The sequence below is a fragment of the Streptomyces sp. NPDC099050 genome (genome assembly GCF_044759865.1).
Taxonomy (GTDB): Bacteria; Actinomycetota; Actinomycetes; order Streptomycetales; family Streptomycetaceae; genus Streptomyces.
The window spans coordinates 1-55,629 of sequence record NZ_JBIWAE010000029.1; the positions used below are offsets into that span (position 1 = coordinate 1).

Below are 55,629 nucleotides of genomic sequence, written 5' to 3' on the forward strand. Positions count from 1 at the left end.
TCGAGTAGCTCGCGCCGGAAGCCATGCACCCGCCGGGACCGAGAGGTCACAACCCTACCGAAGAGGGCTGCAGAAGGGATGGTCCTCTAATGAGCATCCGGCTCCCCTCGGCGGACGGCGGGCTGCGCCTCCACGCGCCCGTCACCGCTCCGCTGGCCCCGCTCGCCTGCGGCCCGGCCCGAAGCCGCACCTTCTACTCGGCCGCGCACGTGGTGGCCGACCCCCTCGCCGCCTCGGCCGAATCCGGACCGGTGATCGACTGGGAGTGCACGCTGGCCTTCCGGCACACGCTGTGGGCGCAGGGGCTCGGGGTCGCCGAGGCCATGGACACGGCGCAGCGCGGAATGGGCCTGGACTGGCCGGGCGCGGCGGAGCTGATCCGCCGTTCGACCGCCGAGGCCCGGTCGGTGGGCGGGCGGATCGTCTGCGGGGCGGGCACCGACCAACTGGCTCCGGACACCGCGCATTCCCTGGCCGCCGTCACCGCGGCGTACGAGGAACAGCTGGCGCACGTGGAGGAGTGCGGGGCGACGGCCGTACTGATGGCCTCCCGGGCCCTGGCCGCGACGGCGCGCGACCCGGAGGACTACCTGGAGGTGTACGGGAGGCTGCTGCGGCAGAGTTCCCGGCCGGTGGTCCTGCACTGGCTGGGGCCGATGTTCGACCCCGCGTTGGAGGGGTACTGGGGGCACGCGGACCTGGACGAGGCCACGGACGTCTTCCTGAAGATCATTTCGGAGCGTCCGGAGAAGGTCGACGGCATCAAGGTCTCGCTGCTCGACGCGGGGCGCGAGGTGGACATCCGACGGCGGCTGCCCGCGGGCGTGCGCTGCTACACGGGCGACGACTACCACTATCCGGAGCTGATCGCCGGGGACGGCGAGCTGGCCAGCGACGCCCTTCTGGGGATCTTCGACCCGATCGCCCCGATCGCGGCGCGGGCGGCGCTCGCCCTCGACCAGGACGATACGGCCGGATTCCGGGAGCTGCTGGATCCGACGGTGGCGCTGTCCCGTCACCTGTTCGCTCCGCCCACCCGCTACTACAAAACGGGTGTCGTGTTCCTGGCCTGGCTCGCGGGACACCAGGAGCACTTCGCGATGGTGGGCGGGCTGCACTCGGCCCGCTCGCTCCCCCATCTGGCCACCGCCTACGAACTGGCGGACGACCTCGGCCTGTTCCCGGACCCGGAGCTCGCCGAGGCCCGGATGCGACAGCTGCTGGCGCTGCACGGAGTGGCCTCGTGAGCCCGGCGCCGGCGCCCGCCCGGTTCAGCCTGAACCAGGAGACGATCCGGCAGTGGTCCCTCCCCGAGCTGGTGGCCGGGTGTACCGCGGCCGGGGTCGGCGCGGTCGGGCTGTGGCGCGATCCCGTCCAGCGGTTCGGGGTGCGGGAGACCGCGAAGCTGGTCGCCGATGCCGGACTGCGGGTCAGCTCGCTGTGCCGGGGCGGCTTCTTCACCGCCGCCGATCCGGCCGGGCGGGCGGCCGCCCTCGAGGACAACCGCCGCGCCGTGGAGGAGGCCGCCGAACTGGGCGCCGACACGCTGGTCCTGGTCTCGGGCGGCCTGCCGGCCGGCGACCGGGACCTGGCGGGAGCCCGGCGGCGGATCGTCGACATCCTGGGCGAACTGGTCCCGTACGCCGCTGGGCACGGGGTACGTCTGGGGATCGAGCCGCTGCACCCGATGTACGCGGCGGACCGCTGCGTGGTCTCCACCCTCGGTCAGGCCCTGGACATCGCCGAGGAGTTCCCGGCGGCGCGGGTGGGCGTGGTCGTCGACTCCTACCACCTGTGGTGGGACGAACGGCTGCCTTCCGAGGTCCGGCGGGCCGGAGACGCCGGACGGATCGTGTCCGTCCAGATGGCCGACTGGGTGACCCCGCTCCCCGAGGGCGTGCTGCTGGGGCGGGGACAGTTGGGCGACGGCTCGATCGACCTGAGGGCCTTCCGGGAGCTGACCGACTCCGCGGGGTACCTGGGGCCGGTGGAGGTGGAGATCTTCCACCCCGGGCTGTGGGCCCGGGACGGCGCGGAGGTGCTGCGGGAGGTGATCGACCGCTACCGCGAGCACGTCGCATGAGGTGAAGGGGGGCCGTGAGCCGAGGTACACGGGGACGAGGTACACGGGGCACGCGACACGGGGCGCGGGACACGGGGACGAAGTACACGGGGCGCCGTACACGGGCCCGCAGCGTTTCGGGCGAATCAGCGTTTCAGTCAAAGGAGACTGTGATGACAGATGTGTGGAGCCGCCGTGCCTTCCTCACGGCGGTCGGCGGCAGCGTGGTGCTGCTCGGGACCCCCGTCCTCCCGGCGACCGCCGGGACGGTGACCTCCGTGCACGCCGCCATGCGCGCGGTGTGGCAGGGCCTCCTCCTGGGGACCGTTCCCTCCCCCACCGCGGAACCCTTCCGCACCCGGCTGGCCGCGCTGGGTGCCCAGGCCGGGCAGTGGCGCACCTCGATGGCCCCGGCGACCGGCTCGCTCTGGCCCGATCAGGTCTTCACCACCGACCCCGAGCGGATGGCGCAGAGCTACTACCGGCTGCGGACGATGGCGGAGGCCCACGTCAGACCGGGGACGGGGCTCACCGGCGACGCCGCGCTGCGTACGGCCGTGCTGACGGGGCTGGAGCATCTCCACGCCCAGGTCTACAACGCCGGCCAGGCGCGGTACGTGAACTGGTGGTGCTGGCAGATCGGCGCCCCCCAGGCGCTGCTCGACACGGTCGTCCTGATGTACGGCCAGCTCTCCGCGGACCGGCTCGGCGCCTACTGCGCCGCCGTGGACCACTTCGTACCGGATGCCATGGTCGGCTCGTACACCGGGACCAGTACGGGAGCGAACCGGGTGGACCTGTGCCGGGTGCTCGCCCTGCGCGGTTTGGTCGGCGGCGACGACGCGAAGATCGCCCTGGCCCGGGACGCGCTCACGCCGGTGTTCCCGTACGTCACCTCCGGCGACGGGCTCTACCGGGACGGCTCCTTCATCCAGCACACCTACGTCGCGTACACCGGCTCGTACGGCTCGGTCATGCTCGGCGGACTGGGCATGCTGTTCGGCCTGTTGAAGGGGACGGCCTGGGAGGTGACGGACCCCGGCGCGCAGATCGTCTTCGACGCGGTGGAGCACGCGTGGGCGCCGTTCCTCTACAACGGGCTGATGATGGACGCCGTATCGGGGCGGGCCCCCAGCCGGGGGGTCCAACTGGCCGATCCCCTCCAGGCGCAGCTGGACGACCACACCCGCGGGCACTCGGTCCTCGCCGCGATCCTGCTCCTCGCCGAGGGTGCGTCCGCCACCGAACGGACGCGCTGGCGCGGACTGGTGAAGGGCTGGACGGCGCGGGACTACTACAGCCCGCCGCTGGCGGACGCCACGCAGGGCCTGTCGGCGCTGGCCCGCCTCGCGGAGGTCTCGGCGGACGCCACGGTGGCGGCGGCGCCCGAGCCGGTGGCACACCGGCTGTTCCCCTCGATGGACCGGGCCACGCACCGCAGGCCGGCATGGGCGGCCTCCCTGTCCATGGCCTCCAAGCGGATCACCCACTACGAGACGGGCAACGGGGAGAACCTGCGCGGCTGGCACACGGGCAGCGGCATGCTCTCCTGGTGGGGCTCCACGTCCGGGAACGGCCAGTACTCGGACGCGTTCTGGCCCACGGTCAATCCCTACCGGCTGCCCGGGACCACCGTCTCCCGCAAGGCGCTGGCCGACGGGGCGGGGGGTGACTGGGGCGCCTCCCGGCCCGACGCCACCTGGGTGGGCGGGACGACCGACGGGGAGTTCGCCTCGGTGGGGCAGCACCTGAAGGGGCTGGGCAGCACGCTCACGGCCCGCAAGTCCTGGTTCTTCCTCGACGACACGGTGGTCTGCCTGGGCGCCGGGATCAGCTCCACGGACGGCGCCGCGGTCGACACGGTCATCGACAACCGGAATCTGGGCGCGACGGGCGCCCATGCCCTGACCGTGGGCGGCGCGGTCCAGCCGGCCACCCTGGGCTGGACCGCGTCCTTCCCCGGGCCCGGCTGGGCTCATCTGGCGGGCTTCGGCGGTTACGTGATGTCGGGTTCGGGCACCTTCCGGGCGCTGCGGGAGGCCCGCACCGGCCGGTGGAGCGACATCAACCGGAGCGCTTCCACCACGGCCCTGACCCGGCGCTATCTGACCCTCTGGTACGACCACGGGACGAACCCGGCCACCGGCAGCTACGTCTACCAGGTGATGCCGGGCGCCTCGGCCGCCCAGACCTCGGCGCGGTCCGCCGCCACCGGATGGCTCACGGTGCTCGCCAACAGCCCGACCGCCCAGGGGGTGGCGGTGGGCTCGCTCGGCTTCACCGGGGTGAACTTCTGGCAGCCCGCGACCATCGGCGCCCTGCGGGCGAGCGCGCCGTGCTCGGTCACGGTGCGGGAACTCGGCGACGGCACGGCCGTGGTCTGCGTCTCGGACCCGACCCGCACCCTGCCGGGACTGACCCTGGTGTGGAACCGGCCCGTCACCCAGGTGCTGTCCCAGCCGGCGAGCGTGGTCTCGGCGAGCACCGGGTCCGGGCTCCAGCTCGGCTTCGGCAGCCTCACGGCCCTGGAGGGAGCGAGCCAGGTGGTGAGGGTCAAGCTGGGGTGATCTCCGGGCCGTCCGATCCCCGGACACCCCGCGGGGCGCCAAAAGCCGAGGCCACGGGGTGACATAGCGTGACCCGCATGGATCAGGAGCACATATCCGGGGACGGCGAAGGCGCGGGCAGGCGGCGGTTCCTCGCCCTGGCGACGGGGGCCGCGGCCACCGCCGCCGGGCTGGGAGCCGCGGCCGGCTGCGCGAGCGGGGACGGCGGGAAGCCGGACGGGACGGACGGGACGGACGGGACGGACGGGACGGACGGGACGGGGCGCGGCGAGAGCCCGGAGGCGTCCGCTCCGCCGGGAAGGAAGGAGGGGCCGCACGGCTTCGACGTACGGGCCGAGAACGCCCGCCCGGGGAACGCCGACTGGCAGGTCTCCAAGGCCGGCCCGGCCCGCGCCATCGAGGGCTTCGCCGACCGGGTCAGCGTGCTGCCCGGCGAGTCCTTCGGCCTGCACGTCTCCACCACCGCGCCCCGGTTCACCGTCTCCGCGTACCGCATGGGCTGGTACGGCGGCGCCCGGGCCCGCCTGGTCTGGCGCTCCGAGGCCCTGCCCGGGGTACGCCAGCCCGACCGCACGGTGGACGCCTCGACCCGTACGGTCCGCACCCGGTGGGCCCGTAGCACCACAGTCGAGACCAAGGACTGGCCCGAGGGCTGCTACCTGCTGCGCCTCGACGCGCAGGGCGGCGAGGGCCAGCGGTTCGTCCCCGTCACCGTGCGGTCCGCCGCCACGGCCGGACGTACCGTCGTGGTCAACGCGGTGGCGACCTGGCAGGCGTACAACCGCTGGGGCGGCTACGGCAGTTACGACGGCCCCAGCGGCGGATACGCATCGCGCTCGCTCGCCGTGACCTTCGACCGGCCCTACGAGTACGACGACGGCGCGGGTCTCTTCCTCGTGTACGAGGCTCCGCTGCTCGCGCTCGCCGAGCGGCTCGGCATCCCCCTGGCGTACACGACGACCACCGACGTGGCCCGGGAGAAGCGCCTGCTCGAGGGTGCCGCGGCGGTCCTCTCCCTCGGCCACGACGAGTACTGGTCACCCGAGCAGCGCACGCACGTCACGGCTGCCCGGGACGCGGGCACCAACGTCGCGATCCTGGGCGCGAACTGCTGCTACCGCCGGATCCGGCTGGAGGCCTCCGAGCTCGGACCGGACCGTACGGTGGTCTGCTACAAGTCCTCCTACGCACAGGATCCCGGCTTCAAGCGGGGTCACCCCGCCACCGTCGACTTCCGTTCCGCACCGGGCGCCGACCCGGAGAGCTCGCTGCTCGGCGTGATCTACGACGGCTACCCGGTGGACGCCCCGTACGTGGTGACCAACCCGGGCCACTGGCTCTTCGAGGGCACCGGCGCGAAGGCCGGCGACAGCTTCCCGCACCTGGTCGGCGTGGAGTACGACAAGGTCTCCACCGGTTTCACGACCCCGCGCCCGATCGAGATCCTGGCCCACTCCCCCGTGGTCTGCGAGGGCCGTCCCAGCCACCAGGACACGGCGTACTACACCACTCCGAGCGGCGCCGCCGTCTTCGCGACGGGGACGATGCGCTGGGTGGAGGCCCTCGACGCGAAGGGCGACGGGCGCAGCGGAGCCAACCACGGCCTGGACGCGCGCTCGGGCGCCCTGACCACCAGGGTGACGGAGAACCTGCTCCGCGCCTTCGCGGCCGGCCCGGCGGGACGGACGCGTCCGGCGCGGGACAACGTGAAGGCGGTGTACGGGGGCCCGGACGCGTGAGCCCCGCCACTACTCCCGCTCGCCGCTGCTCCCGCTCGCCGCTCCCGAACCCACTGGACTCATCCCGTAAGGGCTGTTTAGGATCATGTCGCGGCATCGCGTGTCGGTCACCGTCCGGGTGAGGCATGGAGGTGCCGAGATGTGCCTTTCGGAGGCATCCACTCATGACGGTTCAGCTCAACCACACGATCATCCACTCCCGCGACCACCGGGAGTCGGCCGAATTCCTGGCGTACTTCCTGGGCCTGGAGGTCGGAGCCCCCTGGGGCCCCTTCATCCCCGTCGAGATCACGAACGGCGTCACCCTGGACTTCGCGGCCAGCCCCACCGAATCCATCACCGCACAGCACTACGCGTTCCTCGTCTCCGAGGCCGAGTTCGACGAGGCCTTCGAGAAGATCAAGCGGGCGAGGATCACCTACTTCGCCGACCCGCACGGGCAGCGCCCCGGCGAGATCAACCACAACGACGGCGGCCGCGGCGTCTACTTCGAGGACCCTTCGGGCCACGGCATGGAACTGATCACCGTCCCGTACGGCGGCTTCAAGAAGTAGGACCCGTGCCCGCCCGGCCCCACCGGGCGGGCCCCGGTCCAGACGTCAGTACCCCGTTCGCTCCCCGCCCTCCGGAAGGTAGACGATGTGCGGCGCGCCCGTCGTCGGGTGGGCGGCGACGCGGGTGCGGACCCCGTAGACCTCGGCCAGCAGGGACTCCGTCAGCACCTCCGCGGGGGTGCCGGAGGCCGCCACGCGGCCGCCCTCCAGGACGTACAGGCGGTCGCAGTACATGGCCGCCAGGTTGAGGTCGTGCAGGACCAGCAGGGCGGTGGCCGGCAGGGAGCGGACCAGGCCGAGGACCTCCAGTTGGTAGCGGATGTCCAGGTGGTTGGTCGGTTCGTCCAGCGCGAGCAGGCCGGGATCCTGGACGAGGGCGCGGGCCACCAGGGCGCGCTGGCGCTCGCCGCCCGAAAGCCCGTCGAAGCGGCGGCCCGCGAGGGCGGCCGCGCCGACGGTTTCCAGGGCCCGCGCCACGCGGCGTACGTCGTCGGGTCCGTCCTGCTCCCAGAACCGTTTGTGCGGGCTGCGCCCCATGGCCACCACCTCGCGCACGGTCAGCCCGAAGGTGCCGGCCGCGTCCTGGGGCACCACCGCCACCCGCCGGGCGCGGTCCCGGACGCCCAGCGAGGCCGCGTCCACGCCGTCCAGCAGGACGCGTCCGCCGGTCGGGCGCAGAGTGCCGTAGACGCAGCGCAGCAGGGTCGTCTTGCCGCTGCCGTTGGGGCCGACGACTCCGACCGTCTCGCCGGGGCGGGCGGTGAGCTCGATCCCGTGCAGCAGCGGCTGCCCGTCGATCTCGTACCGCACGCCTTCCACGACGAGTCCCGCGGCCGCTTCCCGCGCCACCGGACCCGCCGGCCGCCGCGCCCTCATCCCACGACCCCTTCGGTACGGGTGGACCTGCGCAGCATCCACAGGAAGAACGGCCCGCCGACGAGCGCCGTGACCACGCCCACCGGGATCTCCTCCGGCGCGGCGGCGGTACGGGCGATCAGGTCGGCCAGGGTCAGGAACACCGCCCCGCCCAGTGCTGCCACGGGCAGCAGTGCCCGGTGCCCGGCGCCGACGACCATCCGTGCGGCGTGCGGGACCATCAGCCCCACGAAACCGATCGCCCCGCTGTAGGCCACCAGTACGCCGATGACGAGCGAGGTGAGGACGAACACGGCGGCCCGGAACCGTCCGGTGTCCAGGCCGAGCGTCTGCGCGCCCTCCTCCCCCGCGAGCAGCAGGTCCAGCGGCCGGGCCAGGGCGACGAGCAGTCCGGTGCCCAGGAGCAGGGCCCCGGCGGGCAGGGCCAGTTCGCTCCAGCGTGCCCCGCCGAGCCCGCCGAGGGTCCAGAAGAGCACGCTGCGCATTTGATCGGGATGCGCGGCCAGCACCAGCACCAGGCTGGTCAGGGCGGACAGCACGTACTGGACGGCGACTCCGGCGAGGATCAGCCGGCCGGTGGTCATGGAGCCGCCGCGCCGGGCCATGGCGTAGACGGCGACGAGCGCGCCCATCGACCCGGCGAACGCGGCGAGCGGTACGGCGGTCCCGCCCGCGAAGCCGAGGAACCCGGCGCCGAAGACGATCACCAGCACCGCTCCGGCCGAGGCCCCGGAGGAGGCCCCGAGGAGGAACGGGTCGGCCAGCGGGTTGCGTACGAGCGCCTGGAGCACGGTTCCCGCGACGGCCAGTCCCGCGCCGACGACGGCCCCGAGCAGGACGCGCGGCATGCGCACGTCCCACACGATCGCCCCGAAGGCGCCCCCTCCGGCCCGGGGCCCCGGCCCCGCGAGCACGAGGTCGAGCACCTCGCCCGGGGGAATCCGTACCGGCCCCAGGACCAGCCCCGCCAGGGCCGACGCGGCCAGGGCGGCGGCGAGCAGGGCCAGTACGACCGGGGTACGGGTGAGCGTACGGGCGGCCAGGAGCCTCACGCGGCGTCGGGGTGGAGCTGGGCGCCCAGCGATTCGACGGCGTCCGCGACGCGTACGCCGAGCACGGCGGAGGACAGCGGCAGCACGACGAAGCGCCGGTTCTTGACCGCGGGAACCTGCGCCAGCGCCGGGTCGTTCAGCAGGCGCTGCTTCTTGGCTTCGACGGTGGTGCCGCCGTAGTCGTAGATGAGGACGACCTCGGGCTTGCGCTCGATGACCTTCTCCCACGACACGTCGCCGAAGGTGTCCTCGAGGTCGGCGAACACGTTCGTGCCGCCCGCCAGCGAGACGATCTCGTTGCCGATGCCGTTGCCGCCGGAGGTGAAGGCGGAGGCCTCGCCCGAGTCGTAGACGAAGACGGCGGGCCTGTCCTTGTCCTTCACGCGCGCGCTGACGGCGTCGATGCGGCGCTGTTCGTCCGCGATGAGCCGCTCGCCGCGCTCGGGAACGCCGAAGGTACCTGCCACCTCGGTGATTTCGGTCCTGAGCTGGTCGAGGCCGACCTTGCCCTCGGTGCAGTACTCCACGCTCAGGCGGGAGTTGACTCCGGACTTCGCGAGTCCCTCGCGGTCGCGGCCCTGCGCCTTGTCGAAGGCGCTGGAGTAACCCCCGTACACGAAGTCGGGGTTGGCGCCGAGGAGGACCTCCTGGGAGGGGTACTCCTTCGCCAGCACCTTGATCTTGTCGTACGCGGAGCGGTAGGCGGGCAGTACGGCGTCGTCCAGGTAGGCCGTCCCGACCGTCTTCCCCTCCAGCCCGAGGGCCAGGAGGATCTCGGTGGCGTGCTGGTTCATGGCGACCGCACGCCGCGGCGGGGCCTGATAGGTGCTGGTGACACCGCAGTTGGTGACCGAGTACGGGAAGCCGGGCGCGGCGCCCGCCGCCGGCTTCGCGTCCTGCGCCGCGGGCGGTCCTCCGCACGCGGCCAGCGGTATCAGGAGGGGGACGGGCAGGAGCGCGCGCAGCAGCGCACGGGGGAACGAAGACATGGCGAAGCCTCTCCGGGGGATCCGCGTCCCCTGGTCGAACCGAAAGAGGCGGTGCGTCAGTGTCTGACTCCCGGATCCCCGCGCGGCAAGCGCGGGGATGTCCGGTCACAGTGGCGGGACCGCACCGGATTCACACCGGTTTCCTGTCCTGCACCGCCTGGATAACCCGGCCCAGTGTGCCAGAAGGACGACGTCAGCGTTCCGCGCGCACCGTGCCGGCCACCCGGGAGGCGAGGGCACGCAGCGCCTCGTCGGAGGAAGATCCGGGCTCGGCCGTGTAGAGGTACAGGGTCTGGTCGGGGTCGTCCGGGAAGGTCAGGGACTCGTATTCCAGGGCCAGTTCACCGACGACGGGGTGCCGGAACCGCTTGGTGCCGTGGGTGTGTTCGAGCACGTCGTGCCCGGCCCACCAGCGCCGGAAGTCCCGGTCGAGCGAGCCGAGTTCCTCGACGAGCGGACTCAGTTCCGGATCGTACGGGTGCCGGCCCGCGTAGAACCGCAGCGCGGCCACGGCTCCGCGCGCGGCACCCTCCCAGTCGGCGAAGAGCGCCCGGGCGGCGGGGTCGCGGAAGAGGAACCGCGCGAGATTGCGGCCGCGTTGATCCGGGGTGCGCGACTCCGGGGTGCTCGACTCCGGAGTGCTCGCCCCCGGAGTGCGCGACTCCGGAGTGCGCGACCCCGGAGCGCCGGGACCCGGGGCTCCGAAGTCGGCGTACAGGGCCTCGGCGAGCCGGTTCGCGGCCAGGACCTCGAGCCGACACCCCATGATCATCGCAGGGGTGCCGTCCTCCAGGGCGTCCAGGACCCGGTACAGGCCCGCCCGGACCCGCTGCGGGCCGCCGGCCTCCACGTGGCCGGGGACGCCGGCGGCGCGCCCGGGGTCGGTGGCTCGCTGGGGCCGGGCCAGCTCGAAGAGGTGGGACCGCTCGGTGGCGTCGAGCCGCAGCGCCCGGGCCACCGCGTCGAGGACCTCGGTGGAGACGTGCTGGGTACGGCCCTGCTCCAGCCGGGTGTAGTAGTCGACGCTGACCCCCGCGAGCTGAGCGACCTCCTCGCGCCGCAGCCCGGGCACGCGCCGCCTCCCCGGGTGGGCGGCGGCCCCCACCTCCTCGGGACCGATCCGGGCACGCCGGGAACGCAGGAAGTCCCGCAGGTCGGAACGGGGCTCGCGCCCGGCGGTGGCGGTCATTCCCCCAGGCTAGGCGTTCGCCCCGGGTTCCTCCGGCACCTCCGCACCAGTCCGGCCGGCTTCGCACCGGGCCGGAGGCGGGGCGCTGCGCGACGACCGGCCCGGGCCGGCCCCGCAGCCAGGGCGGCCGCTGCGAACCGACCCGCCACGCCTCCGCCACCGCACGGCCCATCGGGCGGCCCGCCGAGCCCGACGGCCCACCCGCGAGCCCCGGTCGGCCGCCCCCCTGCTCCGGCGCTCCGCCACCCTGTTTCCAGGCCAACCTCTGCCCGACGTACTGAGCCGGGCAACCCCGGGGGCCGGGCACATCTGCCTCATGACCGGCCGGGCCGCTCCTAGAAGAGGCCCTTGTAACCGCCGAACCCGGTGGCGATCTTCGTGGTGGCCAGGAGGCCGCCCTTGCCGTCTCCGCTGTTGCGCAACAGCTCTCCGGTCGTGTTCCGGGACACGACGTCGGCCTTGCCGTCGCCGCTGATGTCACCAACGCCGATGAACTGCACCCGGCCGCTGGCCCAGCCCGCTTCCTTGACCTGCACCCGTGCCTTGAAGGTGCCGTTGCCGGTCCCGTCGAGCCGCCACAGAGCGTTCGCCGCGTCCACGGTCAGCAGATCCCCGCGGCCGTCGCCATTGAGGTCGCCGGCCCCGACGACGTGCTTGTACGCCTTCCAGCCCCCGGGAAGCCTGACCCGCGGCTTGAACACCGAACCCGCGTCCTGCGCGAACAGGTAGAGGTACCCCGTGGTGGTCTCCCGGGCCAGCAGGTCCGCCCGCCCGTCGCCGGTGAGGTCACCGGCCGAGGTCAGGACGTCGTACGCGTTGAAACCCGTCCCCAGCGACTTCGGGCTCAGCGACGCGGACACGCCCGACCCACAGGCCGGCCGGTACAGCCGCAGCGTGCCGGCCGAGTTCCGTACGAGGACGTCGTTGCACCGGTCGCCGTTCATGTCCCCGAACGGCACCACGGTCGACGTGGTCGGCCATCCCGCGCCGGTCACCTTCGCCCTGGTCAGACCGCCCTTCCCGTCGCCCCCGTGGAAGGCGAGCACACCCGTGGAGTCCAGCGTCGCCAGGTCCCCGAACCCGTCCTTGCCCGTCAGGTCACGATGGGCCGCGCTGCCCCCGGTGAGCTGCACCGTTCCGGTGGACTTCAGTTCCGGCCCGGTCCCGTCGGCCGGTTTGCCCGTGAGCGTCCACTCGTAACCGCCGTTCGCCACCAGGTGGCCCAGGGCGTCCTTGCCGTCCCAGCCGGTACGGACCGCACCCCGCGCCTCGCCGCCGCTGATCGTGCGCACCACCGCGCCGCCCGCCTTCGCCCGGACGGTCAGCGTCCACGAGGACGCCGTCCTGTTCAGGAACCATGCCGCCGACCAGGACTTCGTCCCACCCGCCGCGTCGAAGGCGGTGGCCGTCGCCCGGTCGATCGCCACCAGATCGCCGTTCGGCACACCGGCGTCCACCACGTGCACCGCGTAGTCGGCATCGGCATAGGCGATCCGGCCGCTCTGCTTGTCCACCGTCCAGCCGCTGCCGGCCTCCGCGTGGACCGGCTTGCCGATCGCACGCGTTCCCGTGGTTCCCCGCAGATCGGTGGAGTGCAGGACGCCGTCCTTCTCCCATGCGACGAAGCCGTTGCCCAGACGAGCGTCGTTGTGCTCCGGGAGCGCCACCTTGGTCTTCGAGGAGGTGTCGTAGACGCCTGCCTTCGCGTCACACTTCCAGTACACCGAGCCGCCCCACGCCTCCAGGGCCTTGATGTCGCAGTTCGCGACCGTGTGCGTTGCCACCACGGCGCCGGACCGCACATCCACCGCCTCGACGGTGCCGTTGGACTTCTCCCGCCACAGCCGGTAACCGGACAGGGAGAAGACACCGTCGCGCACCGGTACGGATCGAACGTCCTTCAGCTGATCGAGGTCAACGACCTCCACCGGCCGCGGTTGCGGACCCGACCCCCGCACGTACGCCGCGAAGCGGCCCGACGCCTGGAGGGAATAGGGGTTGCTCGAGGCGCTGCCCGTCGACCGCTTCCCGGCCGCGGTGAAGTGGTCGATCGACTGGTTGGTCGCCATCACCACGCCGCCTTCTCCCGTGGCGACCACTCGGTGGGCGGCGAGGCTGGAGTCGAGGCCGCCCTTCGGGTGCCGACGCCAGGAGCCAGCCTTCGGAGCACCGGCGGCGGGCATGACGTACTCGAGGAGCCACGACTGCTTGCCGGGGGTGTAGTCGACGGTGTGGAGGCGCCCGTTCTCCATGCTCATGTTCGACAACGAAACCTTCAGCGGCGGAACTTCCCACTCCTGCACGGCTACGGACTTTCCGTCCTGGCCCGGCTGGACGGCATAAATGGCCTGCTTCAGGGCCGTGTTCCCGCCGTCGACGACGAGGCGGTCACCGACGACCGGGAACATCCACGAACCCGACCTGCTCAGAAGCTTGCGGGCGGGCCCCCCGTTCAAAGGGTGAGCGAACAGGCCTCCGGACTCGTGCACGATCAGCTCGTTCGCCACCACACCCCCGACGAAGAGGAGCTCCCCGTCAGGATCCGACACGGCCCATGTCAGGGGCTTCCCGTCCGACTCGGCCAGGGCCCCCTTGGTGTCCCAGACCTTCGCTTCGATCGTGGTGGTGCCGGTGGACCACCCGACGAGTTCCCTGACCAGCCAGTCGCCCTCGACCCGGACCCCGGCCGGGGCAGGTCGGGGGTCGCGGCCCGGGGCCAGCCAGGTGCGTTCCTTGCCGTCACCCGAGGTGATCAGCAAGGCTCCTGCGGCACTGCTGGTGTTCACGTACGCACTGGTGGAGACCCCGGCGATCGGCCGGTCGACCAGACTGCCGTTCTCCAGGGTCAGCCAGTGCCAGCCCGGACTCCCCGAGAAGCCCATCGTGAGCAGTGCGTTGCCGACCACTGCCTTCAGGGACTGGGATTCCGGGAGCGTGACGGTCTCGGTCGAGCCGTCCCGCATGTCACGGAAGGTCACGTAGTCGCCATCGAGGTCCCACTGGGTCACGGCGATGGTGTCCGGTCCCGCCTCGAACGGATACTGGCCGGGCAGCACGGAGAATTCGGTGGCTTTGGTACTCCCGTACGCACGCCAGACGAACGCCTCCGAGGTGGCTCCCTGCACCAGGTAGCCCGACTGCGTCGCCAGCTGGGCCCGCACCGCCAGATCCGTGGTCGTCCGAGCGGGTATCACGTACTCGGCGAGCGGCGCCGGATTCCCCGCGGCGGCGGCCGGTCCAAGTGCGACGGTGGGCAGCAGCGAGGCACCCAGGACCGCGGTGATGACGAGGGCGGCGGCCGTACGTCTTCTGCCCGCTGTGGCGGTGCTTGAGCTCATCGACAGATCCCCGATCCCCGACCCCGGGGCAACCGCTCGGCTGCCCCGAAGGGGAGGGTAATCGGTGCCTTCAGCGCCCAGTGGGCTGGGGTGTTCGTGTGGCCGTAGGGGTACGGAACCTGCACCTGCGGCCGCCCGGGCCACGGAACGAAGCAGCCCCCGGCCGATCGCGGCCGGGGGGCTGAAGCAGGCTTTCACCTGTTACTTCTTCTTGCAGGGGTGGCAGGGCTCGAACCTACGACAACCGGTTTTGGAGACCGGTGCTCTACCAACTGAGCTACACCCCTTCGGTGAGACCAACCATGCCACGACGCACACCGAAGATCCACTGCATTCGGTGGTCAAGCGCGGGAAATTTCGTCCCGGGTCCGCGCGCCGGCGGATCCGAGCCAGTCGATGAGCGTGCCGTCTTCGCTGGTCAGGGCCATGTCGAGTGGGGTCTGCCCGCCGTGGCCGATCCAGTTGATGTCCGCTCCTTGAGACAACAGGTATTGAGCCGTGGACAGTTGGCCCCCGTGGCACGCCCCCCAGAAGGCGCTGGTGATCTCCTCGGGGTCCGCCTCCGTGGCGACGGACGCTTCGACCGTGGCGAGCAGTCCCAGGGTGGCCGCGTCCTGGAGGGTGGGGCGGGCGCCGAGTTCGAGGAGTCGGTGCGCCGCCTTCCACTGCCCGAAACCACTCGCGTCCGCCAGTGGGGCGCCGCCTCCCAGGATCGAACCCGGGGCCTCGACGTCCGCCCCGGCCTCGACCAGGGCGTCGATCGCGGTGACGTCGTCGTTGCTCGCGGCCCAGTGCAGCGGGGTCTCCTCGTGCGAGCCGACGAAGCGGGCCCCCGGGTCGGCTCCGGCGGCGACGAGGGTACGGATCACCTCCGCGGTCCGCGGGTAGTGGCCGGGCCAGTCCACGGCGACGTGGAGGAGGCTCCGCTCGCCCGCCGCCTCGCCGCGCCTCACGATCCGCCCCTCCACCAGCCCGGGGTGCGCGGCCAGCAGCCGCCGGAGTCCGTCCAGGTCGCCGCCCCGGATCGCGGCCGTGACGGCTACGGCGAGCGGGTCGTCCGATGCGAGGGAGAGCATGCGGCCCAGGCTACCGCGGACGCTCGCCGCCCTCGCCGCGCTGACGGCCGCCCTGCTCCTCGGCCCCGCCGTCCCCGGCGCCGGTGCGCGTCCGGGCGCCGCCCCGGGCCCGGACGCCGCCGGCGAGACCGTCTCCCTCACCGGGACCGCCCCCGGCGAGCGGCTCGACGCGCCCCTCACGCGGGTGGCCGACCCGGCGGGCCCCGCGCCCGGCGACGCCGAGCGACTGGTCTCCGTAGAGCTGCGCCTGGAGAACACCCGGACCGCCGTGTACGGGACTCCCCGGCCGCCGCCACTCATCTGCTGGACTCCGAGGGGCACCGGTTCACCGGTCTTCCGGATGCCGCGGGACGCGGGCCTCGCCGCGGTGCAGTTCACCCTCGACGGCGGGCTCGCCAACGATGTCGGCCAGTGGAGCCTGCCCCGATCCGGGCAGACCGAACGCCTCCCCGTCCAGGCCGAGTTGCCCCACCCCCTTGACCCGCTGTGGTCCAGACCAATAGTTTCCGCATGCACAGCGCACGCGCCCCGGCACCACTCACCGCATCCGCAAAGGAAGCCCATGCGCCGCAGCATGCTCGGCAGGCTGGCCGTCGCCGCCTGCTCCCTCTCCCTGCTGACCGCCTTCGCCCCCGCCCACGACGGCTCCGGCCAAGACGGCTCCGGGCACGGCCGCTCGTACAAGAAGGTCGGCTACTTCACCCAATGGGGCGTCTACGGACGGGACTTCCAGGTTCAGGACCTGGAGAAGAACGGCAGCGCGAGCAAGCTCACGCACATCAACTACGCCTTCGGCAACATCAGCGCGGACGGCAAGTGCTTCACCGGCAACATCCCCGGTGAGGCCGACGCCTGGGCCGACTACGTCCGGCCGCTGGACGCCGAGAACTCGGTGGACGGCGTCGCCGACGACTGGGTGCAGCCGCTCGCCGGCAACTTCAATCAGCTCCGCGAGCTCAAGGCCAAGCACCCGAACCTCAAGGTCCTGATTTCCCTGGGCGGTTGGAGCTGGTCCACGCACTTCTCGGACGCCGCGCTCACCCCGGCCTCGCGCAAGGCCCTCGTGTCCTCCTGCATCGACCTGTACATCAAGGGCAACCTCCCGCAGGACGGCAGCCGGGGCGGCGCGGGTTCGGCCGCCGGCCTCTTCGACGGCATCGACCTCGACTGGGAGTGGCCGGGCTCCTCGGGCGACGCCGACACCACCTACCGTCCCGAGGACAAGAAGAACTTCACCGCCCTGGTCAGCGAGTTCCGCACGCAGCTCGACGACTACGCGCGCAGCCAGAAGCGGAAGGCGAAGTACGAGCTGTCCGCCTTCGTCCCGACCGCCCCCGCCAAGATCGACGCGGGCTTCGACGTCCGCCGGATCATGCGCGACCTCGACTTCGTGACCCTCCAGGGCTACGACTTCCACGTCTCCGGCGAGGCGACCACCGCCCAGCAGTCCGCGCTGTACGCGAGGAACGACTTCAGCGTCGACGGCACGGTGGACGCCTGGGAGCGGCGCGGCGCGCCCGCGCACAAGCTCGTGATGGGCATGCCGTTCTACGGGCAGGGCTGGACCGGCGTCAGCGGCGGCGGGGACGGCATGGGGCAGCCCGCGACGGGTCCGGCGCCGGCCGCCTGGGCGAACGGGTACGCGGACTACAAGGAGCTCAAGCAGCTCGCGGCGTCCGGTACGTACAAGCTGCACCGGGACCGCCGCAACGGCAGCGCCTGGCTCTTCGACGGCACCACCCTGTGGACGTACGACGACCCGACGGTGCTGCGCGCCAAGACCCGGTACATCCGCGAGGAGGGTCTGGGCGGCGCGATGTTCTGGTCGCTGGACGCGGACACCGCCGACGGTGAGCTGATGACCGCGGTCGACGAGGGACTGCGCGGCCGCTGACGGCCCCGCCCCTGAACAGCGCCGCCGGGCCGTGGAAAACAACGCGGCCCGGCGGTGCCCCAACCCTTACGCTCCCCGCATGAAGACGCAGACGGTACGAGCGGTCAACGCACTCACCTCGCGCTGGGCCGGCCGGGCCGTGACGGACGGCGAGGGCACGGTCCTCACCGCCGCCGGGCTCTGGCCGCTGCTCGCCCTCCTCGCGGACGGCGCCGCCGGACCGGCCCGCACCGAACTGCAAGAAGCCCTCGGCATACCGGCGGAAACGGCCGCCGAGGCCGCCCGCGAGCTGCTGACCGCCCTGGACGGCGTACGGGGCCTGCGCGCCGCCACCGGCCTGTGGGCGCGGCGGGACCTCCCGCTGGAGGCGGACTGGTCGGCCCGGCTCCCCGCCGGAACCCGGGCCACGCTGACCGGCGACGAGGACACCGACCGCAAGGCCCTCGACGCCTGGGCCGCCGAGCGCACCGACGGCCTCGTCGAGCGGATGCCGGTCGACGTCGGCCCGCACGTCGAGCTGGTCCTCGCCTCCGCGCTCGCGCTGCACCTGACCTGGGAACAGCCCTTCTCCGAGCGGCAGGTGCGGCCGGCGCACGGCCCGTGGAAGGGGCGTCCCCTGCGCGGGCTGGCCGTCACCCACGCCTTCCCCGAGCGGATCCGGGTGGCCCGGGGGCCCTCCGGCCCGGTCACCCTGCTCCGCGTGCCCGGCGCGCCCGGCGCCCTCGGCGCGGACGTGCACCTGCTGCTCGGGGAGCCCGGGGCCGCTCCCGGCGACGTCCTGACGACCGGGATCGCCGAGGTCACCGGCGCGCTCGCCTCCTCGACCGCGGCGGAGCTTCCCGACGGCGCCGCGGCTCCCGGGCTGTCCCTGCGCACGGTGGACTCCACCAGCCCCGGACCCGTGGTCCGGATCGGCACGGTGGCCTTCGGCATCCGCGCCGAGCACGATCTGCTGCGGCAGGCCGAACTGTTCGGGCTCGCCTCCGCGGCCGGCCGGCCCGGCCACCATTTCCCGGGCATCTCCACCGTCCCGCTCGCGGTGGGCTCCGCCCGCCAGTCGGCCGTGGCCCGCTTCCACGCGGAGGGGTTCGAGGCCGCGGCCGTCACCGCCGTCGGCATGTTCCGCGGAGCCGCGCGGGTACGGTCGTACCGGGTCCGGGAGGCCGGGTTCGAGGTGGACCGGCCCTTCGGTTTCCTCGCCGTCGACCGGGAATCCGATCTCGTACTGTTCGCGGGCTGGGTCACCGACCCCGATACCCTCACCCGATGACTTCCAACAAGATCATCGCGGCCGACTCCGGCACCTGGCTCCTCGGCGACCTCCCGGTCCGCCGCATCGGGTTCGGCGCAATGCGCCTCACGCACCTGGCCGACGGCTCCCCCAGTGACCGCGACCGGGTGACCGGGGTGCTCAGGCGGGCCGTCGAACTGGGCGTCAACCACATCGACACGGCCGCCTTCTACTTCTCCGCGACCCGCTCCGCCAACGAGCTCATCAACCGGGCCCTCGCCCCGTACGCCGACGAGCTGGTCATCACCACCAAGGTCGGGCCGGGCCGCGACGCCTCCGGCGAGTGGTGGTGGGCCACGCCCGGGCAGCTGCGCGGGCAGGTCGAGGAGAACCTGCGCCAGCTCGGCCGCGACCACCTGGACGTGGTCAACCTGCGCGTCCCGCGCCAGGCGACGACCGGTTCGATCGCCGAGCACTTCGGGGCGCTGGCCGAGCTGCGCACGGCCGGGCTGATCCGGCATCTGGGCGTGTCCAACGTACGGCCCGACCACCTGGCCGAGGCGCGGGCCATCGCGCCCGTGGTCTGCGTGCAGAACGCCTACGGGATCGGTTCGCCGGCCGAGGAGCACGCCTTCCTCGACGCGTGCGGCGAGCAGGGCATCGCCTTCGTCCCCTTCTTCGCGATCGCGGGCGCGGGCAAGGAGGCCGGAGGGGTCACCGAGGAGGGCCCGGCGGTACGCGATCTCGCGCGGGCCCACGGGGTGTCCCCGGCCCAGCTCCGCCTGGCGTGGACGCTGAGCCGGGGCGCGCACGTCCTCGCCATCCCGGGCACCGGCAACCCGGAGCACCTGGCCGAGAACGTCGCCGCCGGCGCGCTCCGGCTGCCGGCCGAGGACACCGCCCGGCTCGCGGCCGCGTAGCCGGCCCGCCCGGGCGGCGGGGGCCCGCTTCCTACTGGACGGAGAGGTCCACGTGCAGGGCCGCGGCGAAGGAGACCGGCGAGAGGTCGCCGGCGCCGTGCGAGCCGGAGCGGATGCCGTGCAGCTCGGCGAGCGGGAAGATCTTGCCTTCGGGATGAGGCGGCGGTGCGCCGGTCGGACCGCCACCGTCCCCCTTCACCTCCGAGGTGGCAGCGGGCCCCAAGTGTTCACAGCGCTCATGTCGCCGCCTGCCCTGCCCTGAAGAATTCTTCCCGGTGGGCCGCTGCCAAAGCGGCCGTCTCGGTGAAGTGCGGGATGCGTCCGGTGCCGCCGCGGCCGGACACGGAGAGGGAGGCGGCCGCCATCGCGTACGCGACGGAGTCCGCGAGGCTGTCGCCCAGGGCGAGCCGGGCGGTGGCGGTACCGGTGAAGCAGTCCCCGGCACCGGTCGCGTCGACCGGGTCGGGGTTGACCGGGACCGGGAGGTACGCCGCCCGCGTGCCGTCGTCCAGCAGCAGCCGGTCGGCGCCCGCGGTGACCGCGACGCCGCGGGCGCCCAGGGCCCGGAAGCGGGTGGCGGCCTCGGCCGGGTCGTCGGTGTCGACCATGGCCAGCGCGTCGGCCGGGCAGGAGGTCTTCAGCAGCCCGGTCAGCGGGGCGATGCGGGCCAGTAGTGTGCGTGCCTCGCCCCGGCTGGTCAGCCGGGAGCGGAAGTTGGGGTCGTAGGAGAGGTGTCCGCCCGCGGCGTGCACGGCCTCGGCGGCGAGCAGGACGGCCTCGCGGCTGCTCGGCGACAGGGCGCCGGTGATGCCGCTGGTGATGAGGGCCCTGGAGCCGGTCAGCAACTCCCGCCAGGATTCGACGTGTTCCACCGAGAGGGTGGAACCGGCGCTGCCGGTGCGCCAGTACACGAACTCGCGGTCGCCCTCGGTGTCGGCGGCCAGCAGGTAGGCGCCGTTGGGTCGCGGGGAGCGGCGCACGTGGGAAACGTCCACGCCGAGTTCCGCGGCGCGGGCCAGCAGCGGGACGCTCAGCTCGTCCTCGCCGACGACGGCGAGCAGGGCGGTGCGGGCTCCGGCGGCGGCCGCGGCGGCCGCGGCGTTGAGGGCGTCCCCGGAGAAGGAGATCCGGGCGGGGGCGCCGTCAGCGGCGTCCCGCAGAGCCGTCTCGGCGTGGATCTCGACGAGGACTTCGCCCAGGACGAGGACGTCGTACGCCCCGGGCGCGCTCACGGCCGGTGCTCCGTGCCCGCGCAGGCGCCGCAGCAGGGCTGGGCGAGGTCGGCGAAGACGGCGGCCAGTTCGCCCGGGTCGGCGGGCAGGCCGCCGCCTATCCCTACGGCGGCGGCCCCGGCGGCGAGCCAGTCGCGGACCTCGCCGGGCTTGATCCCGCCGGTCGGGATGATCAGGGCGTCGGGGAGGACCGCCTTGAGGGAGCGGATGAACCGGGGGCCGCCCACGTGGGCGGGGAACACCTTGGCCGCGCCGCCGGACCGGACCGCGGTGGCGATCTCGCCGGGGGTGAAGCCGCCCTCGATGAAGACGGCCCCGCGCTCCAGGGCGACCTCGCGGACCTCGGGAGCCGGGTACGGGGAGATGAGGAAGGCGGCGCCCGCGTCGAGCGCGGTCCGCGCGGCCACCGCGGTGGTGACGGTGCCGACTCCGATGAGGGCGGGCCGCCCCAGCGCGTCGGTGAGCGGCACCGTACGGGCCACGGCCTCGGCCCAGCCGGGGGTGGAGGTGGTGAGTTCGACGGCGCGGCAGCCTGCGGCGAGCAGCGCGGCGGTGTGGCGGACGGCCTCGTCCGCGTCGGCGTTGCGCAGGACCGGCAGCAGGCGCTGCGCGGTGATGGCCGCATACGGGTGACAGGACAAAGGACCCTCCATTTGTTCCACGTAATGGAACTTGGTATCATGTAACGGAACTTCTTTTGCAGACCATACCCATCGATGGAGATCCCTTGCCGACGGACGAAAGGTCCGAGAACGCAGAGGCCGAAAGCACTTCCCGCGGCGGGCGGACCTCGGCCGCGGGCACGGCGCTGGAGAAGTCGATGCGGATCCTGGAGGCCGTGGCCGCGCCCGGCGGCCCACACCGGCTCACCGATGTCATGGCGGCCGCGGCCGTGCCGAAGTCGAGCACCTTCCGCATCCTGGCCTCGCTGATCGAGCAGGGCTTCGTACGCTCCGAGGGCGAGAGCCGCTACGGCGTCGGCCCCCGGCTGCGCGGGCTCTCCGCCCTGGTCAGCGGCGGGGAGCCGGCCAGCATCGAGCAGATCCTGCGGGAACTGCGGGAGGCCACCGGGCAGGCGGTCCACCTCGCCCTGCACAGCGGGGAGACCATCACCTACATCCGGAAGCTGGAGAGCGAGCAGCCCTTCCAGACCGCCTCGCGGGTCGGCATGCGGATGCCGCTGCACACGACCGCGATCGGCAAGAGCATCCTGGCCGGGCTGCCCGCGGCCGAGGCCCGCGAGCTGGTCGCCGCGGCCGGACTGCCGCGCCGCACCCCCCGCACGCTGACGACGTGGCGGGCCCTGGAGGCGGAGCTGGCGGGGGTGCGGGAGCGGGGCTTCGCCCTGGACGACGAGGAGAACGAGGCGACCATCCGCTGCGTCGGCGCCGCGATCCTCGACGCCGGCGGCCGTCCCATCGGCGGTGTCAGCATCACCACCGTCACGTTCCTGGTCTCCCGCACGGAGATCGAGGCCTACGCGCCCGCCCTGCTCGCCGCCACCCGGGCCCTGGCCCCGCTGCTCTGAGCCGGGGGCGCCGGTGCGCCGGGGGCGCCCCGGCCACTCGGGGCCGACGGTGCGCCGCTAGATCGTCTCCGGCTCGGCCCGGCTCAGCAGCTCCCGGGCCGTCCGCAGGTGCCGGTGGCCCGGTTCCAGCGTGGACCCGGCCCGCGCCAGGGCGCCCGTCAGTACCGCCGCCGCCTCGGCGGCCCGGTCCTGGGCGAGCAGGGCGCGGGCCCATTCCAGACGGGAGTAGAAGACGTGCGGGTGGTCCTCGCCGAGTACCCGGGTCCGGTCCGCGGTGAGCTCCGCCCAGGCCTGCGCCGCCTCGGCGGTGCGCCCGGCGCGGGCCGCCAGCGCCGCCAGACTTCCCCGGACGGCGAGCGTGTGCGGATCGTCGGGCCCGATCCCCTCGGCGGCTTCGGCCTCGGCAAGCAGCTGCCGCAACTCGGCTTCCGCGTCGGCCGGTTCCCCCGGCCGGAACCAGATCAGACTGCGCCGGGTCGCCAGCACCTGCGGGTGCCCGGCGCCCTGGACCCGTAAGCGGTCGGCCAGCAGCCCTTCCAACTGGCGTGCGGCCGCGCGGGGGTCGCCGCCCTGTCCGGTGAAGTAGGCCAGCTGGTGCCGCGCCGCCAGGGTGTCCGGATGGTCGGGTCCCAGCACCTCCAGCGCGTCCACGAGCAGCTCCGCGAACTGGGAGGCGGCGGCCAGGTCGTTCCCGGACTCCCCTACGAAGAAGGCCAGTTGATGCCGGGCCGCCAGGGTGTCGGGGTGCCGGGGCCCGAGCCGGCCGGCCCGCCGGTGGGCGATCCCGGCGAGATCGGCGGCGGCCCGGCGTGGTTTCCCGGAGTCCCCGATGGCGATGGCGAGCGGCAGTTCGGCGCCGGGGATTGCGCCGCGCGAGGCGATCGCCAGGGCTTCGACGGCCCGGGCGAGGCGGCCGTCCTGGTGGGCGACGAGCCCCATGTCGTAGGCGTCGGCGGGCTCCACCTGGGGCAGCAGCCCGCGCCACAGGTGGTCGGGCACCGGAGCGCTGCCCGGCGCGTTCAGCAGGTAGTCGAAGGCGGTGAATCCGGCCCCGAAGTTGCCGATGAGCAGCCCGCTCGTGGCGTAGGCGGCGGCGCAGGCCCAGTCCATCGCTTCGGCGAAGGGCTCGGGCTGGAGGTCCCCGCCGCCCCGGGCCGCCAGATAGGGGGCGTGCAGTTCGCGGAGCCACGCGCGGCTCACCGGACGGCGCAGTCCGGCCCGGCGGCAGTCCACCGCCGCCGCGACCACGGCGGCGCCCCGCGGATTGGCGCCCGGGGCCCAGGCGTTCTCCCAGGCCGCCAGCAGTTCCGGTCCGGCCGCGAGCACCTCGGCGACCCCGAACCGCTCGCCCGCGCGCAGGGCGGCCCCGATGCGCGGATCGTCCCGGTGGGCGGCGGCCCGGCCGCGCTCCGCGCGGGACCAGTGCCGGGGCAGCCGGATGACGGCCGCCCGCTGGAGCAGGTCGCGCTGGGCCCGCCAGGCGTCCCGGTCGGAGCCGGTGAGCCGGCTCTCCTCGCGGGCGTCGTAGCGCCGGTACTCCTCGACCCGCATCGTCGCGATGACCACCGCCGTGCGCAGGTCCGCCAGTTGTGCGGCGCTGAGGCCGCCCGCACCGAGGTAGTCCTCCAGGTCGTCCAGCCACAGCACGGCGCGGCGCCGCCGCCCGGCGATCCGTACCGCTTCGGGCAGTGCGGCGCGGGAGAGCGGCCGGACGAAGGCGTGCCGGGGGTATCGGGTGCGGGCCACCTCGTAGGCGAGCCGCGTCTTGCCCGCCGTGGACTCCCCCACCACGAGGACGAAGCGGCTCCGCTCCAGGGCGGCGCGCAGCCCCGGTTCGGCGTCGCGCCGGATGTACGCGGGCGGGTCCGCGGGGGCTTCGGCCGGGTGGGATCCGGCCAGTTCGGGGCGGTCCACCTGGCGCAGCAGCGGGATCCGGCCCGCCGCCGTGCGCAGCACCTCCCCGGCGGCCCGGGGGTCGGCACCCTCCCCGGGTGGCCGCATCAGCTCGGCGGCGAGTCCGGACAGCGTGGTGACGGCCGCGCCGATCCCGGCGGCCCAGGGCCCCGAGGTCCACACCGCCGCCAGCGCCACCGCACCTGCTCCGAGCCCTACCGAACCGAGGTATCCGGCCCAGCCCCTCGCCCGGCCGGATCCCCTCAAGAGCAACGCCGACATGCCGCCCCCAACACGTCCCGTGGGAGCCCCATTGTCACCCCGCACCCGGCCGGGGGAACCCCAACGGAGCTACCTCAAGCGGATGTTCGTCGGTACATGCGGATGTTTCGTCAGTAGATGCGGATGTCCGTAGTAGATGCGGATGTCCGTCAGTACGTGACGAAGACGCGGCGGGCCGGACCGTCCACCCGGACCCGGCCCCCGACGGGGATGACGATCTGCGGGTCGGTGTGCCCGAGGTCCACGTCGAAGACGGCCATGGTGGAAGGGGCGTACTCGGCGAGGGCCCGCAGGACCGCCTCGCGCTGCTCGCGGCGGTAGCGCTCGCGTTCCCCGGCCCCGTAGCGCTTCTCGAAGGACCAGCTCTTCGCCCGGCCCATCAGCAGGGCGGGGAACTGCCGGAGCAGTCCGCGCTCCCCCATGCCGCGCAAGATCCAGTAGACGTCCTGGGCGCGCGGCATGTCCTCCGAGGTCTCCAGGAAGAGCACCCCGCCGGCGTACTCCTCGACGGGCCGCACGCGGTCGGCCATCAGGAGCCAGGAGATGATCTCCAGGTTGCCGCCCCAGCTGTTGCCCTCGACCACCCGGTCGCCCTGGTGCCAGGTCCAGCCCGCGGCCGGCTCCAGTTCCGGTTCGGCGTCGAAGGTGCGGGGGTCGTCCCAGGGGCCGTTGACGTCGCCGCTGGCTTCGGCGGCGGTCAGCTCGTATTCGCCGGAGGTGAACAGTGCCGCCCGCAGGGACCTCTCCGTCAGCGGGTGCAGGGCGCCGGGCCGTCCGAGCTCGACCATCACGGAGCTCCCGTGGTACCCGACCAGCCCCAGGTCCCTCAGGTGCAGGAGCAGGTTGGTGTTGTCGCTGTAGCCGAAGAACGGCTTGGGGTGGGCGCGCAGGACGTCGGCGTCGAGGTGCGGGAGCAGCGTGATCTGGTCGTCGCCGCCGATGCTGGCGATCACCGCCTTGATGCTCGGGTCGGCGAAGGCCGCGTGCAGATCGGCGGCCCGCTGCTGGGGCGTCGCACCCATCTTCCGGGTCGTCGGGTACTCCACCGGCTCCAGTGCGAACTCCTCCCGGAGCCGGCGCAGCCCCAGTTCGTAGGGCTGCGGGAAGAGCTCGGGCAGGCCGGCGGAAGGGGAGAGCACCGCGACGCGGTCTCCGGGGCAGGGCTTGGCGGGGTAGCGGGGATCCGTCATCCGGTGATGATAGGAGCGGGACCGCCCCCGGCCGAAGCGGATTTCCGGGGCGCCCCCACGCCTCTCGGCGGATGCGGCGCCGTGATCGCATCGGGGGCACGACCACCGAGTTGATCCACGTCACCGGCGGAGGCGGCATCTCGGCCGAGAAGGCCGGGGACGGCCCCCCGCTCGTCCTGCTCCACGGAGCGGTCCACGACAGCCGCCTGTGGGACCGCGTCTTCGCCGCGCCGGCCCGGCACCACACCGTGGTGCGCTACGACGCCAGGGGCCACGGCCGCTCGACGCCTCCGACCGGGCCCTTCCGTTACGAGGACGACCTGCTGGCGGTCCTGGACCGGTTCGGCTTGCGGAGCGCGGGACTCGTCGGCTTGAGCATGGGCGGGGAGGTCGCGCTCGACTTCACCCTGGAACACCCCGAGCGGGTCCGGTCGCTGAAGCTGATCGCGGCGTCCGCCGGCGGGCACGAGTGGCCACGGGGCGCCGATCACTACCTGCCCTTGCGGACCCCCGGGCGACTCCTCGAACTCCTCCTCCCCCTCCCTGGGACTCCGTAACATTCCCTATCAGCCTGCATTAGCACTTCTTTGGGTAGGATTCGGAATCATGAGTGACGAAGGACGTGAGCTGTACTCGGTCGGCGAGGTCGCCGAGCTGCTCGGTCTGCACGTGAGGACGGTCCGGAACTACGTGCGCGACGGCCGGCTCAAGGCCGTCCGGATCGGCAAGCAGTACCGGATCAGCCGGGCGGACTTCGAGGCCCTGACGAGCCGCCCCGCCCCGGGCGCCGGGGAGCCCTCCCCCGCCGGGGAGGCGCCGCGGCGGCACGTGGAGGTGTCGAGCATCGTGCAGATCGACGCGATCGGCCCCGACGCGGCGAACCGGCTCGCGAACCTCGTCACGGCGAGCGCACAGTCCCCCCGGGCCGCTCCGGCGGCGCTGCGCGTCCAGACGGTCTACGACAAGGAGCGGGCCCGCATGAAGATCGTGATCCTCGGCGACGCCGCCACCACCGCCGATCTGCTGCACCTGATCGACGGGGTGCTCGGCCCCGGCAACGGCATGGGGAACCACCTGGACGACCGCGCGGAGCCGGTGCACCGTGGCTGACCTCCTCGTGGAACACCACGGCGTACCGGTCCTGGTCTGCTCCGCCGACGGCCCGACGGTCGCCACCGAGCAGGACGCGCTCGACCAGCTCATCGGCGGCGCCTTCTACCGGACCGACATCGTCGCCGTCCCGGTGGAACGGCTGGACGCCGGATTCTTCGACCTGCGCAGCGGGCTGGCCGGGGCGATCATGCAGAAGTTCGTGAACTACCGGGTCCGCCTGGTGGTCGTGGGTGATCTCTCTCACCACCTGAAGACCAGTGCGGCCCTGCGCGATCTCGTACGGGAGTCGAACGAGGGCCGCCACATCTGGTTCCTGCCCGATCTCGACGCCCTGGCCGCCCGGCTCGCCCCGGCCGGGGATTCCGCATCCGCGGAATCGTTCGGCGGATAAGCGTTATCGAAGTCCCCCTCGACGGTCTCCCAGGTATTGGGCATCATCGAGCGCCGGTACGGACAGGGACTTTTCTATGAGCACTCAGCACACGGCAGCGCTGGTCGCCGCGGCCCGCGCGGGCGATCCCCGCGCACAGGACGACCTGGTCAGCGCCTATTTGCCGCTGGTCTACAACATCGTCGGGCGGGCTCTGAACGGGTCCGTAGACGTGGACGACGTGGTCCAGGACACGATGCTGCGGGCACTCGACGGGCTGGGCGGCCTGCGCGACGACCACAGCTTCCGGTCCTGGCTGGTCGCGATCGCGATGAACCGGGTACGCGCCCACTGGCAGGCCCGCCGGAGCGCCCCGGGCGAAAGCGGCCTCGAAGCCGCCTGGGAGCTCGCCGATCCGGGCGCCGACTTCGTGGACCTGACCGTCGTACGGCTCCAGCTGGAGGGTCAGCGGCGCGAGACGGCCCGTGCGACGCGCTGGCTGGAGCCCGACGACCGGGCGCTGCTGTCCCTGTGGTGGCTGGAGTGCGCCGGGGAGCTGACGCGCGCGGAGATGGCGCAGGCACTGGAGCTGTCCCCGCAGCACACGGCGGTACGGGTGCAGCGGATGAAGGCGCAGCTGGAGGCGGCCCGCGTGGTGGAGCGGGCGCTGGACGCCCAGCCGCCCTGCGAGGACCTGCGGGCGATGGCCGCGAGCTGGGACGGCCTGCCCTCGGCGCTGTGGCGCAAGCGAATAGCCCGGCACGCCCGCGAGTGCCTGCGGTGCGGCGGGCTGTGGAACGGCCTGGTCCCGGCCGAAGGACTGCTGGCCGGGCTGGCGCTGCTGCCGGTCTCGGCGGCGCTGCTCGCGGGCGTACGGGCCGCCCTGGACTCCGGCTTCGCCTCCGCGGGCCTGGCCACGACCGCTTCGGCTCCGGCTCCGGCTCCGGCGTACGGAACGGCCGGGGACGCGGCCGCGGCCGGGGACGGCGGCGGGAACGCGGGCGAACCGCAGTTCGCCGTCACGGGCGGCCCCGGGGACGGGCGCGCCTCGCTGCGCAAGCGGCGGCGCACCCGCGGCCGGCGCCGGGTGATCGGCGGAGCGGTGCTCGCCGCCTGTGTCGTGGGAGGCGGGCTGACCTACCTCGGCACCCGGCCCGGCACCGGCTCCGGCACCGGCTCCGTCGAGGCGCCCGCGGCCGCGCTCGTGGCACCGGAATCGGGGACCGCGCTGCCCCCGGAGGCGGCCTCCCCCACCCCGAGCCCCTCGGTGTCCGCCTCCGCGAGCACCTCGCCGAGCCCCAGCCCGAGCGCGAGCCCCAGCCCGACGCCGACGCCGAGTCCGACCCCGACGCCCACCCCGAAGCCCAGCCCGAAGTCCACCCCGCCGAAGAAGCCCGCTCCCGCCCCGCCGGGCGGCAGCACCGCCGCCCAGGTGATATCCCTGGTCAACTCCGAGCGCGCGAAGGCCGGCTGCGGGCCGCTCAAGGAGAACGCGCAGCTGCGTACGGCCGCCCAGGGGCACTCCGACGACATGGCGCGGCGGGACTTCTTCTCGCACACCAACCCGGACGGCGCGGACCCGGGCAAGCGGACCACCGCCGCCGGGTACCGCTGGTCGACCTACGGGGAGAACATCGCGAGGGGCCAGCGGACGGCGGCCCAGGTGATGGATTCCTGGATGAACAGCCAGGGCCACCGCGAGAACATCCTCAACTGCGCCTTCAAGGACATCGGTGTGGGCATCCACCAGGGCTCCGGCGGCCCGTGGTGGACGCAGAACTTCGGTGCCCGGATGTAGGAACTCCCGGCCCGCATCCCGGCCCGCATCCCGGCCCGCGTCCCGGTCCGCGTCCCGGTCCGCTCCCGCTCCGCCGCGCTCCACCACACCCCGCCCGCGCGATCTGCCCGCAATGATTCAAAATGGGGGCAAGATAGGAGCTGGAAGCAAACCGGCAGATCACGCCGGGAGATCACGGTGGAGGTGGAGCGCATCAGCAGGCAGAAGCTCCGTCCGCACCAGCGCGAGGCCGTCGACGCCGCCGTGCGGGCGCTGGAACAGCCCGCCGGTCGCAGGGTCCCACGGACCGGGCTCCGTACGCAGGTCATCATGGCGACGGGCTCCGGCAAGTCGCTGGTCGCCGTGCACACGGCCGAGGAACTGCGGGCCGGCCGGGTGCTGGTGCTGGTCCCCTCGCTGGACCTCCTCGTGCAGACCGCGGCGGCCTGGCGCGAGGGCGGCCGGACCGGCCGCGCCTTCGCCGTGTGCTCGCTGCGCGGCGAGGACGCGGGGGTGCCCACCACCACCGACCCGGCCGAACTGGCCGGCTGGGCGGGCCCGCCCGTCGACCGGGTGACGGTGTACGCCACGTACGCCTCGCTCGGCCTGGGCACCATCGAACGCGCGCACCACGAGGGCCTGCCCGGCTGGGACCTGATCGTGGTCGACGAGGCGCACCGGACCTCGGGGCGCATCGGCAAGCCCTGGGCGGTGGTGCACGACAACGTCCGGATCCCCTCGGTCCGCCGCCTGTACATGACGGCCACGCCCCGGGTCTGGCAGGACGGCGAGGATTCCGGGCCCGCCGGGAGCGAGGCGTACGCCGGGAGCGAGGGGACCGCCGGGAGCGAGGAGTACGCCGAGGGCTCCGGCCGGCCGGAGGGCGTGCGCGGCCGCGGCGACCTGGTGGCCTCCATGGAGGACGATCCGGACGGGCCGTTCGGCGCGCGCTGCTACACCCTGACCCTCTCGGAGGCCGTCGACCGGGGCATCTGCGCGCCCTACCGGGTGGTCTGCGTGGATGTCACCGATCCGGAGTTCCAGGCGGCCGTCCTGCTCGGCCCGGACGGGCGCTCCGACGCCGTGCGCGGGGTACGGCTCGCGGCGCTCCAGACGGCGCTGGTGACGGCGGCCGTGAAACAGGGGTTCCGGCGCACCCTGGTCTTCCACCACCTGACCAAGGAGGCCGAGGCCTTCGCGGCCGGTCTGCCGGCGGTCGCCGCCCGGCTGCGCGGCACGAGTTGGGCCCCGCGGCCGGTGTACCCCCGTACCGTCTGGGCGGACTGGCTGTGCGGGCAGCACACGGCGGCGCACCGGCGCCGGGTGCTGGCCGCCTTCGCGGACGACCGGGTCGCGGACAAGGCCTTCCTCGGCAGCGTCCGGGTGCTGGGCGAGGGCGTGGACACCAAGGAGTGCGACTCGGTCTTCTGGGCCGACGTACGGGGTTCCATGCCCGACCTGGTGCAGGCCGTCGGCCGGGCGCTGCGCATCCGGCCCGGGGAGGGCAAGGTCGCCTCCCTGGTGGTGCCGGTGCTGCTGGGGCCCGGCGAGTCCCCCGAGACGATGCTGACCTCACGGGCGTACGGGGACCTCGCACGGCTGCTGGAGGCGCTACGGGCCCACGACACCCGGCTCGTCGAGTCCCTGGCGCAGCCCCAGGCCCCGAGCCGGCGCGCGGCTGCGGGCGCGGCGGAGTCCGTGGGCGGCTCCGGGCTGCGCGGCGGCGCGCAGTCCCTGCTGAGCTTCTCCACCCCCCGCGACCCGGCGCTGCTGGCCGCCTTCGTCCGGCTGCGCGTCCTGCACCCGGAACACGAGCACTGGCGGCGCGGGGTGGAGGCCGCCCGGATCTACGCCGGGCGCGCGGGGGACCTCAAGGTGCCGTTCGCGTTCAAGGTGCCCGAAGGGGCGGAGCCGGACGCGGCCGCCCCCGGGGACCAGGGAGCCGCGGCCGCGTGGCCGCCGGGGCTGGCCCGGTTCCCGCTCGGCCAGTGGATCGCGGACGCCCGGCGCACGTACCGCCGCGGGGCGCTCGGCCGCCGCCGGGTGGCGCAGCTCGACGAACTGGGCATGGTGTGGAGCCACTTCGACGTGGCGTTCGAGGAGGGGCTAGCGGCGGCGAGCGGCTGGGCGGCCGAGCACGGTCACCTGCTGCCTCCCGTGGACGCCACCTGGCGCGGCGCCCCGGTCGGGGTCTGGGTCAAGAACCAGCGGGCGGCGGCCCGCCGGGAGGGCCCGGGGGCCCTGTCGGAGGAGCGCCGGGAGGCCTTGGAGGCCGTCGACGCCTCCTGGTGTCCGGCCTGGGAGATCTCCTGGCAGCGGGCCTTCCACCTGACCCGGGTCCACCTGGACGCGGGCGGCCGGCTCCCGGCGCGCCCCGGGGAGGCCGTGGTCCAGGGCGAGGACCTCGGCGTGTGGCTGCGCGGGCAGCGGGCGTCCTGGGAGCGTCTGGCCTGGGCCCAGCGCTGGCTGCTGGAGCACACCCTCGGGGTGACCCCGGCCGAGGGCGCGGACCGGCCGAAGCCCCGGGTCGCGCACGCGGACGCGTGGGCCGCGCACTTGGAGGCGGCCCGGCGGTTCCACGAGCGCGAGCGGCACCTGCGGGTGCCCCGTACGCACGTGGAGCGGGTCGGCGACCGGGACCTGCGCCTCGGTTCCTGGATCGCCAACCAGCGCTCCCGCGCCGCGGCCCTCACCCCGGAGCGGACGGCCGCGCTGACGGAGCTGGGGATGCGCTGGTCGGCGTCCTGAGGGCCGGGCGGTGCCCGGCTGGGCTCAGTGGTGGAAGCCCGACCGGGGCGGCGCCGCGGGCACCGGCTGCGGGTGTGCGACCAGGTGTTCCACGGCGCCCCGCAGGTCGGCGACGAGCAGCGCGATCTGGTCCCGGGTCACCCCGTGCCGGATCAGCACCCGCTGGATGACCGTGTCGTCGCGTTCGGCGGGCAGGGGGTACGAGGGCACCTGCCAGCCGCGCATCCGGAGCCGGTCGGAGAGGTCGTAGAGGGTGAAGCCCGCTCCCTCCGGGTCGGTGAGCCGGTAGGAGACGGCGGGCAGCGCGCCCTGGCCGTCGTAGAGGAGGGTGAAGGGGCCGATGGTCTCGATCTCCCGGGCCAGGTACTGGGCGGTGTCGGCGCAGGCCTGCTGGACCCGACGGTAGCCGCCCCGGCCCAGCCGCAGGAACAGGTAGTACTGGGCGATGATTTCGCCGCCCGGCCGGGAGAAGTTCAGGGCGAAGGTGGGCATGTCCCCGCCGAGGTAGTCCACGGAGAAGACCAGGTCGGCCGGGAGCAGTTCGGCGGTGCGCCAGACGATCCAGCCGACGCCCAGCGGTGCGAGGCCGTACTTGTGCCCGGAGGTGTTGACGGAGGCCACCCGCGGCAGCCGGAAGTCCCAGACCACGTCGGGGTGGAGGAAGGGGGCCACGAAGCCGCCGCTGGCGGCGTCCACGTGGATCGGCACGTCCCAGCCGTGCTCGGCCTGGATCCGGTCGAGTTCGGCGGCGATCTCGGCGACGGGCTCGTAGACGCAGGTGTAGGTGACCCCGAGGATGGCGACGACGCCGATGGTGTTCTCGTCTACGTTCGCGGCGAGCTGCTCGGGGCTCAGGCCGGTGGCTCCGGGCAGCAGGGGGAGCTGGCGGAGCTCGACGTCGAAATACCGTGCGAACTTCTCCCAGCAGACCTGGACCGGCCCGCACACCAGGTTCGGCCGGTCGGTGGGCAGGCCGGCGGCGCGGCGGCGCTCGCGCCAGCGCCACTTGAGGGCGAGGCCGCCGAGCATGGCGGCCTCGCTGGAGCCGGTGGTGGAGCAGCCGGTGCCGGTCGTGCCGGCGGGGGCGTTCCACAGGTCGGCCAGGATGTTGACGCAGCGGGCCTCGATCTCGGCCGTCTGCGGGTACTCGTCCTTGTCGATCATGTTCTTGTCGAGGCACTCGTTCATCAGCCGGTGGACCCCGTCGTCCGACCAGGTGGTGCAGAAGGTGGCCAGGTTCTGGGCGGCGTTGCCGTCGAGGAGCAGCTCGTTGTGGAGGAGCTGGTACACCACCTCGGAGGGCGAGTGGTCTTCGGGCATCCGGTACTTGGGGAGGATCTCGCCACTGAGGGTGGACGCGAACACGTCCGTCTCGGCGTCGCGGGCACGCAGGTCCTTCGTCTCGTGGAGAGCCATATCGGGACTATAACGGGATGGAACGGGACAGATCATCCTGAAGTGGTCTTCAGGATGCTTCAGGGAGGGTTCAGGAGGGCCCTTGAGAGTGGAGTCATCACCAGCCGGTGAGACAGCCGCTCGGGAGGGCCCCATGAACGCCCGTACGACCGTCACCGCGAACACCCCGGGCAGCGCCACCGCCCGCCGGCGCCGGAGGCGGCCCCGGCCGAACGGGGCGGCCCGAAGACCTCCCGCGCCCGGGCCATGGCGACCGCCGAGAAGTCGGCGCCCGGCGGCAGGATCACGGACGTGGAGCTGGAGACCGAGGACGGCACCCAGGTCCGGGAGATCGACGTCATGACCGCCGAGCCGCGCGTGCACCACCGGGCTCGGGCCGGCCATCGCGCGGGACATCGCGGCGGCGCACGGGGCAGGCTGGGCGCCGGACCGGGCCCGGGAGGGCGGTTCACACTGCGGCTTCCGGCCGACTCCGCGGTGTGACCCCTCCCATAGCCACCCCGTGCGACCGGAGGATTTCCTGTCCGTTAAGCTTTTTCACACAGGTCTTCCCGTCCGGGTGGTTGGAGCCAGTCCGGACGGGAAGATCATCCAACTAGTTCGACGGGCAACTTATCCGCGCATGTCCAGATAGCGGCCCTGTGTTCTCCGCGCCCTGATACCTCTTCGGGCCATGAACAAGATCACCCGCCGACAGGCCTTGAGCGCCACCGCCGGCGCACTCACCGCCCTCGGCCTCGCAGGCGCCACCGCGCACGCCGCCGTCACCGGATCCCGAACCGCCGCCCCGACCACCCCCGCGGGCACCGTCGACGAGGTCTACCAGGGCCGCCGCATACGGATCGTCCCCGCCTCGGGCGGGGGGAACGACCACGGGGGCCACCACGGCGGCCACCAGTCCCCCGGTCAGCCGACCGTCCTCATAGACGGCCGCGAACTGCACGTGATGCGGAACGCCGACGGCAGCTGGATCAGCGTGATCAACCACTACGAGACCTTCTCCGGCCCGCTCCCGCTCGCCCGCGCCGCCGTGCGCGAGCTCCAGGGCGCCACCCTCGTCCCGATGGGCGGCATGTGATGACCATCCGCAAGAACCAGGCCGCGCTCACCCCCGAGGAGAAGCGGGCGTTCACCGCGGCGCTCCTCGAACTGAAGCGCACCGGCCGCTACGACCGTTTCGTCACCACGCACAACGGCTTCATCATGAGCGACACCGACTCCGGCGACCGGGTCGGCCACCGCTCCCCCTCCTTCCTGCCCTGGCACCGCCGGTTTCTGCTGGAGTTCGAGGCGGCGCTGCAGGCGGTGGATCCGTCGGTGGCCCTGCCCTACTGGGACTGGACGGCCGACCGGACCGCCCGCTCCTCCCTCTGGGCCGCCGACTTCCTCGGCGGTACCGGCCGGGCCCGGGACGGGCAGGTGCTCGACGGACCGTTCGCGTACGCGGCGGGCAAGTGGGAGATAGCCGTACGGGTGGACGGGCGCTCCTACCTGCGCCGCGCGCTCGGCACCGGGGTGGCCCAGCTGCCGACCAGGGCCGAGGTGGACGCCGTCCTCGCGATGCCGGTCTACGACGCGGCGCCCTGGAACAGCTCCTCCGGCGGCTTCCGCAACAACCTGGAGGGCTGGCGCGGGGCCAACCTGCACAACCGGGTGCACGTGTGGGTGGGCGGCCAGATGGCCACCGGGGTCTCCCCCAACGACCCGGTGTTCTGGATGCACCACGCCTTCATCGACAAGCTGTGGGCCGACTGGCAGGCGCTGCACCCGCAGTCGGCGTACCTGCCCGCCGCCGGCACCCCGAACGTCGTGGACCTGCACGACACCATGCGGCCGTGGAACGACGTGACCCCGGCCGACATGCTGGACCACCGCAAGTTCTACACCTTCGACACCGAGCCGGTGCCCGCGCCGGCCGGGGCCGCCGCCAGCCAGCGGTAGTGCAGTTCGGGGCGGCCGACCTGGCCGTACCGGGGGGTGCGGTCCGCGCGGCCGGTGTCCACCAGGTGCTCCAGGTACCGGCGGGCGGTGATCCGGGAGATCCCGGCCGCCTCGGCCGTCCCGCCCGCGGTCAGCCCCTCGGGGGCCGCCCGCAGCAGCGCGGCGACCCGGTCCAGGGTCGGGCCGCCGATCCCCTTGGGGAGTTCGGCCGGCCGGGGCGAGCGAAGGGCCGCCATCGCGCGGTCCACATCGTCCTGGCCGGCCGCCTCGCCCGCCGCCGTCGCGCGGAACTCGGCGTAGCGCAGGAGCCGTTCGCGCAGGGTGGGGAAGGCGAAGGGCTTCAGTACGTACTGCACCACCCCGAGCGAGACGCTCTCGCGGACCACCCCCAGGTCCCGCGCCGAGGTCACCACGATCACGTCGGCGGGGTGGCCCGCGGCCCGCAGCCCGCGCGCGAAGCGCAGCCCGTGCCCGTCGGGCAGGGTCAGGTCGAGCAGCAGCAGGTCGATCCGGGTCCGCTCCAGGACACGGGTGGCCTCGGCGAGGGAGTGGACGACCGCGACGGCGGTGAAGCCGGGCACCCTCCCGACGTACAGTGCGTGCGCGTCGGCGGCCACCGGATCGTCCTCGACGACGAGGACCCGCACCTCGGGCGTGCTCATGCGTCCACCTCCCCGCGCGCCGGCAGCCGTACGGTGAACCGCGCACCTCCGCCGGGCAGTTGATCGGCGTCCGCGCTCCCGCCGTGCCGGTGGGCCACCTGGCGCACCAGCGCGAGGCCCAGGCCCCGCCCCTCACCCTTGCCCGACCAGCCGCGCCGGAACACGTCGGCGCCCTCGGGAAGTCCGGGCCCGTTGTCGGCCACGCCGATCAGCACCCCGCGTCCGTGGGGGCCGGCCGGGCCGTCGGGGCGGATGGTGACCGAGATCCGGCCGCCGGGCACGCCGGTGAGGGCGTCGACGGCGTTGTCGACGAGGTTCCCGAGGACGGTGACGAGGTCGCGCGCGGGCGGGCCGCCGGGCCCGTCGCCGATGGCTCCGCTGTCCGGGGTGACGACCAGCTCGACCCCGCGTTCGTGGGCCTGCGCGGCCTTGCCGAGCAGCAGGGCGACGAGCACCGGCTCGCCGACGGCGGCGATCACCTCGTCGGTCAGGGCCTGGGCGAGGGACAGTTCGGCGGTGGCGAAGTCCACCGCTTCCCGGCTGCGGCCGAGTTCGATGAGGGAGACCACGGTGTGCAGCCGGTTGGCCGCCTCGTGGGCCTGCGCGCGCAGCGCCCGGGTGAATCCGCGTTCCTGATCCAGCTCCCCCGTCAGCGACAGCAGTTCGGTGTGGTCGCGCAGGGTGATCACGGTGCCGCGACGGCCGCCGCCGGCGACGGGCGCACTGTTGAGCACGAGGACCCGGTCCGCGGTCAGGTGCACCTCGTCCACCCGGGGCCGGTCGGCGAGCAGGGCCCCGGTGAGCGGGACGGGCAGGCCCAGATCGGCCACCCCGGTCCCCTTGATCTCCCCGCGGAGGCCCAGGAGTTCGCGGCCCGCGTCGTTGACGAGGGTGATCCGGCGCCGGCCGTCGAGCATCAGCAGTCCTTCACGGACCCCGTGCAGGGCGGCCTGGTGGTAGTCGTACATCCGGCTCAGCTCGTCGGCGTTCATCCCGTGGGTGTGACGGCGCAGCCGGGCGTTGATGACGTAGGTGCCCGCCCCGCCGAGGGCGAGGGCCCCGCCGGCCACCCAGGCGAGGGCGGAGAGCCGCGCGGCGAGCCGGGCGCTGACCGCGCGGACGGTGATGCCGGCGGCGACCATGCCGGTGACCCGGCCGCCGTCGGTGATCGGGGTGACCACCCGGAGCGAGGGGCCGAGGGTGCCGGTGTAGGTCTCGCTGAAGGTCTCGCCCCGCAGGGCGGGGGCGGTGTTGCCGAGGAAGCGTTCGCCGATGCGCATCGGGTCGGGATGGGTCCAGCGCCGTCCGTCCGGAGCCATGATCGTCACGAAGTCCACCCCCGCGTCCACGCGGACCCGCTCCGCGTAGGGCTGCAGGGCCTCGCGACCGTTCCCCCGCGCCGCGTCCCGGACCGACGGGGAGTCGGCGACCGCGCGGGCCACCGCTCCGGCCTGGCGCCGGGCGGCCTCCTCCGCCTGGTCGCGGGCGGTCGCGTAAGCGAAGACGGCGCAGCCGGCGACGACCGCGGCGACGAGCACCACCTGCATGGCGAAGAGCTGGCCGGCGAGGCTGCGCGGCGGCCGGGGGAAGCGGAACATGGCGCTCAGTGTGCACCCGGGCGTGAACTCAATGAACGCAAGGGTGACCGGGGTCACAGCGGCGGGCGATGGTCCTCCCGGGACGCCTTCGCCATCGGGGAGGCGAGGGCACTACCGGGAGGCATCGTGGCCGCCAGGCGCGACAAGACGCATTATCTGTACATCGCGGTGATCGGCGCGGTGCTGCTCGGCATCGCCGTCGGCTTCGCCGCACCCGGCACGGCCGTGGAGCTCAAGCCGCTGGGCACCGGGTTCGTCAACCTCATCAAAATGATGATCTCGCCCGTCATCTTCTGCACGATCGTGCTAGGCATCGGCTCGGTGCGCAAGGCCGCCAAGGTCGGCGCGGTGGGCGGGCTGGCGCTCGGCTACTTCATGGTGATGTCCACGGTGGCGCTGGCCATCGGACTGCTCGTGGGCAACCTGCTGGATCCGGGCAGCGGGCTGCACCTGACCGAGGCGGCCCGCAGCGCGGGCGAGGCGCAGGCGAAGGCGGGCGGAGCGGAGAGCACGCCCGAGTTCCTGCTGGGGATCATCCCGACGACACTGGTGTCGGCCTTCACCGGGGGCGAGGTGCTCCAGACGCTGCTGGTGGCGCTGCTGTGCGGGTTCGCGCTGCAGGCCATGGGCGCGGCGGGCGAACCGGTGCTGCGCGGGATCGGGCACGTGCAGAAGCTGGTGTTCCGGGTGCTCGCGATGATCATGTGGGCGGCGCCGGTGGGCGCCTTCGGCGCGATCGCGGCGGTGGTCGGGGCGACCGGAATGGACGCCCTGAAGTCCCTCGCGGTCATCATGATCGGGTTCTACACCACCTGCCTGCTCTTCGTCTTCGTGGTCCTGGGCACACTGCTGCGGCTGTGTACGGGGATCAGCGTCTTCGCCCTGCTGCGCTACCTGGGCCGGGAGTTCCTGCTGATCCTGTCCACCTCCTCCTCGGAGTCGGCGCTGCCCCGGCTGATCGCGAAGATGGAACACGTGGGCGTCTCGCGGCCGGTGGCCGGCATCACGGTCCCGACCGGCTACTCCTTCAACCTGGACGGGACCGCGATCTATCTGACGATGTCCTCGCTCTTCGTCGCGGAGGCGATGGGCAAGCCCCTGGCCCTGGGGGAGCAGATCTCCCTGCTGCTGTTCATGATCGTGGCCTCGAAGGGTGCGGCCGGGGTCACCGGCGCGGGACTGGCCACGCTCGCCGGAGGACTGCAGTCGCACCGGCCTGAACTTGTCGACGGGGTCGGCCTGATCGTGGGCATCGACCGGTTCATGAGCGAGGCGAGGGCGCTGACGAACTTCGCCGGAAACGCGATCGCCACCGTGCTGATCGGCACCTGGACGAAGGAGTTCGACCGGGCCCGGGCCACCGAAGTCCTGGCGGGACGACTGCCGTTCGACGAGAGCACGCTCACCGACGACGGACACGAGCAGGCCACGGTCCTGCCCGCCCAGCCGGACGGCGCCAAGGACGGCGTCCCCGCCTGACGGGGACGCTCCACGGACCGGCCGGGCCGGGCTCGCCCCCACGGTGCCCAGCCCGGCCGGTACCGACACCTCGGGCGATAGTCCTTTTCCAGCCAAGATCAGATCAACCGTCTAGCTGTAAAAGGTACTTCCATATCGGGGCACGCTTCTGACATCTTGCGTCCACCACTCGTTTCGTACGGCCCGGTAGGTGCCACCCGCACCGCAGGGCCGTCTTCGGAGGACGCATTGATACCCCACATATCCAGCCGACCTCGACGCACCCTCGTACTGGCGGCCGCCCTGGCCGCCCTGGCCTTCGGGGCCCCGGCCGCGCTCGCCGGGACGGCGCCCGTCTCTCCGGCGGGCGTCCCCGGCACCTCCGCCCCCGCCCCCGCCAAGGCCCAGGCCCCGGCGCCGACTTCCCAGAGTGCGACCTGGGCTGCCGGCACCCGCGCCTACGTGGTGATCACCGCCGCCGGTGACAGCTCCGCGGTCCGTTCGGCCGTCACGGCGAACGGCGGCACGGTCTTCTCGTACTACGACCAGATCGGCGTGATCGTCGCCCACTCGACCTCCTCGACCTTCGCCGCCACCATGCGCGGCGTCAGCGGGGTCCAGAAGGTCGGTGCGACGCGCACCTCGGACGTACCGGCCGACGCCTACAACCCGGCGCTGCCCGCCAACCCGTCCCAGTCGACGACCCCCGCCGGCGAGCCGCTGCGCGCCGACATGACCCAGATCAAGGCCGACCAGGCCTGGGCCGTGACCACCGGCTCGGCTTCCGTCAAGGTCGGCATCCTGGACACCGGCGTGGACGACCAGCACCAGGACCTGGCGCCGAACTTCAACGCCGCGGACTCCGCCTCCTGCGCCTACGGCAAGCCGGACACCAGGGCCGGAGCCTGGCGCGACGTGGGCACCCACGGCACGCACGTCGCCGGCTCCGTCGCCGCCGCCAAGAACGGCAAGGGCGTCGTCGGCGTGGCCCCGGGCGTGAAGATCTCCTCGGTCCGCGTGGCCGAGCCGGGGACCTCACTGTTCTTCGCGGAGAACACCATCTGCGCCTTCGTGTGGTCCGGCGACCACGGGTTCAAGGTCACCAACAACAGCTATTACACGGACCCGTGGCAGTTCAACTGCCCGGACAACATCGACCAGGCCGCGATCATCGAGGGCGTCAAGCGCGCCCAGGAGTACGCGGAGAGCAAGGGCTCGCTCCAGGTCGCCGCGGCGGGCAACGAGAACTACGACCTCGCCAACAAGACCACCGACTCGGCGAGCCCCAACGACTCGACGCCGACCACCCGGACCATCACCAACGCCTGCCTCGACATCCCGACCGAGCTCCCGGGCGTGGTCACGGTCGCGGCCAACGGCACCGGAACCACCAAGGCCTCGTTCTCCAACTTCGGCCAGGGCGTCATCGACGTCGCGGCGCCGGGCAGCAACGTCTACTCCACCGTGCCGGGCGGCGGTTACAGCTCCATGAGCGGTACGTCGATGGCCTCCCCGCACGTCGCGGGCGTCGCGGCGCTCATCGCCAGCGCCAACCCGACCTTCACCCCGGCGCAGATCCGCACCGCGCTGGCCACCCAGGCCAACGACACCGCCTGCCCGTCGGACAGCCGCTGCAAGGGCACCACGGCCAACAACGGGTTCTTCGGAGAGGGCCAGGTCGACGCGCTGAAGGCGGTCGGCGGCTCGACCCCGCCGCCCGGCAAGTACTTCGAGAACCTCACCGACGTCGCGATCACCGACAACGCGACCGTGAACAGTGCCATCACCGTCAGCGGAGTGACCGGCAACGCGCCGGCCACCCTCAAAGTGGGCGTGGACATCAAGCACACCTACATCGGTGACCTCAAGGTCGACCTCGTGGCTCCGGACGGCTCCGTCTACGTCCTGAGCAACCGGACCGGCGGCAGCGCGGACAACATCGTCCAGACCTTCACCGTCAACGCCTCCTCCGAGGTCGCCAACGGGGTGTGGACGCTGCGCGTGAACGACAACGCCAGCCAGGACACAGGCAAGATCGACGCCTGGAACCTGACCTTCTGATCTGCTGACCTTCTGATCTGCTGACCTTCCGATCAGCAGGGCGTCGAGGGCCTACGGGGGCCATCGGGAGCGGTACGCCGCGCCCGGTGGCCCCTTGCCGTCTACTTGGTCCGCAGGACGCAGTCCCCGCAGAGTCCGCCGCCGGGCACCTTGTAGTACAGGCAGCAGCTGCGGCGGGCGAAGGCCACCCCGAGGCCGGGTTCGTGGAGGTAGGTGCCGGTCCCCTCGAGCGGGCCGCCGTCGGCGAGGAGCCCGGCGGCCAGCAGCGCGGCCGACTCCCCCGGCACCCGGTCCGTGAGCACCCGGACGGCGCCGACCAGCCCGGAGGCGGCGTTCCCGCGCAGCACCCGCGGCGAGACGCCGAACCGCTCGCGCAGCGCCGTGTCGAGCACCGCGAGGTTGCCGAGCACGGAGTCCGCGAGGGCCCGCTCCGGGGTTTCCCCGGGGAGTTCGGCGGGCTCGGGCAGCCACAGCTCGAGCGATCCCGCTCCGGGCAGCCGCCACCACAAGCCGCCGGGGCGCAGGTCCGGCACCCGCCCGGACAGGACGGCGCAGCCGAGCGCGAGCGACCAGAGCCGCGACACGATCCCGAACTGCGCGGTCGAAGCCGCCACCCGGCCGGGCCCGGTCCCGATCCGCCGCCCGACTTCGCCGACGTAGGCCCCGAGCCGCTCCCCGTACAGCTCGTCGAGCGGCCCGAAGCCGGGGCCGGGCGGCTCCTTCCCGTACGCCACGGTGAAGAAGGGCCCGACGGAGCCCAACTGCCGCAGTACGCCGTCCATCCCGGGGTCCGTGTCCATCTGCCGATGATCTCACCGCACCGAACCTCGCCGGACCTCGCCGGAGCGGCCTCCTCGGCGGAGGCCCGGGAGGCCCCGGCCGCCACGCCGTCGGAGGCGATGCAGAGGGCGCCGACCGGCCCGGGCGGTCATCCGCCCGTCCGGGGCCGGTCGGGGGCCACAGGCCGGCGCGCCGGTCAGATGCCCGCGAGGAACTCCAGCAGCGCCCGGTTGAAGGCCTCCGGCTGCTCCACGCCCGGCAGGTGCCCGGCCCGCTCCACCACGGCGAGCACCGAGTGCGGAACGAGCGCGTGCAGGGACTCGGCCTCGGCGACCGGGGTGTAGACGTCGTCCCGGCCGACCACGATCAGGCAGGGCACCTCGGCCGGCAGCGCCGCGAGCACCGGAGCGTAGTCGGGCCGCTCGGCCCGCCCGCGCAGGGCGGCGGCGGCACCCTCGGGGTCGGTGGCGTACATCATCGCGGTGACCTCGGCCGCGGCCTCCGGCATCCCGGTCACGTTGTACGGCGCCAGCATCTTGTCGATGACTTCGTCGGCATAGGGCTTCATTCCCTCCGCGAGGAGCCGCTCGGCAAGGTTCCGGCGGAGGATTTTGCCGTCTTCCGTTTCCGGCGGAGCGGAGGTGTCGGAGAGGACGAGGGCCCGCACGCGGGCCGGGTGGCCGAGCCGCATCTCCATGGCGATCTGCCCGCCCATGGACACACCGACGACGACCGCTTGTTCGACGTCCAGACGGTCGAGGAGAGCGACCAGATCATCGGCGAAGTCAGCGAGCAGGGTTTTACCCGGCAGCACCGGACTTTGCCCGTATCCCCGCAGGTCAGGGGTAATCACGCGGTAACCGGCCGTGGTCAGTGCGGCCGTCTGGGGGGACCACATCGAGTGGCGATGCGGATGTCCGTGGATCAGGATTACGGGGGCTCCGTCGCGGGGACCCAAGTCCTCGAAAAAGAGTGTCACGCCATTGCCAATTTGGGGGTTCATGGAAGGACCCTAAGGGGCTACATTGAGCCACTCGCGTTCACCTGACAGCCCGTTGCCTTTCACCCGTGTTTTGCACTGGGGGCGACGTCAGGGACGCAGACTGTGCAACCACCCCACCGCCCAGAAGGACCGAAGGCTCCGTGCCCGTACCCGTACTCCTCGCCGGCCGCTCCGTGCGGCTTGAGCCCCTCGCCCCCCACCACACCGAGGCCTTGGCCCTGGCCGGGGCCGAGGATCGTACGACTTACGCCTTCACTCCCGTGCCCCACGGGTTGCAGGCGTCACACGAGTACATCGACCGTGCCCTCGCCGATCAGGCGGCGGGTCGATCGCTCCCGTTCGCGGTGGTCAGAGCCACCGACGGTCGGGTGGTCGGTTCGACCCGGTTCCTGGAACTCGATTACTGGCAGGGGCCGCTGGTGTGGCCCGCCGTGCCGGGGATCCCGTTCGGCGATCCGGCCACGGCGATCCCCGATGCCGCCGAGATCGGCAATACCTGGCTGTCTCCGGCGGCCCAGGGCACCGGCATCAACACCGAGGCGAAGCTGCTCATGCTCCGCCATGCCTTCGAGACCTGGGGGGTCCGGCGGATCTCGCTGCGCGCGGACGCCCGCAACGGGCGCTCGCGCGCCGCGATGGAGCGGCTCGGGTTCACCAGCGAGGGGGTCCGCCGGGCGCATTCGCGGGGCCTGGACGGCGCCGTGCGCAGTACGGCCTTCTACTCGATCCTCGACGAGGAGTGGCCGACCGTGCGGTCGGTCATCGAGCTGCGGATGTCGGCCGCGGCGCAGCGCAAGCGGCGCCGCAAGACGCTCATCCCGGCGTAACGGTCCTTCTCCGAGGTCGGCGACGCCCCCGCGCCTGCCTCAGCCCCTGCCCCGCCCCCTCTTCCCGGTGTCAGCCGAGGAAGGCGGGGGCGAGGGCCGAGGTCATCAGCCGGGCCGGGGCCCCGCCGCCGTCGGCGGGCAGGGAGTACAGGTCGGCGCCGAAGTCTCCGGGCAGCGAGTAGACGACGGTCTTGTCGCCGGTCCACACCACTTGGTCGTCGACGCTGCGCTCCTCGGCGAGGGGCGCCTCGGCCATCGTGGCGAGGTCCAGGACGTACAGCCGCCAGGGGGCGTCCGGCGACAGGCCCGGTACCCGCTTCTTGAACACGAGCCGGGTCCCGTCGGGCGACAGGGACGGGCATTCCAGGTTCTCGCGCAGCGTGGTCACCGTGCGCGCAGCGAGGTCGCCGCGGACCAGGTGGGTCCGGCCGCCGGTGGCGAGCGTCGCGTAGAAGGTCCGCTCGTCGGCGGCGAAGGTGACCCCCCAGAAGTTGGCGTCCGCGTTGCGGTACGTCTTGCCGTCCTTGTGGATGGTGAAGTCCTCCAGCGAGGCGTCGTACCTACCGCTGCGCAGGTCGAGCAGGGAGGTCCGGGTCGAGAAGTTCGTACCGGCGTACGAGTCCCCGCCCACGAACACCGTCCAGGCGACCAGGTGGCCGCCGGGCGAGACCCGGGCCCGGGTCGGGATGCCGGCCAGCGGACGGGAGGCGACCTCCTTGAGCCGGGCGTCGAGGACCACCGCCTGGTAGCCGTCCTGCACCCCGCCCTTGTGGGACCGGAGGCAGATCCCGGTGCCCGCGGCCGCGTGGAAGCGCAGGCAGCTCACCCCGGAGGCGGTACGCGGACCTTCGGGCGCGGCGGCCGCCGCGGTGGCGAGCTCGTCGCGGTGCGGCCCCCAGGCCATGTTCCGGAAGACGATCCGCCGGCCCTCGGCGCCTGGGGCCAGGGACACCTCGCCGCGGGTGATCGCCGGCCCGCCCGCCTGGATCCGGTCCTTCTCCCCGGCCCGCGAGGAGGCCCGTACGACGGCGAGCGCACCGATGGCGGCGAGCAGGACGACGGCGGAGACGAGGATCAGGATCCGGCGCTGGAGGGGCATGGGTGGGGGCCCTTTCGGAGACGGGGCGCTGCGCGGAGGTACCGTACCGAGCGGCCTGTGCACAGGCCAGGGTCAGTCGGCGAACAGACCGGATTCGCCGCGGCCCGTCGCGCGCCGGGCAACGTGCTCCCTTCCGGAACACCAAGAGACGTAAAAATCGGGAACCCGTGAGCACGTACGCTCATCTTTCGATCGAAAGCAGTCCGAACTCCGCCCCCACGGGGCAGCACCAGCCGGAGAGCACCCGCACATGTCGCACTCACCCGACGGACAGCACCAGCCGTACCGCTCGGAAGGGCCCCACCAGCAGCAGTACCGCCCTCCGCAGCCCGAGGAGCCGCGCCGGCCGTCCCGTGTCCGGCGTTGGGTGATCGCGGGTGCCTCCGTCCTCGCGCTGGCGGCCGTCGCCTCGCTCGTGATGAGCCACTACGAGATACCGCCCTTCACCGACAAGGGCGACTCCGTCTCCTTCGGCCAGCTGCCGCCGTCCGGCTCCGCCGGGGGCGACACCGGTGGAGCGGCGCTCCCCACGCCGCCGCCGCACTCGAAGATGTCGATGCCCACCGGCCCGGCGGCCGACTTCAAGAACGCGATGACCCTGCCCGACGGCACGCACGTCGCCGTCACCACGATCACCGGCAAGAAGTCCGGGTTCAAGGGCAAGGTCTGGGTGTGGGCGCCCAAGGAGTACGGCGACCCGAAGTTCGCCAAGAGCGGCTTCCCGGTCATGATCGCGCTGCCCGGCGGCGCCGGTTATCCGAACAACTACTGGATGGGCACCGACCTGGGCCTCCAGAGCAGCATCAGCAAGTGGTACGCCGCGGGGAAGAGCAAGCCCTTCCTCCTGGCCATGCCGGTGCTGAACCCGGGCCCGGACGACAAGGGCATCTACTGGGACGCCTCCGACATCCCGGGGCAGCCCAAGATGGACACCTGGCTCACCGAGGACGTGCCCGACCTGATGCGGCAGAACTTCCGCACGGTCAAGTCCCGTGACGGCTGGGCCTACATGGGCTCCTCCACCGGCGGCTTCGCCAGCCTCAAGGCCGTGCTGAAGTACCCGGAGAAGTTCAAGGCCGCGATCTGCTCCGGCCCGGACATCCTCCCCGACTCCCCCTTGTGGAAGGGCCACGACAAGGAGAAGGCGGAGAACAACCCTGAGCTGCTCGCCAAGGCGCTGATCGGCAAGAAGGGCAGCCCGGACGTCTACCTGGCCTTCCAGGTCGGCACCGACGAGAACAACAAGAACACCCTGCCGAACGTGCAGAAGTTCATCGCCACCTACGGCAAGGGGCCGATCCACACCGACCTGAGGATCATCCAGGGCGGCCGGCACAACGCCAAGACCTACGTGCCCAACATGGGCGAGGGGCCGATCCAGTTCATCAGCGAGGTCATGGAAGGCCCCGTCGAATAGTCGCCCCGCCGACCTGTACGGGCTCCTCGCGCCCCGGCCCGCCGAACATCTTCGGCGGGCCGTCGCCGTTCCAGGGCGACCAGCCGGGATCCCCGGCGACGGCGAAGCGCACCCAGGCCGCGTGCATCTCCCCGGCCAGCTCCCGCGGGGCGTCCGGCCCGGCCAGCCAGGAGGCCTCGGGCACATCCAGGGTGTCGAAGACGAAGCCCAGTTCCAGGGCGTGGCAGGACCCGAGGCCGGGGACGCCGGACGGCCAGGCGAACTCGTACACGAAGCTAGGCGCGCTCCTCCCGGCCGCGCCCGCCAGCGCGCGCAGCGGATCGCGCAGCAGCCGGTCGGTGAGCAGGTGGCCGAGGAGGTCGGCCGGTCCCGCGCCGGGCCGCTCGGCGCGCAGGGCCCGTACGGCGGCCCGGTCCTTGCCGGAGCGGATCCGGCCCAGCGCCACGGACAGCGGTCCCAGCCGGTCCAGCAGCCGCATCGTGCCGGTCGGGGCCAGCCAGAGCCGGTGCTCCTCGGCGGTCCAGCCCAGCAGCAGCGGTACGTCGCCCCGCGCGGCCGCCGCTCCGCGCGGATCGGGCGGCAGCGTCCCGGGGTCCGCGACCAGGCCGAAGGCGGGGCCGCCGAGCAGGATCGAGGAGCGGCGCAGTACGGCCGCCTGGGCGGCGAGCAGATCGGGCAGGGCGGCCTTGGTGAAGGCCTCGGCCGTGGCGGGGACCTTGAGCTGCGCGGCCATTCGCCGGACCACGGCGCGCACCCGGTCCCGCGGCAGCACCTCGGGGGCGCCGCTCTGCAGGACGGCCTGCCGGAAGAGACCCGCGGCTCGGGGTGCGGCGAGCAGGGCGCCGATGCTGATGGCTCCGGCGGACTCGCCGAAGACGGTGACCCGGCCGGGGTCGCCTCCGAAGGCCGCGATGTTGTCCCGCACCCAGGCCAGGGCGGCGATCTGGTCGAGCAGCCCGCGGTTGGCGGGGGCGTCGGGGAAGAGGCCGTAGCCGAGGACGCCCAGGCGGTAGTTGACGGAGACGAGCACCACCCCGTCCCGGGCGAAGGCGGAGCCCTCGTAGACGGGGACGGCCGAGGAGCCGCGGGTGAGGGCGCCGCCGTGGATCCACACCATGACCGGAAGCGGGGTCGACGGCATCTCCTTCCCCTTCCCGAGGGGGGCCTGGGTCCACACGTTGAGGTTCAGGCAGTCGTCCCCGGGTACCTCGGGGTCCGGGAGCAGCGCGGCGAACGGCTCGGGGTAGGGCACCTTGGGCGCGGTGGGGCCGTACGCACCCGCGTCGCGCACCCCGTCCCAGGCCTCGGGCGGCTCGGGCGCGGCGAACCGGCGGGCTCCGACGGGCGGGGCGGCGTAGGGGATGCCCCGGAAGACGGCGATGCCGCCCGGCCCGGTCCTGCCCTCGACCACGCCGTGGGCGGTCCGGACCCGGGGACGGGAGCCGGAACGGTCCCGCTCCGGGGTCCCGCTCGCCGCTGCTGCCATCACGTCCTCCTCCTGTCGGGGCGCCCGGGGCCGCTGAATCCGGTGATCCGCACAGCGCCGGTGGCACCGTCGCACAGGCATGCGCGGGGTGACAAGGCGTGACCCCGCCCGGGGCGCGCCGGGTTGGGCGGGGCATGCGATCCCTGTCTCTCCCCCACACCCTTCGGAGCCTCGTGCGCACCGGACCGGTCCCCGTCCTGCTCCTCGCGGCCGCGGCCGCGGCGGCCGGAGCGGCGGCCGGCGGCACCGCGTACGCGGCCGACGGCCCGACGGCCGCCCTCGGGACCCCGACGGCCGTCGGGCCCGCCTTCCAGTACCTCGGCACGGACGACCGCCCGCACGGCATCGACTCCCCGAAGGGCTGCGTGGAGGCCCTGGGCGGCGGCGGGCGGGCGGTGACGAACAAGACCGGGAAGTCGGTGGCCCTGTACCGGGAGCCGGGCTGCGTGGGCACCCCGGTGGAGGTGCTGGCACCGGGTGCGGTCAAGCCGGTGCCCCGGTACTTCTCCTCCGCCCGCTTCTCGGCCGGCTCGTAGTCCGCAACCGGCGGGTGATCCGGGATCGCCGGGCCGCCGGAGATCACCGGCGGCCCAGCGACCGTGACCCTTGGGCGCTCTCCGCGTTGTATGCCATGTCAAACGCCGCAGCTTCGGTTTTCTGCGGCACCCCATTCCTTTCTAGGAGATCTTGATGTCGCGTATCGCGAAGGCATTCGTCATCACCGCTGCCGCCGGTAGCGCCCTGGCCGCCGGTGCGGGTCTGGCGGCTGCCGATGCCGGAGCGCACGGTGCGGCGGTCGGCTCGCCCGGTGTCCTCTCGGGCAACCTGCTCCAGGTTCCGGTGCACGTCCCGGTCAACGTCTGCGGCAACACCGTCAACGTGATCGGCCTGCTGAACCCGGCGTTCGGCAACACCTGCATCAACGCGTCGGGCCACGACGGTGGCCACCACACCGAGGGCAACTACGGCGGCTGATCGCCCAGTGACCCGAAGGGCCCCCGCCTGACGGCGGGGGCCCTTCCCCGTGTTCCCGGCCGGGACCCGCGCCGCCGGGGCCACTCGTAGCGGGCTCACTCGTACTCGTAGCGGGCCCACTCGTAGCGGAGTCACTCGTAGCGGACTCACTCGTAGCGGACTCACTCGTAGCGGTAGATCCCCTGGTGGCCGAGCATCTCGCGCGGGGTGACGTCCCACGGCGGCATCGGCTCGTCGAGGGCGATGACCCGGCCGCGCTGGAGGTCACCCAGGGGGAGCGGGGCGGCGGGCAGGTAGCCGGAGGCCGGGTGCCGCTGCTGCCAGCGGTCCCAGAGCAGGTCCACGAAGGCGTGGTGCAGCCAGAACGCCGGGTCGTTGGGGGCCGTGCCGCCGGTCATGTGGCCGCCGATCCACTGGTGCACCTTGTTGTGGTTGCGCCACCTCTCGCTCTTCGGGGCGGCCCAGCCCTCCAGTTTGTTGCGGAAGCCGCCGCGCCCGGCCGTCGAGTCCCAGGGCGAGCTGTCGTACAGCGGGTCGTCGATCGCCCACCGCAGTTCGGCCGGGGTCGGCAGGCTGATCGGGTTCTGCGGCCGGCCCAGGTTGCGGGTGAGGAAGGCGGCCTCGGTGATGCCGACCGTGACCGTCCAGTTGCCCTTCCCGTAGGCGAACGGGCCGGTCATCACCTGGCGGTCGCTCGCGCGGCCGGTGCCGCCGAGGAAGTCCTCCGCCCACAGGGAGGAGGCCGGGCTGTTGTCGGTGGTCCAGTCCCAGTAGGGGACGGTGACGCCCGGGTCGACGCTCTGGAGCTGCCGTTCGAACTCCAGCAGGTAGCGCCGGTGCCAGGGGAAGAAGGACGGCGACATGTGCCCGACGCGCAGTTTGCGGTCCCGGTCGGGGACGAAGTACTTGTCGTGGGTGCGGACGAACGCGTCGTAGGTGCCGTTGCGCTTGAGCTCGATCACGGCCGCCGTGAAGCGCTTCTTCTGCGCGCTGGTCAGGTTCTTCTGGTTCTGCCGGATGTACACGCCCTGCTACTCCTGTCGCCCGTGGTGCGCGGCGGCGAACGCCAGCTGGGTGGTCCCCAGTTCGTCGACGGCCGCGCGGGCGAGCTCCAGCGGGGTCGCGTAGGACTGGAAGTGGTTGATCCCGCTCAGGTACGTCCCGTCGGAGCGGCGCATGACGTGCAGGGCGCGGCCGTCGATGCGGACGGAGGTCCCCGCCGGGTCGACGGCGATGTGCCGGCCGCGGTACGTCTCCTCGCCCGCCGGGACCAGCGGGGCCGGTGTGAGCGTCTGCCGGGGTCGGCGGGCGCGCAGTACGGGGGCCAGCGCGGCGGCCGTGCCGGCGAACACGGCCGCGGTGAAGGCCGTACGGAGGACCGTGCGGCGGGTGAGTGGTGCGGCGGGTGCTGCGTACATACGGTCTCCCTCGCTCGGTGGCCGGTGGCTACGGGTCTAACGCGGCGCGGCGGGCGAGGTCACCGGGGAGACCGGCGCCGCTTCGTGTGGTTGTAGGAGGAGAAGGGTGCCGTCGGCGGCGAAGATCACCCGGTGAGCCCAGCCGGACGCGCGGATCCGGCGGCCCTGTGTGTCCCATGGGACACAAGCGCGTCTTCGCCTGCGTCGTCCCCGGGAGTGCCATGAGCGTGCCGTCCGATCTCCCCGGCGTTGTGCCCGCACGGGGCGGACGGGGGGATCCCGTGCCGGGAGGATCGTCCTCAGCTCGCTCTCGGCGGTGCTGATCACGCTCACCTGCGTCCTCGTGCCGGTCTCCCTGATCACCGTCTGGGTGCACGACATCGTGCTGGACACCGGCCGCTACGTGTCCACGGTCTCTCCGCTCGCCTCCGATCCGGCGATCGAGGCGGCGGCCGTCCACCGCATCACCGAAGCCGCCGACGTCCGGGTCGACGGCTCCCAGGTCACGTCGGACCTGGCGAAGTGGCTGGAGGCCCAGGGGCTGCCGCCCCGCGTGGGGACGGCGGTCAAGGCGCTGGGGCCGCAGCTGGACTCGGCCGCGGACGCGGCCGTCTCGAAGGTGGCGACCCGGTTCGTCGAGAGCGACCGGTTCGAGACCGTGTGGACCACCGCCAACCGTGCCGCCCACGGCGCGGTGGTGCACGCGCTGACGGGTGAGGGCCGCGGTGCCGTGGGAGTGGAGGGGGGCACCGTCACCCTCGATGTCGGCGCCGCCGTGGAGACCGTCAAACAGGACCTCGTGGAGGCCGGCCTGTCCCCGGCCGAGAAGATCCCCGACGTCGACAGGCAGATGGTGCTCTTCCAGTCCGAGAAGCTGGGGAAGATCCGGGGTGCGGTCCACCTGCTCGACGTCGTCGGCAACTGGCTGCCCGTGCTCACGGTGGTCCTCGGCGCCGTCGGAGTACTGCTCGCCCGGCGGCGCCGGCGTGCCCTGGTGACCACGGCGCTCTGCGCGGCCGCCGCCTGTCTCGTCTTCGCCATCGGCCTCGTCGTCGCCCGCCACTACTACCTCGACCACCTTCCGGCGCAGGTCCAGTCACCGGCGGCGGCAGCGGCGGTCTTCGACACCCTGGTGCGGTTCCTCAGGGTCAGCATCCGGACCGCGCTGGTCCTCGGCGTCGTCGTGGCCCTCGGCGCCTACCTCTCCGGCGCCGGCCGGCTGCCGCGCGGCCTGCGCGGCGGCGCCGAGCGCGCGGCCGACTCCGCCGCCGGGTGGGGCGCCGCCCACGGGGTGCGGACCGGGCGCGCCGGCACCTGGGTGCAGGCGCACCGGAGCCCGCTCACCATCGGCGTACTGCTCGTGTGCGCGCTCGTGTTCGCGCTGTGGAACCACCCGACGGTGCTCACCGTCCTGCTGCTGGTCCTCGTCCTGCTGGCCGTGCTCGCCGTCGTCTCCCTGCTCGCGGCCGGTGGCCGCCGCGCCGACCGCGCCGGGAGTGGGGGCCCCGCCGGACAGCGGTAGCCGCGCGGGGTCACGGCGTCGCGGGGGCCTCGGGCGTGCGGAGCCAGGCCGCCGGCCGCGGTTCGTGGGCCACCACGTACCCGACGGCGATGGCGAGGGTGATCACGATGAAGAACGCGATGAGCCAGGACAGCAGGACGAAGACCGAGCCGAGGCTGCCGAACTGCTCCAGGCTGCGATCCATGGCATGGGGCATGTAGACCCTCGACGCCACGGTCAGGAGCTGCTCCCCGAACCCGGCCAGCAGCGCACCGGGCAGCAGCGGCAGCCACGGGATCCGGGAGCCGAGCAGCAGGTGCTGCGTCCACCACCACAGCAGGGTGCCGCTGACCGGGGCGAGGGTGAAACCGGTGGTCCGGCCGGTGCCGAACGCCGTCTGCACCAGCCCCTGGAACAGCAGGGCGACCAGCCAGACGACGAGCCAGGCCAGCCATCGCCAGGCGGCGACCCGGGCCTTGGCCTTGGGCAGGTACCAGGAGCGCTCGCACGTCTTCTGCAGGGCCCGGCTGCACGCGGTCGCCGACAGCAGCGTCACCACGATTCCCACCCCGCCGGTGCTCGCGACGGCCGTGGCATCGGCCGCGGCGTACACCGACTGCACCTGGTCCAGCGTGGCGTCCGAGAGCCCCAGTGTCGTACGGATGGACGTGACCAGCTGTTGCTGGAGCCAGTCGGGTGCGAGGGCCGCGATGACGAAGATGGCGGGCACCGCGCCGAGGAAGGCCTGGGCCGCCAGCCTGGTCGCACAGTCCAGCACCCTGACCGCCGCGAGCTGCGCCAGGAGCCGGCCCAGCAGCGGGGTGTGCTTGCGCATCCAGCGGGGGACGACGCGCAGCTGAGGGATCGTCGCCCGTCCGGACACGGTGAGACTCCTCGGGACGCGGTTCCCGGCGGCTGTGACCGCCCTTCCGAGAACAATGCCGGAAGACCCCGTTTCCGGCATTTCGCCACTCTGGCGGTGCGGTGTCAGCCCGTGGCGCGCTGGAGTCGGGGCAGGTGCAGATCGCGGAAGACCGCGGTCATGCGCAGGGCGAAGACGAGGCCGGCCGACACCACGATGTCGGCGGTGTCCGGGACGCCGGCCCAGTGCAGCCCGAGGTAGGAGAGGGCCCCGGCGAGCGCGGCCGTCGCGTACACCTCTTCGCGCAGGAGCAGCGGCGGGAACTCCCCGCAGAGCACGTCGCGGACGACCTCGCCGGTGACGCCCGTCAGGACGGCCAGGATGAGCACGGCGACGGGGGTGACGTGGGCGTCGATGGCGGCGCGGGCGCCGATCACGGTGACCACGGCGAGGCCGACGGCGTCGACGACCATGAGCGCGCGGCGGCGAAGGCGGCGATGCCGAGGAGGTAGAGGGCGTGCAGCACGGCGCCTCCTTCGAGGGGCGGGTACGGGGGGACCCGTAGAGGCTGCCCGATCCGGTCGCGGGCCCGCATCGGCCGTTCGGCCGGAACCCGGCACGTCGGCCGGGTGTCCGCGAGCGCCGCCCCGTCAGGCGCCGCCGCCGAGCCGGTCGCGCTGGATCCGGTGTGCGAGGGTGCGCCGGACGGAGGCCGGGGCGTCCGTGGTGGCGCCCGAGGGGACGTCGAGGCCGCGGCTGATCGCGTCGTACGCCTCCCGGTAGCCGCCGGGCAGGTCCTCGCGGTGCAGCCGCAGGTCCTCTTCGACGAGGCGGCGCAGCTCGTCCACGTCCCGGGGCGTGAAGCGCTTCTTCCCCCGGGCGACGGCATCGACGTGGCGGACACAGCGCGCAGTGTCCGGGTGCGCCTCGGCGATCTCCTCGGCCAGGCCCCACAGGCGCCCTTCGAGCCACGGCGCGTCGCCCTGGTCGAGGGAGAGTCCGATCGGCGGGAGGGGCTCCTCCGCCTTGTACTTCGCCACCTGCTTGGACACGGCGGGCTGGCTCATGCCGGTGAGCCGGGCGATCTTGTCCTGCGTCCAGCCGAGGCCCGTGAACACCTTGATCATCTCGGTGCGCAGCTTGCGCATCTCCTCGCCCGCGCGGATGACCTCGTTCATCTCCGCGAGCATCCGCCCGGCCTGCTCCTCGGTCAGCGCCCCGGCGATCCGGCGCGCGCCCTCTTCACCTGTCATAGCTCGGTTATACACCGGAACCGCGCTCCGGAGGGACCGCCATAACCAGGTTGTACAACCTGGTTGTCAATGGCAGGCTGAACCCATGCCCACCTTCTGCGCACCCGATGGAACCCGGCTCGCCTACCGCACGGCCGGAGACGGAGACCCGCTCGTCTGCATCCCCGGAGGACCTGCGGACTCCCGCTACCTCGGGGACCTCGGCGGCCTGTCCCGCCACCGCCGGCTGATCCTCCTCGACCTGCCCGGCACCGGCGGATCGGCGGTTCCCGAGGACCCCGCCTCCTACCGCTGCGACCGGCTCGTCGAGGACGTGGAGGCGCTGCGCGAGCACCTCGGGCTCGCCGGGATGGACCTGCTCGGCCACTCCGCCGGGGCGAACGTCGCCCTGGGGTACGCGGCCCGGTACCCCCGCACCATCGGCAAGCTCGCCCTGATCGGCCCGAGCACCCGGGCCGTCGGGATCGAGATCACCGGCGCGACGCGGCTCGAACTGGCGCGGCTCCGCACGGACGAGCCGTGGTTCCCGGCGGCGTTCGCCGCCCTGGAGGCCGTCTCCGCGGGCACCGGCAGCGACTGGGACGCCGTCGCCCCCTTCTTCTGCGGCCGCTGGGACGACGCGGCACGCGAGCACCACGCCGGCGGCCTGCCGGCCAACCGGGAGGCCGTCGCCCACTTCGGCGCCGACGGCGCCTTCGCCCCGGAGGCCACCCGGGCGGCGCTCGCCTCCTTCGAGGCGCCCGTGCTGCTGCTCACCGGGGAGTTCGACCTGAACAGTCCCCCTCGGTCCACGGCCGAGCTGGCGGGGCTGTTCCCCGGCGCCACGCTCTCGGTGCAGGCCGGAGCGGGCCACTACCCCTGGGTCGACGACGCCGGACGGTTCGCGGCGGCCGTCACGGCGTTCCTGGGGTGACGACCCGCAGGCCGTCGCCTTCGGGTCGTGCCGGTCGGGCCCGATCCGAGAGCGACGGCCTCGCCGCCTACGGCGCCGGGAGCTCCGCGAAGTCCGCGACCAGGCCCCGGTGGTGGCCGGCCGTACCCAGGGCGAGGGAGTCGGCCTTGGCGCGCTTGAGGTACAGGTGCGCCGGGTGTTCCCAGGTCATGCCGATGCCGCCGTGCAGTTGCACGCACTCCTCGGCGGCCCGGACGGCGACGCCCGAGCAGTAGGCCTGGGCCACCGCCACGGTGAGCGGCGCGTCGGCGGCGCCGGTCGCCAGGGCGTCGGCCGCGGCACGGGCCGCCGCGCGGGCGGAGGCCACGTCCAGCCACAGCCGGGCGAGGCGGTGCTTGAGGGCCTGGAAGGAGCCGAGGGGCCGGTTGAACTGGTGGCGGGTGCGCAGGTACGCCACCGTCTCCGTCAGGCACCACTCGGCGATCCCGAGCTGTTCCGAAGCGAGCAGCCCGGCCCCCGAGAGCAGTGCTCCGGCGATGGCCGCGCGGGCGGTGGCCGGATCGGCGAGCAGGGTTCCGGCGGCCCCGTCGAGGTGGACGGTGGCCAGCGGTCGGGTCAGGTCCAGCGCCACGAGCGGGGTCCGCGAGACCCCGGCCGCGTCGGCCGGGACGGCGTACAGCCCGGTGTCGGCGAGGACCAGCAGCACGTCCGCGCAGACGGCGTCGGCGACGGAGCCGACGCTCCCGCCGAGCGAGCCCCCGCCGGAGTCCCGGACCGGCGCCGGCAGCGGCGCGCCCGGGGCCAGGGTCAGGGGCAGTGCGGGCACGCAGACGCGGCGGCCCGTCGCGAGCTCCCGCAGGAGATCGGCGGACTCCGCGCTCTCGCAGCCGAGCAGGATCTCCGTCGCCAGGACGGCGCTCGTCAGGTACGGGACGGGCGCCGCGGCCCGGCCGAGCTCCTCCAGGACCACGGCGGCCTCCCGGTGGCCCGCCCCCTGGCCGCCCAGCTTCTCCGGGACGAGGAGTCCCGCCGTGCCGATGTCGGCGGCGAGCACCCGCCACAGTTCGGGGTCGTGGGGGCCGTCCGACTCGATCCGGGCGAGGACGGCCGCGGGGGCGCAGCGGGCGGCGAGCAGGGACCGTACCGCCGTGCGGAGTTCCTCCTCGGTCTCGGAGTACAGCAGGTCCAGCGGGGCTGCGGCGGGAGAGCTCATCGGGCCAGGTCCTTCCACGCGAGGTCCTTGTCGTCGCGCGGCTCGGCGGGCAGGCCGAGGACGCGTTCGGCGACGATGTTGAGGAGGATTTCGCTGGTGCCGCCCTCGATGCTGTTGCCCTTGGCGCGCAGGTAGCGGTACCCGGCG

50 protein-coding genes, 1 tRNA gene and 1 riboswitch (1 of these 52 only partly in view) are annotated in these 55,629 nt (G+C 73.3%); of the genes, 25 read left to right on the forward strand and 26 right to left on the reverse strand.

Translation table 11 applies throughout. The features are described from left to right. The first annotated feature begins 89 nt into the window (after window positions 1–89). The 5 genes from ACIQV3_RS34550 (at window position 90) to ACIQV3_RS34570 (ending at window position 6,922) form a co-directional block, all read left to right on the forward strand. Complete coding sequence (locus ACIQV3_RS34550) at window positions 90–1,247, forward strand: dihydrodipicolinate synthase family protein (RefSeq protein WP_403719564.1); 1,158 nt, start codon at window positions 90–92, stop codon at window positions 1,245–1,247. Further along, complete coding sequence (locus ACIQV3_RS34555; protein ID WP_403719565.1) at window positions 1,244–2,083, forward strand: sugar phosphate isomerase/epimerase family protein; 840 nt, start codon at window positions 1,244–1,246, stop codon at window positions 2,081–2,083. Before ACIQV3_RS34550 ends, ACIQV3_RS34555 begins: the two co-directional genes overlap by 4 nt. A 152-nt stretch (window positions 2,084–2,235) precedes the next feature. Continuing rightward, a complete protein-coding gene (locus ACIQV3_RS34560) occupies window positions 2,236–4,629 on the forward strand; it encodes a polysaccharide lyase 8 family protein (RefSeq protein WP_403719567.1) in 2,394 nt (797 codons plus the stop codon). Window positions 4,630–4,706: 77 nt separating this feature from the next. Beyond that, entirely contained in the window at window positions 4,707–6,368 is a 1,662-nt protein-coding gene (locus ACIQV3_RS34565) for a N,N-dimethylformamidase beta subunit family domain-containing protein (RefSeq protein WP_403719569.1), read from the forward strand. Between the two features lie 164 nt (window positions 6,369–6,532). After that, window positions 6,533–6,922, forward strand: coding sequence for a VOC family protein (locus tag ACIQV3_RS34570; protein WP_403719572.1), 390 nt, complete (start codon window positions 6,533–6,535; stop codon window positions 6,920–6,922). A 45-nt stretch (window positions 6,923–6,967) separates the two neighbouring features. Here ACIQV3_RS34570 and ACIQV3_RS34575 read toward each other — a convergent pair whose 3' ends face one another. The 7 genes from ACIQV3_RS34575 to ACIQV3_RS34605 form a co-directional block, all read right to left on the reverse strand. Further along, the gene (locus ACIQV3_RS34575) at window positions 6,968–7,798 is read right to left on the reverse strand and encodes an ABC transporter ATP-binding protein (protein WP_403719574.1); all 831 of its coding nucleotides are present in this window, start codon (window positions 7,796–7,798) and stop codon (window positions 6,968–6,970) included. Further along, the gene (locus ACIQV3_RS34580) at window positions 7,795–8,850 is read right to left on the reverse strand and encodes a FecCD family ABC transporter permease (RefSeq protein WP_403719576.1); all 1,056 of its coding nucleotides are present in this window, start codon (window positions 8,848–8,850) and stop codon (window positions 7,795–7,797) included. The genes ACIQV3_RS34575 and ACIQV3_RS34580 overlap by 4 nt, the downstream gene beginning before the upstream one ends. Then, complete coding sequence (locus tag ACIQV3_RS34585; RefSeq protein ID WP_403719577.1) at window positions 8,847–9,839, reverse strand: ABC transporter substrate-binding protein; 993 nt, start codon at window positions 9,837–9,839, stop codon at window positions 8,847–8,849. Before ACIQV3_RS34585 ends, ACIQV3_RS34580 begins: the two co-directional genes overlap by 4 nt. 37 nt (window positions 9,840–9,876) lie before the next feature. Then, a riboswitch (cobalamin riboswitch) is annotated at window positions 9,877–10,023 on the reverse strand. Window positions 10,024–10,032: 9 nt separating this feature from the next. After that, window positions 10,033–11,028 carry a helix-turn-helix transcriptional regulator gene (locus tag ACIQV3_RS34590; RefSeq protein ID WP_403719579.1) on the reverse strand — a complete coding sequence of 332 codons (996 nt, stop codon included), beginning with the start codon at window positions 11,026–11,028 and terminating at the stop codon, window positions 10,033–10,035. Window positions 11,029–11,363: 335 nt separating this feature from the next. Next, window positions 11,364–14,366, reverse strand: a complete 3,003-nt coding sequence (locus ACIQV3_RS34595; RefSeq protein WP_403719581.1) for an FG-GAP-like repeat-containing protein — start codon at window positions 14,364–14,366, stop codon at window positions 11,364–11,366. 214 nt (window positions 14,367–14,580) lie between these two features. After that, window positions 14,581–14,653, reverse strand: a tRNA-Trp gene (locus ACIQV3_RS34600). Between the two features lie 54 nt (window positions 14,654–14,707). Further along, window positions 14,708–15,442 (reverse strand): ankyrin repeat domain-containing protein, encoded by a 735-nt coding sequence (locus ACIQV3_RS34605; RefSeq protein ID WP_403719583.1) that lies wholly within the window; start codon window positions 15,440–15,442, stop codon window positions 14,708–14,710. A gap of 562 nt (window positions 15,443–16,004) precedes the next feature. Between ACIQV3_RS34605 and ACIQV3_RS34610 the strand changes: the two genes are divergently transcribed. From ACIQV3_RS34610 to ACIQV3_RS34620, 3 genes are all read left to right on the forward strand, one after another. Continuing rightward, window positions 16,005–17,336 (forward strand): glycoside hydrolase family 18 protein, encoded by a 1,332-nt coding sequence (locus tag ACIQV3_RS34610; RefSeq protein WP_403719737.1) that lies wholly within the window; start codon window positions 16,005–16,007, stop codon window positions 17,334–17,336. Window positions 17,337–17,415: 79 nt separating this feature from the next. Continuing rightward, the gene (locus ACIQV3_RS34615; RefSeq protein ID WP_403719585.1) at window positions 17,416–18,606 is read left to right on the forward strand and encodes a serpin family protein; all 1,191 of its coding nucleotides are present in this window, start codon (window positions 17,416–17,418) and stop codon (window positions 18,604–18,606) included. Continuing rightward, entirely contained in the window at window positions 18,603–19,487 is an 885-nt protein-coding gene (locus ACIQV3_RS34620) for an aldo/keto reductase (RefSeq protein ID WP_403719586.1), read from the forward strand. The genes ACIQV3_RS34615 and ACIQV3_RS34620 overlap by 4 nt, the downstream gene beginning before the upstream one ends. A gap of 31 nt (window positions 19,488–19,518) precedes the next feature. On the opposite strand, the gene ACIQV3_RS34625 is transcribed toward ACIQV3_RS34620, so the two are convergent. Genes ACIQV3_RS34625 through ACIQV3_RS34635 form a run of 3 tightly spaced genes read right to left on the reverse strand, consistent with a single transcriptional unit; the run spans window position 19,519 to window position 21,360 of the window. Beyond that, window positions 19,519–19,686 (reverse strand): hypothetical protein, encoded by a 168-nt coding sequence (locus ACIQV3_RS34625; protein WP_403719588.1) that lies wholly within the window; start codon window positions 19,684–19,686, stop codon window positions 19,519–19,521. Between the two features lie 37 nt (window positions 19,687–19,723). Beyond that, complete coding sequence (locus ACIQV3_RS34630) at window positions 19,724–20,719, reverse strand: PfkB family carbohydrate kinase (RefSeq protein ID WP_403719589.1); 996 nt, start codon at window positions 20,717–20,719, stop codon at window positions 19,724–19,726. Then, a complete protein-coding gene (locus ACIQV3_RS34635) occupies window positions 20,716–21,360 on the reverse strand; it encodes a bifunctional 4-hydroxy-2-oxoglutarate aldolase/2-dehydro-3-deoxy-phosphogluconate aldolase (RefSeq protein ID WP_403719592.1) in 645 nt (214 codons plus the stop codon). The genes ACIQV3_RS34630 and ACIQV3_RS34635 overlap by 4 nt, the downstream gene beginning before the upstream one ends. A gap of 86 nt (window positions 21,361–21,446) precedes the next feature. Here ACIQV3_RS34635 and ACIQV3_RS34640 point away from each other — a divergent pair, with 86 nt between their 5' ends. Then, on the forward strand, window positions 21,447–22,247 hold the full coding sequence (locus tag ACIQV3_RS34640; protein ID WP_403719594.1) for an IclR family transcriptional regulator: 801 nt from the start codon (window positions 21,447–21,449) through the stop codon (window positions 22,245–22,247). A gap of 57 nt (window positions 22,248–22,304) precedes the next feature. Here ACIQV3_RS34640 and ACIQV3_RS34645 read toward each other — a convergent pair whose 3' ends face one another. Beyond that, entirely contained in the window at window positions 22,305–24,338 is a 2,034-nt protein-coding gene (locus ACIQV3_RS34645) for a tetratricopeptide repeat protein (RefSeq protein ID WP_403719596.1), read from the reverse strand. A gap of 233 nt (window positions 24,339–24,571) precedes the next feature. After that, entirely contained in the window at window positions 24,572–25,612 is a 1,041-nt protein-coding gene (locus tag ACIQV3_RS34650) for a S66 peptidase family protein (RefSeq protein WP_403719597.1), read from the reverse strand. Between the two features lie 71 nt (window positions 25,613–25,683). Here ACIQV3_RS34650 and ACIQV3_RS34655 point away from each other — a divergent pair, with 71 nt between their 5' ends. The 5 genes from ACIQV3_RS34655 (at window position 25,684) to ACIQV3_RS34675 (ending at window position 31,620) form a co-directional block, all read left to right on the forward strand. Then, window positions 25,684–26,169: an alpha/beta fold hydrolase gene (locus ACIQV3_RS34655; protein ID WP_403719599.1), complete on the forward strand. Its 486-nt coding sequence runs from the start codon at window positions 25,684–25,686 to the stop codon at window positions 26,167–26,169. A gap of 49 nt (window positions 26,170–26,218) precedes the next feature. Next, a complete protein-coding gene (locus ACIQV3_RS34660; protein WP_403719600.1) occupies window positions 26,219–26,722 on the forward strand; it encodes a helix-turn-helix domain-containing protein in 504 nt (167 codons plus the stop codon). Continuing rightward, window positions 26,715–27,116, forward strand: coding sequence for a DUF4180 domain-containing protein (locus tag ACIQV3_RS34665; protein ID WP_403719602.1), 402 nt, complete (start codon window positions 26,715–26,717; stop codon window positions 27,114–27,116). The genes ACIQV3_RS34660 and ACIQV3_RS34665 overlap by 8 nt, the downstream gene beginning before the upstream one ends. Before the next feature lie 76 nt (window positions 27,117–27,192). After that, window positions 27,193–28,893 (forward strand): sigma-70 family RNA polymerase sigma factor, encoded by a 1,701-nt coding sequence (locus ACIQV3_RS34670; RefSeq protein WP_403719604.1) that lies wholly within the window; start codon window positions 27,193–27,195, stop codon window positions 28,891–28,893. Between the two features lie 177 nt (window positions 28,894–29,070). After that, window positions 29,071–31,620, forward strand: coding sequence for a Helicase associated domain protein (locus ACIQV3_RS34675; RefSeq protein WP_403719605.1), 2,550 nt, complete (start codon window positions 29,071–29,073; stop codon window positions 31,618–31,620). A gap of 24 nt (window positions 31,621–31,644) precedes the next feature. Here the strand turns inward: ACIQV3_RS34675 and ACIQV3_RS34680 are convergent, their stop codons facing one another. Continuing rightward, a complete protein-coding gene (locus tag ACIQV3_RS34680) occupies window positions 31,645–33,036 on the reverse strand; it encodes a glutamate decarboxylase (RefSeq protein WP_403719607.1) in 1,392 nt (463 codons plus the stop codon). A 246-nt stretch (window positions 33,037–33,282) separates the two neighbouring features. On the opposite strand from ACIQV3_RS34680, the gene ACIQV3_RS34685 reads away from it, so the two are divergent. From ACIQV3_RS34685 to ACIQV3_RS34695, 3 genes are all read left to right on the forward strand, one after another. Beyond that, window positions 33,283–33,519, forward strand: coding sequence for a hypothetical protein (locus tag ACIQV3_RS34685; protein ID WP_403719610.1), 237 nt, complete (start codon window positions 33,283–33,285; stop codon window positions 33,517–33,519). A gap of 190 nt (window positions 33,520–33,709) precedes the next feature. After that, a complete protein-coding gene (locus ACIQV3_RS34690) occupies window positions 33,710–34,114 on the forward strand; it encodes a tyrosinase cofactor (protein ID WP_403719612.1) in 405 nt (134 codons plus the stop codon). Beyond that, on the forward strand, window positions 34,114–34,977 hold the full coding sequence (locus tag ACIQV3_RS34695) for a tyrosinase family protein (protein ID WP_403719614.1): 864 nt from the start codon (window positions 34,114–34,116) through the stop codon (window positions 34,975–34,977). The genes ACIQV3_RS34690 and ACIQV3_RS34695 overlap by 1 nt, the downstream gene beginning before the upstream one ends. On the opposite strand, the gene ACIQV3_RS34700 is transcribed toward ACIQV3_RS34695, so the two are convergent. Together ACIQV3_RS34700 and ACIQV3_RS34705 are read right to left on the reverse strand one after the other, a co-directional pair. Then, window positions 34,917–35,639, reverse strand: a complete 723-nt coding sequence (locus tag ACIQV3_RS34700) for a response regulator (protein ID WP_243332215.1) — start codon at window positions 35,637–35,639, stop codon at window positions 34,917–34,919. The genes ACIQV3_RS34695 and ACIQV3_RS34700 overlap by 61 nt on opposite strands. Next, window positions 35,636–37,237: an ATP-binding protein gene (locus tag ACIQV3_RS34705; protein ID WP_403719616.1), complete on the reverse strand. Its 1,602-nt coding sequence runs from the start codon at window positions 37,235–37,237 to the stop codon at window positions 35,636–35,638. The genes ACIQV3_RS34700 and ACIQV3_RS34705 overlap by 4 nt, the downstream gene beginning before the upstream one ends. 126 nt (window positions 37,238–37,363) lie before the next feature. On the opposite strand from ACIQV3_RS34705, the gene ACIQV3_RS34710 reads away from it, so the two are divergent. Then, a complete protein-coding gene (locus ACIQV3_RS34710) occupies window positions 37,364–38,716 on the forward strand; it encodes a cation:dicarboxylate symporter family transporter (RefSeq protein ID WP_403719618.1) in 1,353 nt (450 codons plus the stop codon). 228 nt (window positions 38,717–38,944) lie between these two features. Continuing rightward, entirely contained in the window at window positions 38,945–40,756 is a 1,812-nt protein-coding gene (locus ACIQV3_RS34715; protein ID WP_403719620.1) for a S8 family peptidase, read from the forward strand. Window positions 40,757–40,857: 101 nt separating this feature from the next. Here ACIQV3_RS34715 and ACIQV3_RS34720 read toward each other — a convergent pair whose 3' ends face one another. Next, window positions 40,858–41,556, reverse strand: a complete 699-nt coding sequence (locus tag ACIQV3_RS34720) for a (2Fe-2S)-binding protein (RefSeq protein ID WP_403719622.1) — start codon at window positions 41,554–41,556, stop codon at window positions 40,858–40,860. A gap of 176 nt (window positions 41,557–41,732) precedes the next feature. After that, window positions 41,733–42,539 carry an alpha/beta fold hydrolase gene (locus ACIQV3_RS34725; protein WP_403719623.1) on the reverse strand — a complete coding sequence of 269 codons (807 nt, stop codon included), beginning with the start codon at window positions 42,537–42,539 and terminating at the stop codon, window positions 41,733–41,735. Between the two features lie 140 nt (window positions 42,540–42,679). Between ACIQV3_RS34725 and ACIQV3_RS34730 the strand changes: the two genes are divergently transcribed. Beyond that, window positions 42,680–43,366, forward strand: a complete 687-nt coding sequence (locus tag ACIQV3_RS34730) for a GNAT family N-acetyltransferase (RefSeq protein ID WP_403719625.1) — start codon at window positions 42,680–42,682, stop codon at window positions 43,364–43,366. 70 nt (window positions 43,367–43,436) lie between these two features. Here the strand turns inward: ACIQV3_RS34730 and ACIQV3_RS34735 are convergent, their stop codons facing one another. Then, on the reverse strand, window positions 43,437–44,465 hold the full coding sequence (locus ACIQV3_RS34735; RefSeq protein WP_403719627.1) for a TolB family protein: 1,029 nt from the start codon (window positions 44,463–44,465) through the stop codon (window positions 43,437–43,439). A 250-nt stretch (window positions 44,466–44,715) separates the two neighbouring features. On the opposite strand from ACIQV3_RS34735, the gene ACIQV3_RS34740 reads away from it, so the two are divergent. Continuing rightward, window positions 44,716–45,882 (forward strand): alpha/beta hydrolase, encoded by a 1,167-nt coding sequence (locus ACIQV3_RS34740; protein WP_403719629.1) that lies wholly within the window; start codon window positions 44,716–44,718, stop codon window positions 45,880–45,882. On the opposite strand, the gene ACIQV3_RS34745 is transcribed toward ACIQV3_RS34740, so the two are convergent. Next, the gene (locus ACIQV3_RS34745) at window positions 45,860–47,368 is read right to left on the reverse strand and encodes a carboxylesterase/lipase family protein (protein ID WP_403719630.1); all 1,509 of its coding nucleotides are present in this window, start codon (window positions 47,366–47,368) and stop codon (window positions 45,860–45,862) included. The genes ACIQV3_RS34740 and ACIQV3_RS34745 overlap by 23 nt on opposite strands. Window positions 47,369–47,541: 173 nt before the next feature. Here ACIQV3_RS34745 and ACIQV3_RS34750 point away from each other — a divergent pair, with 173 nt between their 5' ends. Together ACIQV3_RS34750 and ACIQV3_RS34755 are read left to right on the forward strand one after the other, a co-directional pair. Continuing rightward, a complete protein-coding gene (locus ACIQV3_RS34750) occupies window positions 47,542–47,904 on the forward strand; it encodes a hypothetical protein (protein ID WP_403719632.1) in 363 nt (120 codons plus the stop codon). A 154-nt stretch (window positions 47,905–48,058) separates the two neighbouring features. Continuing rightward, window positions 48,059–48,343, forward strand: coding sequence for a chaplin (locus tag ACIQV3_RS34755; protein WP_250738105.1), 285 nt, complete (start codon window positions 48,059–48,061; stop codon window positions 48,341–48,343). 161 nt (window positions 48,344–48,504) lie between these two features. On the opposite strand, the gene ACIQV3_RS34760 is transcribed toward ACIQV3_RS34755, so the two are convergent. After that, window positions 48,505–49,368, reverse strand: coding sequence for a tyrosinase family protein (locus ACIQV3_RS34760; protein ID WP_403719634.1), 864 nt, complete (start codon window positions 49,366–49,368; stop codon window positions 48,505–48,507). Window positions 49,369–49,374: 6 nt separating this feature from the next. Beyond that, the gene (locus ACIQV3_RS34765) at window positions 49,375–49,761 is read right to left on the reverse strand and encodes a tyrosinase family oxidase copper chaperone (protein WP_403719635.1); all 387 of its coding nucleotides are present in this window, start codon (window positions 49,759–49,761) and stop codon (window positions 49,375–49,377) included. 316 nt (window positions 49,762–50,077) lie between these two features. Here ACIQV3_RS34765 and ACIQV3_RS34770 point away from each other — a divergent pair, with 316 nt between their 5' ends. Next, window positions 50,078–51,283, forward strand: a complete 1,206-nt coding sequence (locus tag ACIQV3_RS34770) for a hypothetical protein (protein ID WP_403719636.1) — start codon at window positions 50,078–50,080, stop codon at window positions 51,281–51,283. A 10-nt stretch (window positions 51,284–51,293) separates the two neighbouring features. On the opposite strand, the gene ACIQV3_RS34775 is transcribed toward ACIQV3_RS34770, so the two are convergent. From ACIQV3_RS34775 to ACIQV3_RS34785, 3 genes are all read right to left on the reverse strand, one after another. Further along, window positions 51,294–52,145 carry a YhjD/YihY/BrkB family envelope integrity protein gene (locus tag ACIQV3_RS34775; protein ID WP_403719638.1) on the reverse strand — a complete coding sequence of 284 codons (852 nt, stop codon included), beginning with the start codon at window positions 52,143–52,145 and terminating at the stop codon, window positions 51,294–51,296. 104 nt (window positions 52,146–52,249) lie between these two features. Then, window positions 52,250–52,597: a TRIC cation channel family protein gene (locus ACIQV3_RS34780; protein ID WP_403719640.1), complete on the reverse strand. Its 348-nt coding sequence runs from the start codon at window positions 52,595–52,597 to the stop codon at window positions 52,250–52,252. 177 nt (window positions 52,598–52,774) lie between these two features. After that, a complete protein-coding gene (locus tag ACIQV3_RS34785) occupies window positions 52,775–53,377 on the reverse strand; it encodes a sigma-70 family RNA polymerase sigma factor (RefSeq protein WP_403719642.1) in 603 nt (200 codons plus the stop codon). A gap of 85 nt (window positions 53,378–53,462) precedes the next feature. On the opposite strand from ACIQV3_RS34785, the gene ACIQV3_RS34790 reads away from it, so the two are divergent. Next, window positions 53,463–54,290 (forward strand): alpha/beta fold hydrolase, encoded by an 828-nt coding sequence (locus tag ACIQV3_RS34790; RefSeq protein WP_403719644.1) that lies wholly within the window; start codon window positions 53,463–53,465, stop codon window positions 54,288–54,290. 67 nt (window positions 54,291–54,357) lie between these two features. On the opposite strand, the gene ACIQV3_RS34795 is transcribed toward ACIQV3_RS34790, so the two are convergent. Then, entirely contained in the window at window positions 54,358–55,482 is a 1,125-nt protein-coding gene (locus tag ACIQV3_RS34795; RefSeq protein ID WP_403719646.1) for an acyl-CoA dehydrogenase family protein, read from the reverse strand. Then, on the reverse strand, window positions 55,479–55,629 hold the end of the coding sequence (locus tag ACIQV3_RS34800; protein ID WP_403719648.1) for an acyl-CoA dehydrogenase family protein. The gene runs 1,082 nt beyond the window's last position; only the last 151 of its 1,233 coding nucleotides appear in the window; its start codon lies off the right edge, out of view; it ends in the stop codon at window positions 55,479–55,481. Before ACIQV3_RS34800 ends, ACIQV3_RS34795 begins: the two co-directional genes overlap by 4 nt.

Excerpts from the sequence above, each read along its gene's own strand:
- ACIQV3_RS34550 (WP_403719564.1), top strand. The coding sequence starts at position 90 with ATGAGCATCCGGCTCCCCTCGGCGGACGGCGGGCTGCGCCTCCACGCG.
- ACIQV3_RS34560 (WP_403719567.1), top strand. The coding sequence starts at position 2,236 with ATGACAGATGTGTGGAGCCGCCGTGCCTTCCTCACGGCGGTCGGCGGC.
- ACIQV3_RS34565 (WP_403719569.1), top strand. The coding sequence starts at position 4,707 with ATGGATCAGGAGCACATATCCGGGGACGGCGAAGGCGCGGGCAGGCGG.
- ACIQV3_RS34570 (WP_403719572.1), top strand. The coding sequence starts at position 6,533 with ATGACGGTTCAGCTCAACCACACGATCATCCACTCCCGCGACCACCGG.
- ACIQV3_RS34575 (WP_403719574.1), bottom strand. The coding sequence starts at position 7,798 with ATGAGGGCGCGGCGGCCGGCGGGTCCGGTGGCGCGGGAAGCGGCCGCG.
- ACIQV3_RS34585 (WP_403719577.1), bottom strand. The coding sequence starts at position 9,839 with ATGTCTTCGTTCCCCCGTGCGCTGCTGCGCGCGCTCCTGCCCGTCCCC.
- ACIQV3_RS34590 (WP_403719579.1), bottom strand. The coding sequence starts at position 11,028 with ATGACCGCCACCGCCGGGCGCGAGCCCCGTTCCGACCTGCGGGACTTC.
- ACIQV3_RS34595 (WP_403719581.1), bottom strand. The coding sequence starts at position 14,366 with ATGAGCTCAAGCACCGCCACAGCGGGCAGAAGACGTACGGCCGCCGCC.
- ACIQV3_RS34605 (WP_403719583.1), bottom strand. The coding sequence starts at position 15,442 with ATGCTCTCCCTCGCATCGGACGACCCGCTCGCCGTAGCCGTCACGGCC.
- ACIQV3_RS34610 (WP_403719737.1), top strand. The coding sequence starts at position 16,005 with ATGCGCCGCAGCATGCTCGGCAGGCTGGCCGTCGCCGCCTGCTCCCTC.
- ACIQV3_RS34615 (WP_403719585.1), top strand. The coding sequence starts at position 17,416 with ATGAAGACGCAGACGGTACGAGCGGTCAACGCACTCACCTCGCGCTGG.
- ACIQV3_RS34620 (WP_403719586.1), top strand. The coding sequence starts at position 18,603 with ATGACTTCCAACAAGATCATCGCGGCCGACTCCGGCACCTGGCTCCTC.
- ACIQV3_RS34650 (WP_403719597.1), bottom strand. The coding sequence starts at position 25,612 with ATGACGGATCCCCGCTACCCCGCCAAGCCCTGCCCCGGAGACCGCGTC.
- ACIQV3_RS34655 (WP_403719599.1), top strand. The coding sequence starts at position 25,684 with ATGCGGCGCCGTGATCGCATCGGGGGCACGACCACCGAGTTGATCCAC.
- ACIQV3_RS34660 (WP_403719600.1), top strand. The coding sequence starts at position 26,219 with ATGAGTGACGAAGGACGTGAGCTGTACTCGGTCGGCGAGGTCGCCGAG.
- ACIQV3_RS34670 (WP_403719604.1), top strand. The coding sequence starts at position 27,193 with ATGAGCACTCAGCACACGGCAGCGCTGGTCGCCGCGGCCCGCGCGGGC.
- ACIQV3_RS34680 (WP_403719607.1), bottom strand. The coding sequence starts at position 33,036 with ATGGCTCTCCACGAGACGAAGGACCTGCGTGCCCGCGACGCCGAGACG.
- ACIQV3_RS34685 (WP_403719610.1), top strand. The coding sequence starts at position 33,283 with ATGGCGACCGCCGAGAAGTCGGCGCCCGGCGGCAGGATCACGGACGTG.
- ACIQV3_RS34690 (WP_403719612.1), top strand. The coding sequence starts at position 33,710 with ATGAACAAGATCACCCGCCGACAGGCCTTGAGCGCCACCGCCGGCGCA.
- ACIQV3_RS34695 (WP_403719614.1), top strand. The coding sequence starts at position 34,114 with ATGACCATCCGCAAGAACCAGGCCGCGCTCACCCCCGAGGAGAAGCGG.
- ACIQV3_RS34700 (WP_243332215.1), bottom strand. The coding sequence starts at position 35,639 with ATGAGCACGCCCGAGGTGCGGGTCCTCGTCGTCGAGGACGATCCGGTG.
- ACIQV3_RS34705 (WP_403719616.1), bottom strand. The coding sequence starts at position 37,237 with ATGTTCCGCTTCCCCCGGCCGCCGCGCAGCCTCGCCGGCCAGCTCTTC.
- ACIQV3_RS34720 (WP_403719622.1), bottom strand. The coding sequence starts at position 41,556 with ATGGACACGGACCCCGGGATGGACGGCGTACTGCGGCAGTTGGGCTCC.
- ACIQV3_RS34725 (WP_403719623.1), bottom strand. The coding sequence starts at position 42,539 with ATGAACCCCCAAATTGGCAATGGCGTGACACTCTTTTTCGAGGACTTG.
- ACIQV3_RS34735 (WP_403719627.1), bottom strand. The coding sequence starts at position 44,465 with ATGCCCCTCCAGCGCCGGATCCTGATCCTCGTCTCCGCCGTCGTCCTG.
- ACIQV3_RS34740 (WP_403719629.1), top strand. The coding sequence starts at position 44,716 with ATGTCGCACTCACCCGACGGACAGCACCAGCCGTACCGCTCGGAAGGG.
- ACIQV3_RS34745 (WP_403719630.1), bottom strand. The coding sequence starts at position 47,368 with ATGGCAGCAGCGGCGAGCGGGACCCCGGAGCGGGACCGTTCCGGCTCC.
- ACIQV3_RS34755 (WP_250738105.1), top strand. The coding sequence starts at position 48,059 with ATGTCGCGTATCGCGAAGGCATTCGTCATCACCGCTGCCGCCGGTAGC.
- ACIQV3_RS34765 (WP_403719635.1), bottom strand. The coding sequence starts at position 49,761 with ATGTACGCAGCACCCGCCGCACCACTCACCCGCCGCACGGTCCTCCGT.
- ACIQV3_RS34780 (WP_403719640.1), bottom strand. The coding sequence starts at position 52,597 with ATGGTCGTCGACGCCGTCGGCCTCGCCGTGGTCACCGTGATCGGCGCC.
- ACIQV3_RS34785 (WP_403719642.1), bottom strand. The coding sequence starts at position 53,377 with ATGACAGGTGAAGAGGGCGCGCGCCGGATCGCCGGGGCGCTGACCGAG.
- ACIQV3_RS34790 (WP_403719644.1), top strand. The coding sequence starts at position 53,463 with ATGCCCACCTTCTGCGCACCCGATGGAACCCGGCTCGCCTACCGCACG.
- ACIQV3_RS34795 (WP_403719646.1), bottom strand. The coding sequence starts at position 55,482 with ATGAGCTCTCCCGCCGCAGCCCCGCTGGACCTGCTGTACTCCGAGACC.